Source organism: Hathewaya limosa (assembly GCF_030815255.1).
Taxonomy (GTDB): Bacteria; Bacillota; Clostridia; order Clostridiales; family Clostridiaceae; genus Hathewaya; species Hathewaya limosa.
This window is the reverse complement of sequence record NZ_JAUSWN010000004.1, coordinates 1-57671: the sequence shown is the minus strand read 5'-3', so window position 1 is coordinate 57671 and position 57671 is coordinate 1. Positions and strand designations below refer to the sequence as shown.

At 27.6% G+C, this 57671-nt stretch carries 54 protein-coding genes, 1 tRNA gene and 1 other RNA gene (1 of these 56 running past the window's edge); 4 read left to right on the top strand and 52 right to left on the bottom strand.

Features of this window, described 5'->3' with window-relative positions:
• The 6 genes from QOZ93_RS03320 to QOZ93_RS03295 form a co-directional block, all read right to left on the bottom strand.
• Positions 1 to 334: the 5' portion of a DUF3867 domain-containing protein gene (locus QOZ93_RS03320; RefSeq protein WP_111942868.1), read on the bottom strand. The gene continues 227 nt to the left of window position 1, outside the view; 334 of the gene's 561 nt are visible here — the first part of the coding sequence; the start codon lies at positions 332 to 334; the stop codon falls past the left edge of the window.
• An 89-nt stretch (positions 335 to 423) separates the two neighbouring features.
• A complete protein-coding gene (locus QOZ93_RS03315) occupies positions 424 to 723 on the bottom strand; it encodes a hypothetical protein (RefSeq protein ID WP_111942870.1) in 300 nt (99 codons plus the stop codon).
• A 103-nt stretch (positions 724 to 826) separates the two neighbouring features.
• Positions 827 to 1318: a DUF5673 domain-containing protein gene (locus QOZ93_RS03310; RefSeq protein ID WP_307355108.1), complete on the bottom strand. Its 492-nt coding sequence runs from the start codon at positions 1316 to 1318 to the stop codon at positions 827 to 829.
• A 142-nt stretch (positions 1319 to 1460) separates the two neighbouring features.
• Positions 1461 to 2354, bottom strand: coding sequence for a homocysteine S-methyltransferase family protein (locus QOZ93_RS03305; protein WP_307355107.1), 894 nt, complete (start codon positions 2352 to 2354; stop codon positions 1461 to 1463).
• 108 nt (positions 2355 to 2462) lie between these two features.
• Positions 2463 to 3764 carry a 2-hydroxycarboxylate transporter family protein gene (locus QOZ93_RS03300; RefSeq protein WP_307355106.1) on the bottom strand — a complete coding sequence of 434 codons (1302 nt, stop codon included), beginning with the start codon at positions 3762 to 3764 and terminating at the stop codon, positions 2463 to 2465.
• 271 nt (positions 3765 to 4035) lie between these two features.
• The gene (locus QOZ93_RS03295) at positions 4036 to 5346 is read right to left on the bottom strand and encodes a Na+/H+ antiporter NhaC family protein (protein WP_422723864.1); all 1311 of its coding nucleotides are present in this window, start codon (positions 5344 to 5346) and stop codon (positions 4036 to 4038) included.
• Positions 5347 to 5552: 206 nt separating this feature from the next.
• On the opposite strand from QOZ93_RS03295, the gene QOZ93_RS03290 reads away from it, so the two are divergent.
• Positions 5553 to 6164 (top strand): hypothetical protein, encoded by a 612-nt coding sequence (locus QOZ93_RS03290; protein WP_307355105.1) that lies wholly within the window; start codon positions 5553 to 5555, stop codon positions 6162 to 6164.
• 105 nt (positions 6165 to 6269) lie between these two features.
• Here QOZ93_RS03290 and rnpB read toward each other — a convergent pair.
• The 6 genes from rnpB to dnaG form a co-directional block, all read right to left on the bottom strand.
• Positions 6270 to 6612: RNase P RNA component class A (rnpB, locus tag QOZ93_RS03285), an RNA gene on the bottom strand.
• A gap of 93 nt (positions 6613 to 6705) precedes the next feature.
• On the bottom strand, positions 6706 to 7506 hold the full coding sequence (locus QOZ93_RS03280; protein ID WP_307355104.1) for a Nif3-like dinuclear metal center hexameric protein: 801 nt from the start codon (positions 7504 to 7506) through the stop codon (positions 6706 to 6708).
• Positions 7490 to 8185 (bottom strand): tRNA (adenine(22)-N(1))-methyltransferase, encoded by a 696-nt coding sequence (locus tag QOZ93_RS03275; protein ID WP_307355103.1) that lies wholly within the window; start codon positions 8183 to 8185, stop codon positions 7490 to 7492. The genes QOZ93_RS03280 and QOZ93_RS03275 overlap by 17 nt, the downstream gene beginning before the upstream one ends.
• A gap of 32 nt (positions 8186 to 8217) precedes the next feature.
• The gene (locus QOZ93_RS03270; RefSeq protein WP_307355102.1) at positions 8218 to 9114 is read right to left on the bottom strand and encodes a PH domain-containing protein; all 897 of its coding nucleotides are present in this window, start codon (positions 9112 to 9114) and stop codon (positions 8218 to 8220) included.
• A gap of 97 nt (positions 9115 to 9211) precedes the next feature.
• Positions 9212 to 10270 carry an RNA polymerase sigma factor RpoD gene (gene rpoD / locus QOZ93_RS03265; protein WP_111942886.1) on the bottom strand — a complete coding sequence of 353 codons (1059 nt, stop codon included), beginning with the start codon at positions 10268 to 10270 and terminating at the stop codon, positions 9212 to 9214.
• Between the two features lie 22 nt (positions 10271 to 10292).
• The gene (gene dnaG / locus QOZ93_RS03260) at positions 10293 to 12062 is read right to left on the bottom strand and encodes a DNA primase (RefSeq protein ID WP_307355101.1); all 1770 of its coding nucleotides are present in this window, start codon (positions 12060 to 12062) and stop codon (positions 10293 to 10295) included.
• 408 nt (positions 12063 to 12470) lie between these two features.
• Between dnaG and QOZ93_RS03255 the strand changes: the two genes are divergently transcribed.
• On the top strand, positions 12471 to 13538 hold the full coding sequence (locus QOZ93_RS03255; protein ID WP_307355100.1) for a CotS family spore coat protein: 1068 nt from the start codon (positions 12471 to 12473) through the stop codon (positions 13536 to 13538).
• Positions 13539 to 13572: 34 nt separating this feature from the next.
• Here the strand turns inward: QOZ93_RS03255 and ppdK are convergent, their stop codons facing one another.
• The 30 genes from ppdK to gpr form a co-directional block, all read right to left on the bottom strand.
• Positions 13573 to 16206: a pyruvate, phosphate dikinase gene (ppdK, locus tag QOZ93_RS03250; protein WP_307355099.1), complete on the bottom strand. Its 2634-nt coding sequence runs from the start codon at positions 16204 to 16206 to the stop codon at positions 13573 to 13575.
• Positions 16207 to 16293: 87 nt separating this feature from the next.
• A complete protein-coding gene (ccpN, locus tag QOZ93_RS03245) occupies positions 16294 to 16938 on the bottom strand; it encodes a transcriptional regulator CcpN (RefSeq protein WP_307355098.1) in 645 nt (214 codons plus the stop codon).
• Between the two features lie 200 nt (positions 16939 to 17138).
• On the bottom strand, positions 17139 to 17807 hold the full coding sequence (locus tag QOZ93_RS03240; RefSeq protein ID WP_307355097.1) for a DUF4342 domain-containing protein: 669 nt from the start codon (positions 17805 to 17807) through the stop codon (positions 17139 to 17141).
• A gap of 5 nt (positions 17808 to 17812) precedes the next feature.
• Positions 17813 to 18547 carry a DNA repair protein RecO gene (gene recO, locus QOZ93_RS03235; RefSeq protein WP_307355150.1) on the bottom strand — a complete coding sequence of 245 codons (735 nt, stop codon included), beginning with the start codon at positions 18545 to 18547 and terminating at the stop codon, positions 17813 to 17815.
• Between the two features lie 103 nt (positions 18548 to 18650).
• A complete protein-coding gene (gene era, locus QOZ93_RS03230; protein WP_111942898.1) occupies positions 18651 to 19535 on the bottom strand; it encodes a GTPase Era in 885 nt (294 codons plus the stop codon).
• 22 nt (positions 19536 to 19557) lie between these two features.
• Positions 19558 to 19956 (bottom strand): cytidine deaminase, encoded by a 399-nt coding sequence (locus QOZ93_RS03225; protein ID WP_307355095.1) that lies wholly within the window; start codon positions 19954 to 19956, stop codon positions 19558 to 19560.
• Between the two features lie 55 nt (positions 19957 to 20011).
• Positions 20012 to 20707: a diacylglycerol kinase gene (locus tag QOZ93_RS03220; RefSeq protein WP_307355094.1), complete on the bottom strand. Its 696-nt coding sequence runs from the start codon at positions 20705 to 20707 to the stop codon at positions 20012 to 20014.
• A 95-nt stretch (positions 20708 to 20802) separates the two neighbouring features.
• Positions 20803 to 21309: an rRNA maturation RNase YbeY gene (gene ybeY / locus QOZ93_RS03215; protein WP_111942904.1), complete on the bottom strand. Its 507-nt coding sequence runs from the start codon at positions 21307 to 21309 to the stop codon at positions 20803 to 20805.
• A gap of 36 nt (positions 21310 to 21345) precedes the next feature.
• Positions 21346 to 23622: an HD family phosphohydrolase gene (locus QOZ93_RS03210; protein ID WP_307355093.1), complete on the bottom strand. Its 2277-nt coding sequence runs from the start codon at positions 23620 to 23622 to the stop codon at positions 21346 to 21348.
• Positions 23623 to 23647: 25 nt separating this feature from the next.
• Positions 23648 to 24835 carry a sporulation protein YqfD gene (yqfD, locus tag QOZ93_RS03205; protein WP_307355092.1) on the bottom strand — a complete coding sequence of 396 codons (1188 nt, stop codon included), beginning with the start codon at positions 24833 to 24835 and terminating at the stop codon, positions 23648 to 23650.
• Positions 24828 to 25124, bottom strand: coding sequence for a sporulation protein YqfC (gene yqfC / locus QOZ93_RS03200; RefSeq protein ID WP_307355091.1), 297 nt, complete (start codon positions 25122 to 25124; stop codon positions 24828 to 24830). The genes yqfD and yqfC overlap by 8 nt, the downstream gene beginning before the upstream one ends.
• A gap of 137 nt (positions 25125 to 25261) precedes the next feature.
• Complete coding sequence (locus QOZ93_RS03195; protein ID WP_111942908.1) at positions 25262 to 25711, bottom strand: GatB/YqeY domain-containing protein; 450 nt, start codon at positions 25709 to 25711, stop codon at positions 25262 to 25264.
• Positions 25712 to 25733: 22 nt separating this feature from the next.
• Positions 25734 to 25910: a 30S ribosomal protein S21 gene (gene rpsU, locus QOZ93_RS03190; RefSeq protein WP_111942910.1), complete on the bottom strand. Its 177-nt coding sequence runs from the start codon at positions 25908 to 25910 to the stop codon at positions 25734 to 25736.
• A 130-nt stretch (positions 25911 to 26040) separates the two neighbouring features.
• Positions 26041 to 26385: a histidine triad nucleotide-binding protein gene (locus QOZ93_RS03185; protein ID WP_111942912.1), complete on the bottom strand. Its 345-nt coding sequence runs from the start codon at positions 26383 to 26385 to the stop codon at positions 26041 to 26043.
• Positions 26386 to 26416: 31 nt separating this feature from the next.
• On the bottom strand, positions 26417 to 27718 hold the full coding sequence (mtaB, locus tag QOZ93_RS03180) for a tRNA (N(6)-L-threonylcarbamoyladenosine(37)-C(2))-methylthiotransferase MtaB (RefSeq protein WP_307355090.1): 1302 nt from the start codon (positions 27716 to 27718) through the stop codon (positions 26417 to 26419).
• Entirely contained in the window at positions 27718 to 28470 is a 753-nt protein-coding gene (locus QOZ93_RS03175; RefSeq protein WP_307355089.1) for a 16S rRNA (uracil(1498)-N(3))-methyltransferase, read from the bottom strand. Before QOZ93_RS03175 ends, mtaB begins: the two co-directional genes overlap by 1 nt.
• Before the next feature lie 23 nt (positions 28471 to 28493).
• Entirely contained in the window at positions 28494 to 29432 is a 939-nt protein-coding gene (gene prmA, locus QOZ93_RS03170; RefSeq protein ID WP_307355088.1) for a 50S ribosomal protein L11 methyltransferase, read from the bottom strand.
• Positions 29433 to 29616: 184 nt separating this feature from the next.
• Entirely contained in the window at positions 29617 to 29976 is a 360-nt protein-coding gene (locus QOZ93_RS03165) for a GntR family transcriptional regulator (RefSeq protein ID WP_307355087.1), read from the bottom strand.
• 22 nt (positions 29977 to 29998) lie between these two features.
• Positions 29999 to 31129, bottom strand: a complete 1131-nt coding sequence (locus tag QOZ93_RS03160) for a hypothetical protein (RefSeq protein ID WP_307355086.1) — start codon at positions 31127 to 31129, stop codon at positions 29999 to 30001.
• Positions 31130 to 31144: 15 nt separating this feature from the next.
• Complete coding sequence (locus QOZ93_RS03155) at positions 31145 to 31975, bottom strand: ABC-2 transporter permease (RefSeq protein ID WP_307355085.1); 831 nt, start codon at positions 31973 to 31975, stop codon at positions 31145 to 31147.
• Positions 31962 to 32660 (bottom strand): ABC transporter ATP-binding protein, encoded by a 699-nt coding sequence (locus QOZ93_RS03150; protein WP_307355084.1) that lies wholly within the window; start codon positions 32658 to 32660, stop codon positions 31962 to 31964. Before QOZ93_RS03150 ends, QOZ93_RS03155 begins: the two co-directional genes overlap by 14 nt.
• A 138-nt stretch (positions 32661 to 32798) precedes the next feature.
• Positions 32799 to 33947, bottom strand: a complete 1149-nt coding sequence (gene dnaJ, locus QOZ93_RS03145; protein WP_307355083.1) for a molecular chaperone DnaJ — start codon at positions 33945 to 33947, stop codon at positions 32799 to 32801.
• A gap of 166 nt (positions 33948 to 34113) precedes the next feature.
• Positions 34114 to 35964, bottom strand: a complete 1851-nt coding sequence (dnaK, locus tag QOZ93_RS03140) for a molecular chaperone DnaK (protein WP_307355082.1) — start codon at positions 35962 to 35964, stop codon at positions 34114 to 34116.
• Between the two features lie 89 nt (positions 35965 to 36053).
• The gene (gene grpE / locus QOZ93_RS03135; RefSeq protein WP_307355081.1) at positions 36054 to 36689 is read right to left on the bottom strand and encodes a nucleotide exchange factor GrpE; all 636 of its coding nucleotides are present in this window, start codon (positions 36687 to 36689) and stop codon (positions 36054 to 36056) included.
• 37 nt (positions 36690 to 36726) lie between these two features.
• Positions 36727 to 37773 (bottom strand): heat-inducible transcriptional repressor HrcA, encoded by a 1047-nt coding sequence (hrcA, locus tag QOZ93_RS03130; RefSeq protein ID WP_307355080.1) that lies wholly within the window; start codon positions 37771 to 37773, stop codon positions 36727 to 36729.
• A gap of 187 nt (positions 37774 to 37960) precedes the next feature.
• Positions 37961 to 39082, bottom strand: coding sequence for a radical SAM family heme chaperone HemW (gene hemW, locus QOZ93_RS03125; protein WP_307355079.1), 1122 nt, complete (start codon positions 39080 to 39082; stop codon positions 37961 to 37963).
• 20 nt (positions 39083 to 39102) lie between these two features.
• A complete protein-coding gene (lepA, locus tag QOZ93_RS03120; protein ID WP_111942936.1) occupies positions 39103 to 40911 on the bottom strand; it encodes a translation elongation factor 4 in 1809 nt (602 codons plus the stop codon).
• A gap of 127 nt (positions 40912 to 41038) precedes the next feature.
• Positions 41039 to 41281 carry a hypothetical protein gene (locus QOZ93_RS03115; protein ID WP_111942938.1) on the bottom strand — a complete coding sequence of 81 codons (243 nt, stop codon included), beginning with the start codon at positions 41279 to 41281 and terminating at the stop codon, positions 41039 to 41041.
• A 43-nt stretch (positions 41282 to 41324) separates the two neighbouring features.
• A complete protein-coding gene (locus tag QOZ93_RS03110; protein ID WP_307355078.1) occupies positions 41325 to 42491 on the bottom strand; it encodes a stage II sporulation protein P in 1167 nt (388 codons plus the stop codon).
• Between the two features lie 78 nt (positions 42492 to 42569).
• Positions 42570 to 43547 (bottom strand): GPR endopeptidase, encoded by a 978-nt coding sequence (gpr, locus tag QOZ93_RS03105; protein WP_111942942.1) that lies wholly within the window; start codon positions 43545 to 43547, stop codon positions 42570 to 42572.
• Between the two features lie 236 nt (positions 43548 to 43783).
• On the opposite strand from gpr, the gene rpsT reads away from it, so the two are divergent.
• Positions 43784 to 44047, top strand: a complete 264-nt coding sequence (rpsT, locus tag QOZ93_RS03100) for a 30S ribosomal protein S20 (RefSeq protein ID WP_111942944.1) — start codon at positions 43784 to 43786, stop codon at positions 44045 to 44047.
• A gap of 40 nt (positions 44048 to 44087) precedes the next feature.
• Here rpsT and holA read toward each other — a convergent pair whose 3' ends face one another.
• The 10 genes from holA to QOZ93_RS03050 all read right to left on the bottom strand — a co-directional run bounded on the left by holA (position 44088) and on the right by QOZ93_RS03050 (position 56156).
• Positions 44088 to 45140: a DNA polymerase III subunit delta gene (gene holA / locus QOZ93_RS03095; protein ID WP_307355077.1), complete on the bottom strand. Its 1053-nt coding sequence runs from the start codon at positions 45138 to 45140 to the stop codon at positions 44088 to 44090.
• A gap of 49 nt (positions 45141 to 45189) precedes the next feature.
• On the bottom strand, positions 45190 to 46947 hold the full coding sequence (locus QOZ93_RS03090; protein ID WP_307355076.1) for a ComEC/Rec2 family competence protein: 1758 nt from the start codon (positions 46945 to 46947) through the stop codon (positions 45190 to 45192).
• 67 nt (positions 46948 to 47014) lie between these two features.
• Entirely contained in the window at positions 47015 to 47407 is a 393-nt protein-coding gene (locus QOZ93_RS03085) for a hypothetical protein (RefSeq protein ID WP_307355075.1), read from the bottom strand.
• Positions 47408 to 47477: 70 nt separating this feature from the next.
• Positions 47478 to 50207: a P-type ATPase actuator domain-containing protein gene (locus QOZ93_RS03080; RefSeq protein ID WP_111942952.1), complete on the bottom strand. Its 2730-nt coding sequence runs from the start codon at positions 50205 to 50207 to the stop codon at positions 47478 to 47480.
• Positions 50208 to 50285: 78 nt separating this feature from the next.
• Positions 50286 to 50456 carry a zinc-ribbon domain-containing protein gene (locus QOZ93_RS03075; RefSeq protein ID WP_111942954.1) on the bottom strand — a complete coding sequence of 57 codons (171 nt, stop codon included), beginning with the start codon at positions 50454 to 50456 and terminating at the stop codon, positions 50286 to 50288.
• 276 nt (positions 50457 to 50732) lie between these two features.
• A tRNA-Sec gene (locus QOZ93_RS03070) sits at positions 50733 to 50829 on the bottom strand.
• A gap of 138 nt (positions 50830 to 50967) precedes the next feature.
• Positions 50968 to 52875 (bottom strand): selenocysteine-specific translation elongation factor, encoded by a 1908-nt coding sequence (gene selB, locus QOZ93_RS03065; RefSeq protein WP_307355074.1) that lies wholly within the window; start codon positions 52873 to 52875, stop codon positions 50968 to 50970.
• 29 nt (positions 52876 to 52904) lie between these two features.
• Positions 52905 to 54296, bottom strand: coding sequence for an L-seryl-tRNA(Sec) selenium transferase (selA, locus tag QOZ93_RS03060; RefSeq protein ID WP_111942958.1), 1392 nt, complete (start codon positions 54294 to 54296; stop codon positions 52905 to 52907).
• 26 nt (positions 54297 to 54322) lie between these two features.
• Positions 54323 to 55351: a selenide, water dikinase SelD gene (gene selD / locus QOZ93_RS03055; protein WP_307355073.1), complete on the bottom strand. Its 1029-nt coding sequence runs from the start codon at positions 55349 to 55351 to the stop codon at positions 54323 to 54325.
• A gap of 76 nt (positions 55352 to 55427) precedes the next feature.
• The gene (locus QOZ93_RS03050) at positions 55428 to 56156 is read right to left on the bottom strand and encodes a helix-hairpin-helix domain-containing protein (protein WP_111942962.1); all 729 of its coding nucleotides are present in this window, start codon (positions 56154 to 56156) and stop codon (positions 55428 to 55430) included.
• 144 nt (positions 56157 to 56300) lie between these two features.
• Between QOZ93_RS03050 and QOZ93_RS03045 the strand changes: the two genes are divergently transcribed.
• Positions 56301 to 57569 (top strand): serine hydrolase, encoded by a 1269-nt coding sequence (locus QOZ93_RS03045; protein ID WP_307355072.1) that lies wholly within the window; start codon positions 56301 to 56303, stop codon positions 57567 to 57569.
• Positions 57570 to 57671: the final 102 nt, after the last annotated feature.

Genomic DNA, 57671 nt, shown 5'->3' with positions numbered 1-57671 from the left:
ACTTCTCTTGAAAACCCATAGTCTTTCTAATTACTTCATAATCCGTTCCCAAGTTATTTTTATTTAAATCTATTCCATAGCTTTTCATTTCTTCTTCTAAATTTTCCATATCAAATCCATATCTTTTCATAAATTCTTTTTGGATATTAAAGAATTTCTCTTGTGAAATATTATTTTCCCCCATATACTTCATTATTTTTTTAGAGAATTCTGCCATAGTAATTTCACCTTGAGCCACAGAATAATATAAAGAGTATATATATTGTTCAAATTTATCAATCTCTTTATCACTAGCTTTATTTTTTAACTCATTAAAATCAATAATTCTATCCATGAATCTACCCTCCAATTTAGTATATATACATTATACCTTCTTTTCTTAATAAATAATGAATTTAAGATTAAAAATACTTATATTATGTATTATACAAAGAAAAAATAAGCACTAACACAAAGTTTACCTATTAATATAGAAACTTCAAATAACCAAAGAAATCCCCATATAATTATTATATATTTAAGTATATTATATTTTTTTAATAATTCTTTTAACTTCTTTCTTTTAAAAAATATTATGTATGTTCCAATAAAAATAAACGTATCAATTATAATCTTAAAATAACATCTATTCTTAATATCTAATACTATTATAATCAATGAACTTATAAACAAAAATAAGCCTAGAAGATTACGCCCCAAAACAGAGTTTTTACCTTTCACCATAAACTTCCCCCCGTAATTTTCCCATTCCTTCATTAAACACTATTATAACATTAAAGTATATAAATATTAAGTTACATAAATATTAAAATTTAAACAATAAATATTATTCTAAGTAATTTCCTTTTCCAATATACTTTTCCAATAATTTGTTTATTGTTTCTTTTTCTTTAAATTTCCACTTATTTTTTAAAAATATAGTATTACTTTTAGTTACCACTTTTAATGTATTTTTATTCCAAATATAATACTTAATCTCATGCCATTGTAAACAATTATTTTTAAGCAAAATCCCTTTCTCAGTAATTAATAAATAATCTCTTTTTATATATAAAGATACTAATATAAGAAAAATCCCTAAAAAACAAATATAATATAATGGTTCAATTTGTATCATTCTATTTTTTTGAATATAATAAAGTAGTATTTCAATATATATTATAAAAAATATCATAAATCCATATTTATGTATTTTAAAAAGACTTTTATTCTTATCATATAATAAATTGGGTCCTAAATATTTTCTATTTGCAAAATTCCTAGCACTAGTGATTATAAGTACTCCCCATATTACTATGTTTATTATAAGCATAATCATATTTATTTCCTCTCACTTCTTAAACTTTTATATTAATAATTATAGAAATTTTTTAAAAGTATATCAACATTTTTTACACTTTGTTAACATTTTCTTTTAAAAAGTGAAAGTAAACATCTATTTTTTTATTAAATAATAATATTTAAATTCCTTTCTTTTTCTCTCTAGATTCAATACTATTTTTTAATACATGTATAAATTCTGGATTAGTTCCACAACATCCTCCTACAACAGATACTCCTATATCCACCATCTTATTAAGTGCATTACTAAATTCCCAAGGTGTAATTTCATAAATATTTTCACCATTTTTTTTCTTGGGTATTCCTGCACTAGGTTGCATTATTAGTGGCAGATTGGTATACCTTTTAAATTCTTTAGCTACTACTATTAAACCTTTAGGTCCCATAGAACAATTTGCACCTATACACTGTATTCCTAACGGCTCCAATATTTTAACTACATTTTCTATACTTTCTCCTAGTAGTGTTGTGTTTTCCTTTGTAAAAGTTAAACTACAAATAATAGGCAAATCACTATATTTCTTCGCTGCTAATATAGCTGCCTTCGACTCCTCTATACATAACATAGTTTCTATAATAATTAAATCTACACCAGCAGTAACACCACATATAACTTGTTCCTTATAAAGATTATATACCTCATTAAAATTCATAGTCCCATAAGGTGGTAACATGGCACAGGGTCCTAAATCCAAAGCCAATAATTTTTTTTCATCTGTATTTAATTTATTAAAGCTCTTTATAGCCTCTTTACCAATATCTATGGCTTTGAAAATAACTTCTTTAGGTTTATACCCATATTTTTTCAAATTTACCGCATTAGCACCAAAAGTATTAGTTGTAATAATCTGTGCCCCTGCCTCTAAATACTCTCTATGAATTTGTTCTATGAGTTTTGGGCTTTTTAAATTATAACTTTCTGCACAATCTCCTAATTTAAAGCCATGTTTCATTAATACAGTTCCCATTGCTCCATCACAAATTATAGTTGAATTAAAGTTTAAATTATTCATATAATCCTCCTATGTTCTTTTATATAGCCTTATTATATCAAATAATAAAATTTAAAATAAAAAAGTATTCTATTTCTTTATAAAATAGAATACTTTTTATAAAATATATTAAATTAACAATCTTAATAAGGTACTTGCAAGAATCAACATAAATGCCCCACCTATCCTAGAAGAAATTTGTGCAAAGGGCATAAGTTCTATTCTATTTGATGCTGATAAAACTGCAACATCTCCGGTACCTCCCATATTAGCCATGCAAAGTCCTGCTGTTATTGCTGATTCGATTGGGAAAAATCCTACTAATTTTCCACCTAATCCTGAACCAATAATAGCTCCCACTATTACAGCTAATACAAGTATTAAATATTGCCAGCTAAATGCAGCTACCACCTCTCCAAGATTAGTATAAGCAACTCCTATTCCAACTAAAAGTGCTGGTGTTAAATTTGTCATCACAAAAGAAAACCATTGTTTTGCAGCTATTTCAAATTTTCTTGGTATAATCCCTACTATTTTAACCACGGCTACAGTAATAATCATCCATGCATATGTGTGAATTGAAGGTAAAAACTTATTTATTATATTTCCAAAGGTATAAAATGTAACAGCCATTAATAATCCTATACCCATCATTTTTAAATCAATTGCACATTCTTCATCGTTTTCAACTTTTTCTTCTTTTATATCATTTTTCATTAACTTTCCATCACCTGATAAACTTGGTTTAATTTTTCCTAATCTATCAAGCAATCCACCGGCTACAATAGCCATAGCATTCCCTAATGCTACTGCTGGTACCATAACAGATAACATTTGTGAAGGATCTACTCCCATAGCTTCTCCAAAAATCTTTGATAAAGGTACTGCCCCAGCACCCATTCCTCCTCCCATAATAGGAATTCCTATATAGAATATAGCTTTTTGAGCTCCATATCCTGTAATTCCTCCTACAATGGCAACAAGACCTATTGCACCCAGTACACCACAAATAATAACAGGTAAATATCTAAGTGCAGCTTTTACTAGTAATTCTCTACTTATTCCTAAAATACTTCCTGTTATAAGTGCAGCAATATAAAAATCTAAAAAACCTCCGCCTTTCATAAACATCGTAATATTTTTCACGGAATCTTCTGGTAAAATTTTAAACATAACTAAAGCCGCTGAACCAAATATAATAACAATAGCTCCTCCACCTAAAAAAGTATTAATTATAGGTGTTTTATCCCCTATTTCATTTAATATGGCTCCACCAACCATCATTAAAGCTAATGCTCCAATCATACCTTTAGGTAATTTGCCAATATAAGTTGCAATTAACACTATAATTGATATAATGAAAAAAATGCTTATAGGCATCCCCATAATTTTATATTGTTCTTTCTTTCTAGTAACAGTCTGATTATTCATAAGTACTCCTCCTATATTTTTTTACTGTTAACCCCCTTAACAAAACTATAATTTTCATCTCCATATAATTATAGTTAATTACAAAATATTTTAAAAACATCAATTTTTCTGATAATTTCACTTTTTTTATACTATCCCTTGTTTTTACATCCTATACTTCATTTATTTTCAATATATCTATATAGTTTATTATTTTCACCTTTATATATAATATTTCATTTATAAAAAAACCTAAGAACATATTATTATTCTTAGGTTTTTTATGTATAAGTTATACCTTTTTTAATAAAATAGCTGTCATAGTTATTACAGCTAATAAATAAGGATAAAATAAAAATTTCATTATAGCAAAAGAACTAATTCCAGCTAAACTTGCTGCCATTAAAAGTTGTGCCCCATAAGGAATACCCCCCTGTGCTATACAAGAAAATATATCTAATATACTAGCAACCTTTTTAGGTTGTAAATTATATTCTTCACCTATTTCTTTAGCTATAGGACCTGTCATAACTATAGCTACCGTATTATTAGCGGTACAAATATCTATGAAACTAACAAGTAATGCAATTCCAAGTTTAGCTCCAGTTTCTCCTTTAATTCTCTTTTTTATAAATTCTATAACATAATCTATACCACCATTAGCTTTTATAAGTTCTACAATGCCACCTACTATTAAAGAAATTATTATAAGTTCTCCCATACCTAGCATACCTTTTGAGATGGAATTTATAAATCCCCAGAAATCAAAGCCCTTAGTATAAATACCTATAAATCCAGATAAAACTATTCCTACTACTAAAACCTTCATTACATTTATACCCATTAAAGCTCCTATAAGTACTGCTAAGTAAGGAATTATCTTTATAACATTAAAAGAATAAGTTCCATCTAATGTAGCTGTATGATTTCCACCTAAAAAATATAAAATAATTATTGTTATAATTGCAGTTGGCACAGAAAGTATTAAATTACTTTTAAATTTATCTTTCATTTGAGCCCCTTGTGACTTTGTAGCTGCAATAGTGGTGTCTGAAATCATAGAAAGATTATCTCCAAACATAGCTCCTCCTACAACTGCACCTAAAATCAACCCCATTTCTATTCCTAACTTTTGTGAAATAGCTACCGCCACAGGCGTTAAAGCCACTATAGTACCCACAGATGTTCCTATAGATAATGAAATAAAACATCCTATAACAAAAATCCCTACTACCATTAAATTAGATGGTAAAACTGATAATCCTAAATTTACAACTGACTCTACTGCTCCCATATCTTTAGCTGTTTGTGCAAAAGATCCTGCTAAGATAAAAATTAAACACATAAGAATTATGCTACTATTTCCTGCACCTTTACAAAATGTATCTAATTTTTCTTCTATAGTCTTTGTTTTATTCATACTAATTCCAACAATCGCTGCAATAACAAACCCTACACTTACAGGCATTTTATAAAAATCTTTTGTAATAATGGAACTTAGTAAATATACGATTAAAAATACACCTAAAGGCAATAACGCCCATACATTTCCTATGCTTTGTTTTGATTCTTTAACTTCCTTTAGCATTTGATTATTTCTCATCCTTTTCCCCCTTTCTTTATTCATATATAAATTTACTTACTATTATATTATATTATGAAGAATTTCTCTATTCAATTTTAAATTTAATGTAGAATTTTGTCTTTTATTTTCTCATTTACACATTCACATTATTAAACTTATTTTCATATACTAACATTGTAAATACAAAAATTTACTATAAACTACAAAAGGTGATGTGATTAACAATGGATAAAAATTTAATTATAACAGATAACTCTCTTCAAAATAGTGGTACTACTAATGGTGATAATGGTACTACTACTCCTATTAACGTTGGATATATTAAAGTTCTCAATAATGGTGGTTTTTATTGTTACTTTTCTCTAAAATACACCATTGATGGAGAAACATTCACTAACTCAACTAACGGATTTCCTTATCAATCCAAAGCAGAAATTCGTTTTCCTAAAGAAGCTACTAACATTGAATTAACAATAAAAATGGCTGTATTTATAGGAACTTGGCAAACTGTTTTGACTAAAACTTTCCCAACTGTTGTACAACAATGTTATATGGTATATGGAAGTGTATTTGATCCTAAATGTGTAGTAGTTCAATGTCCAGTAGGTGACAATGGTGGTGGAAATGGGGATACTAATCCTGATGTTCCTACACCTCCATCATTTAATCCTTGTTGTTGTCCTTGTTGTCCTTGTTGTTCTTGTTGCCCTTGTTGTACACCTTGTCATTATTGCGAACAACCATTTAATAAATGTTGTAAATGCTGTAAATGTAATCCTATGAATCCTGGTTCTCAAATGATGAATTATCCAACAAGTTATAATTATAATTGGTAATTTAGAACTCTACTATATAAATATCAATCTCCCTCTATGACTTAGAGGGAGATCTTTATTTTTACATAAAAAGAAAAACACTAGGCATTAACCTAGTGTTTTTCATATACGAGATAAGTCTATAAGCCGAGTTCTGTATTTGATAGTCATCTATCTAGGCCTATTGTTACCAATAAACTCAAGCGATACACCCGAAGACGGGACGGGCCGCCCCATATGTCTTCCTATTCGATCTTGCTCCAAGTGGGGTTTACATAGCCGCATAGTCACCTATGCGCTGGTGAGCTCTTACCTCGCCTTTCCACCCTTACCAAAAAAACTTTGGCGGTATATCTCTGTTGCACTTTCCTTAGAGTCGCCTCCACTGGGAGTTACCCAGCACCCTGCCCTATGGAGCTCGGACTTTCCTCTCCTGACCTTGATCAGCAGCGACTATCTGACTTACTCACAATATTCATGATATCATAAATTATTTAAGAAATCAACGAGTTTATATTGTCTTTTTTTACATTTTATTACTTTTAGTCAATTTTAGCACATATTAAAAATAATTATAAACATCTTTAGAAGTTTCTGCTAAAATAACTTGGTTATCTAAACCCATTTTTTCAATTTTCTTTTCTAATATTTTACTTACGACCTTCATAGCCGGCCATTCGGAATTAAAATGTCCTGCATCAATTAAAGCTACGTTTTGTTCATATAAATCACTTACATAGTGATATGTTGTATCTCCTGTTATAATACAATCACATCCCAAATTTGTGGCTAAAGAAAAATAATCTGTTCCTGATCCATTTATTAATGCAATCTTTTTAATTTTTTTATTTAAATCTCCACTGAATCTTAATTGCTCAATATCATAAGCTTTTTTTACTTTTTTACAAATTTCTTTTAAAGTAAATTGTCCATTTACCTTGATTATCCTACCAATACCCATATCAGTATTTTCTTTTTTATCTATTACTTCAAACTCTTTAAATCCTAGAAGTTCTACTGCAAAATCATTCAGTCCACCTTTAGTCGAATCTAGATTAGTATGTGCTGCATAAAGTGCTATGTCATTTTTTATAAGACTTATGACTTTTTCTCCTTTTATTGTTTCTGAAGTTATAGACTTAGGCTTTATAAAAAATAATGGATGATGACTTAATATAAAATTACAATTTTTTTCTTTTGCTTCTTTTATGACTTCCACAGTACAATCTAAACATACCAATATATTATTTACTATATTTTCAATATCTCCTACCATTAAACCTACATTATCAAAATCTTCTTTAAGTGTTAAAGGGGCATATTGTTCTATAATATCCATTAAATTTTTAACGGTTAAAGTCATTTAAACAACTCCTTAGCTTACTTAATTTTATATTTAATTCTTTACGTCTTTTTATAGCATTATCAGTGTCTTCTATTATGTACTTCAAAATATTTTCATATTTATTAATTAAAAATATAATATATTCTTTTAAAATCAAATCTTTTTCTTTAAAAAGCTTTTCACTAATTTCATAATAAATAGGATCCACCTTTTTTTTATGAGTATCATATTTTATTTTAAATATCTCATAAAATTTTCCATCCTCTATGCACATTTTTTCGTTTAAAATTTCAAATCCTTTATTATACAGATTTTTTCTAAATACATCTACATTTTGAACAGGTTGAATTACTGCATATTTTAGGTTTTTAAACTTTTCTATATCATTTTCTATAATTTCTGTTATTAAGTCTCCTCCCATGCCCGCTATTACACATGCATCAACCTCACCTTCAGAAACTACAGAAAATCCACCACCTAATCTACATATAATTTTATCACTTAATCTTTCCTTAAGTATATTCTTTTCTGCTCGTTCAATAGGTCCTTTATTTATATCTCCTGCAATAGCTTTATTACAGATTCCTTTTTTCACTAAATATATAGGGATATATCCATGATCCGTGCCTATATCAACCATACTATCTCCATTTTCAATAAGCGAAGCAATTATTCCCAATCTTTTACTTAATTCCATTTAATCACCTTTTCATCTTAGAGTTTATATTTTTACAGATATACCGCTAATATCTTAAATTGTAATATTAAAAATGTTACAGATATAATAAGTGCTATATAAATGAATTTATACGCAGACTTTTTATCGTACTTTGCATTAAAATGAGCTGCAAAATACATGCAAAATATTAAAGTCATATTCAAAGCGCCATACATCATTTGCTGAAAAGCAAATTGTTTTCCTGTTCCTGTTCTAGTAGGATTAAAATTAACATCAAAACTTAAAGGCATTATGTTATGTAATTTTCCCTTTAAATAAAGAATAAAAGGAAAGATTACAAGTGCAAAACAAATTATTGTAGAACAAATTAATGGAATCATAAATACCTTATCATTATGGAGTGAAACTTTTCTTTTATTTTTCAAATTACTTACAGATAATTCAACTATACCCTTACTCTCTAAAAAATTTATTATTTTTTCCGTTTTTTCTGGAGTAATAGCATAATTTATTTCTTTTGTCAATATTACAACAACATTCTTATTAGAAGTAATATACATTCTTGTAAGTCCTAATTTTTCAAGAAATGCTCTTCCCATAGCTATATCCTTAAAGGCAAAACCTGATAATTTTATTCCTTGCATTTCTTTTTCGGATGAAATTTTTTTATATCCAATTATATCTTCAAAAGTTATTTTTACCTTTCTTAAGCCAAAAAAACTATTAATCAATATAAAATTATCATTTATCATATATCTTATTGTAAAAGTTGAAATTATGTAATAAGATTCATATAAATCTAATAAAATTAATAATAATTTTATTAAAATAACCATAGTATATGAAGTTAAATATCTGCTAAGATAGATTACAACAATATTAATAAGTATCAATGCTATAATTATTAAAAATGTTTTAAAATTTTTATTTGGTTTATATTGTTTCATTCCATCACCTTCTTTCCTAACCGATACTATAATTTTACATTAAGTATATTCTTAATTCAAGTATATAAAAAATAAAGCACCCTATAGGTGCTATTATCTAATCTAAATAATCTTTTAACTTTTTACTTCTACTTGGATGTCTAAGCTTTCTTAGTGCCTTAGCTTCTATTTGTCTAATTCTCTCTCTAGTAACATTAAACTCTTTACCTACTTCTTCTAATGTTCTAGCTCTTCCATCATCAAGTCCAAATCTCAATCTTAAAACTTTTTCTTCTCTAGGAGTTAATGTATCTAAAACATTAATTAATTGCTCCTTTAACATTGTAAACGCCGCTGCTTCAGCTGGTGCTGGAGCTTCATCATCCGGAATAAAATCACCTAAATGGCTATCCTCTTCTTCTCCTATTGGAGTTTCTAAAGATACCGGCTCTTGTGCTATTTTCATTATTTCTCTAACTTTATCCACGGACATATCCATAACTTTAGCAATTTCTTCTGGTTGAGGGTCTCTTCCTAACTCTTGTAATAATTGTCTTGAAACTCTAATAAGTTTATTTATTGTTTCAACCATATGAACTGGGATTCTAATAGTTCTTGCCTGATCTGCAATAGCTCTTGTAATTGCCTGTCTAATCCACCATGTTGCATAAGTACTGAATTTATATCCCTTTCTATAATCAAACTTTTCTACCGCTTTAATAAGTCCTAAATTTCCTTCTTGTATTAAATCTAGGAATAACATTCCTCTACCCACATATCTCTTAGCTATACTAACAACCAATCTTAAGTTAGCTTCTGCTAATTTCTTTTTAGCATACTGATCTCCATCCTCTATACGTTTAGCAAGAGATATTTCTTCTTCTGGACTTAAAAGAGGTACTTTTCCAATTTCTTTTAAATACATTCTAACAGGATCATCTATAGCTATACCTTCTGGAACCGAAATATCAATTTCCTCTTCAACTTCTTCCTCTGCATTTCCTATAACATCTATATTCATACTTTCTAATACTTCATATATTTTTTCAATTTGCTCTGGATTTAAATCTACATCATCTAATTCATCCATTATCTCTTTATATGTTAGATTCCCCTTAGCTTTTCCTTTTTCCATAAGTTTTTTTACTAATTTCATTTTTTGTGCTTTATCCTTCATGCTATTCCCTCCTTCCGTAGTTTTATATTTCTCTAAGTTCTTCTTCTATTGTTAAAAGTTGCTCTGCATATTTTATTGATTCCTCAAACATTCCCTTTTCTTCAAAATGTTTCACCTTACTCATAATTTCTTTTTTCGACTCCTCTAACCTAGATTTTTTGATTTCTTTTACACAATCCTCTATAAAAATTTTTTTACTATCATCATTTTGTACAGGTAGTACTTTTATTTCATTAATATTAATCCACTCTTTATTTGTTTCCAAATCTTGACATAACAATTCAACTTTCTTTTTTAGATCATTACTTTCTAACTCTTTATTACCTATTATAATTTCAAATATTTTTTTATGTGATTCTTCTATAATATCTTCTACGTTTAATAAACTAATTATGTAATCTAAACATACCTTATTTAACATTAAATTCAAAATAGTACGCTCTGCTTTTACATAAGGCTCTTCTACATATAATTTTGCCCCAATTTTTTCCTTTATATTCATATTTTTTTTGAATTTACTGTTTTTCTGCATTTTTTCATTTAATAAGTCGTATATTGCATTTTCATCTATTCCCGTATCTTCAGATATTCTTTTCACATAAAGATTTCTTTCCACAGGATCAAGTTCTATTAACATCTCACTTATATTTTTTATAAAATTCGAAAGTGATTTTTCATCCTTAAAATTTGTTTTTTGTTTAGCCCTATCAATTTTATATTGTGCTAATGGAAGTGCATTTTCTAATAACTTTTTAAAGCTGTCTCCTCCATGCTTTTTAACAAATTCATCTGGATCTTTTCCATCTGGAAATTTTATTATTCTAACTTCGAACCCCTCACTAACTAAAATATCTAATCCCCTAAGAGTAGCTATTTGCCCTGCAGCATCAGAATCATATGCAATATATACTTTATCAGCATATTTTTTCATAAGTTTTGCTTGGCCTACAGTAAGTGCTGTACCTAATGATGCAACTACATTAGTTATACCTGCTTGATGTAATGCTATACAATCCATATACCCTTCTACCATAATTAAACTTTTAGTAGTATTATTTTTAATAGCAAAATTTAATCCATATAAATTAGTACCTTTATTAAAAATAATAGATTCTGGGGAATTTAAATATTTAGGTTTGGATTCATCTAATACCCTTCCTCCAAATCCTATAACCTTCCCCCTATAATTAAAAACAGGAAAAATTACTCTATTTCTAAATCTATCATAGTACTTACCATTCTTCCCCTTAGAGATAAGTCCTAATGACAATATGTCAATCTCCGAGTAATTTTTACTTTTTAAATAATCATATAATCCCGTCCAATTATCCATTGCATAACCTAATCCAAAACTTGCTATAGTTTTTCCCGATAAACCTCTTTTATTTAAATATCCAATAATTGTTTTATTATTTCTTAGGTTATTGAAGAAAAATCTAGCAGCAGCTACATTTATATCATATAACTTTTTAGTAGAATTAGTACTTTGTTGATTTTTATTTGTCGTTATTTCTATATTTGCCTTTTCAGCTAAAATTTCACATGCTTCTGGAAAAGACAAATTTTTTGTCTTCATTAAAAATGTAATTACATTACCAGCTTCTCCACATCCAAAACACTTATATATCTGTTTGTCTTGAGAAACCGTAAAGGACGGAGTTTTCTCGTGATGAAAAGGACATAACCCAAGATAATTTCTTCCTGTTCTCTTAAGTCTTACACTTTCCGAAACTATATCAACTATATCATTTTCATCTTTTATTTTTTCAATTATTTCTTCAGGTATAAGCAAAAAACTCCCACCTAACTTTCAAAATTTAATTAATATGACTTATTTATTATTCGACAAAAATAAAAAATATCCTTCTCTAATTAATATATTTTTTAAACTATATTTGTCATATCTCTATATTCTTTGTCTTATTTAAAAATTTTTATACAAGATTACATTTCTTTCACTCTATTCTTTCCCCTTTTCTATTTATACTATACCTTCTCACTGTATAAGAACAATATAAATTTAAAAGTTTAATAATTTATTTTTTATATTTTAATTTTAACTTTAATAATTTATAAAAAAGTTTTTCTTAATTATTTTATTCTATATTAAAAGCAAAAATTCCTTTTTATAAAATAGTTATAATATCTTAATTTCTATAATATGTTATATAGAAGATTGTTTAAAAGGAGTTGGATTATAATGCCATATAAGGCTTCTAAATATACTGCTTATGGTGACTTAAGCGCTTCTAATGTAAAACTTAATGTATTACCTTACTATAAACTTGAGAATAGTTCTATAGAAGAAATTAAATTTAAAGATACTGATAAACAAAGAGCTGTTTATAAAATTACATCAAATAATAATTCTTACTGTTTAAAAAAAGTTTATTATGATGCTTCAAAACTTTTATTCGTATATTCTTCTGTAGAATGGTGGTATAGATGCGGTATTAATGTACCTAGAATACTTCCAACAAAAAATAATGATAGATTTGTTAATTATAACGATATGCTTTTTATCCTAACACCATGGATTATAGGTGAAAAATGTAACTATGATAATAATAATCATCTAACTGCATTGATGCAAAACTTAGGAAAAATGCATAAAAAAAGTACTGTTTTTTTTCCTATAAAAGATAGTGAATGTAAGGAGTCTTGTAATATACTTTATAACTCCCTTCATAAACATTGGCAAAATATGCTTCAATATTCTAACTTAGCTTTTAAATATAAAGATAACTTTTCTAAACTATATATAGATAATTTTAATATCTGTAATAAATTAGGTGAACTTTCCTCCAATGTTTCTTATACTATTAATAATAAAAATCTAACTAGAAGTCTTTGTCATGAAGATTATGTAAATAAGAATTTAATTTTCAATCCTAATAATAAAATATATGTTATAGATTTTGATAAAGTATCTATAGACTTTATAGCTCATGACATTTCATATGCCTTACGAAGAATTTTAAGACGTGATTCTACTAATTGGAATGTATCATTATGCATTAAACTTTTAAGTGAATATAATGAAGTTTTCCCTTTAAATTTAGATGATTATAAATATATACTAGCATATTTAGCTTTCCCACAAAAATATTGGAAAATATCAAGAGATTATTATAGAAACATAAAAAAATGTAATAAAAAATCATTTTGTAAAATACTATCAAAATCAGTTGAAAATTGCAAGGAACAATTAGATTTTGCAATAAACTTTAAGGAATATATACAAGAAAAATTTAATACAAAATTTTAAAGAGTCAGAGTTTGTATTCTCTGACTCTTTTTATTTATTTTCTTGGATTTTTAATTTGAGCTTGTGCAGCTGAAAGTCTTGCTACAGGAACTCTAAATGGTGAACATGATACATAATCTAATCCAATATTATGGAAAAATTCCACTGATGCTGGATCTCCTCCATGCTCTCCACAAATTCCTAGTTTAATATTAGGTCTTTGTTTTCTACCTAATTCTGTAGCCATTTTAACAAGTTTTCCTACTCCCACTTGATCTAATTTTTGGAATGGATCTTGTTCATATATATTACTATTATAATAGAATTTCAAAAATTTGCCTGCATCATCTCTTGAAAATCCGAAAGTCATTTGAGTTAAATCATTAGTTCCAAAAGAAAAGAATTCAGCCTCTTTTGCTATTTCATCTGCTGTTAATGCAGCTCTCGGAATTTCTATCATTGTACCTACTTTATATTCAAGTTCTATATTGTTTTCTTTTATAATTAAATCAGCTACCCTAGTAACCACATCTTTAACATATTTTAGTTCCTTAACTTCTCCTACAAGAGGTATCATTATCTCTGGCACTATATTATATCCTTTTTCTTTTTTAACTTGAATTGCAGCCTCTATAATTGCCCTTGTTTGCATTTCTGCAATTTCTGGATAAGATACTGCAAGTCGACAACCTCTATGCCCCATCATTGGATTGAATTCATGTAATGATGCAATTGTAGATTTTAACTCTTCCACTTTTATATCCAATTCTTTTGCAAGATCTTTAATATCACCTTCATCAGTTGGTAAAAATTCATGTAGTGGTGGATCTAAAAATCTTATTGTAGCTGGTCTAAATTCCAATGCTTCATAAATTTTAACAAAATCTTCTTTTTGCATTGGTAAGATTTTTGAAAGGGCTTTTCTTCTTTGGTCAACAGTTTTTGATAATATCATTTCTCTAACCGCAGGAATTCTATCCTCATCAAAGAACATATGCTCTGTTCTACAAAGACCTATACCTTCTGCTCCAAATTCAATTGCCTTTTTAGTATCTCTTGGAGTATCTGCATTAGTTCTAATTTTTAAAGCTTTAATACTATCTGCCCATCCCATAAAAGTTCCAAAATATCCACTTATCTCTGGATCAACAGTTTTTATAGCATGTCCGTATACCTTTCCTGTACTACCATCTAATGCGATATAATCTCCCTCTTTGATAACTTGTCCTAAAGCTTGAACTGTCTTTTCTCTTTCATTTACTGTAAGTTCACCACATCCAGCTACACAGCAAGTTCCTATTCCTCTTGCTACAACTGCAGCATGAGAAGTCATTCCGCCTCTAACAGTTAAAATACCTTCGGCCGCAATCATTCCCTCTATATCTTCTGGAGAAGTTTCTAATCTTACTAAAATTACCTTTTCTCCTAATTCATGATGTTCTTTTGCTTCTTCTGCAGTAAAATACACCTTACCACATGCAGCTCCTGGTGAAGCCGGTAATCCTTTAGCTAATTCTTTAGATTTTTTTAATTCTTCAGCATCAAAAGCTGGATGTAATAATGCATCTAATTGTTTAGGTTCTACTTTAAGCAATGCTTCCTCTTTAGTAATTAATCCTTCATTTACCATATCAACAGCTATTTTTAAAGCTGCTTGTACAGTTCTTTTACCATTTCTAGTTTGTAAGAAATATAATTTTCCTTCTTCTATGGTAAATTCCATATCCTGCATATCTTTATAATGTTTTTCTAAGCCTGTTGATATTTCCATAAATTGCTTAAAACATTCTGGCAAATCTTCTTCTAATTTTGTTATAGGCTGAGGAGTTCTAATTCCTGCAACAACATCTTCTCCTTGAGCATTAATTAGATATTCTCCAAAAATACCTTTTTCTCCCGTAGAAGGATTTCTTGTAAAGGCAACGCCTGTTCCACTGTTATTACCCATATTTCCAAATACCATTCTTTGAACATTTACAGCAGTACCCCATTCTGATGGAATATCATGTAATCTTCTATAAACTATTGCTCTAGGATTATTCCATGATCTAAATACAGCTGTTATAGATTCTTTTAATTGACAAAATGGATCTTGTGGAAATTCTTTCCCAACTTCTGACTTGTAGTATTCTTTAAACTTAATTGCTAATTTTTTTAGATCTTCACATTCTAATTCAGTATCGAATTTTACACCTTTACTTTCTTTCATATCATCAATGTAACCTTCAAACACTGATTTATCAAGTCCTTTAACTACATCTGAAAACATTTGAATAAATCTTCTATAAGAATCATATGCAAATCTAGGATTGTTAGTTAGCTTAGCTACAACTTCAACTGTTTCATCATTTAATCCTAAATTTAATACTGTATCCATCATACCTGGCATAGACACTCTAGCACCTGAACGAACAGATACAAGAAGAGGATTATCTTTTGAACCAAATTTTTTATTTGATAATTGTTCAACTTTTTCTAAGGCCACTTTAACTTCATCGATAATTTCTTTTGAAAGTGTTTCACCATCTTCATAATATTTTGTACAAGCATCTGTTGATACTGTAAAACCTTGTGGGACGGGAATATCCAGTCTAGTCATTTCCGCTAGATTAGCACCTTTACCCCCAAGTAGGTCTCTCATCTTTGCATTTCCTTCGCTAAATAAATATACATATTTTTTGTTTTCCATAAATAATGACATCTCCTTTATTTAAATAAACAAGATACCTTAAAAACAAACACAACTAGGTCATATTTGTCCCACTCTAATTAAATTCTACCCATTATCACTTAAATTAATTAAAAATTTTGTTATATTAGTCTTAGAAACCTTTCCTATGACTTTATTAAAAGTTTTATTATCTTTTTCAACTGTTCTTACTACTGGTAAACTATCTACTTCATGAACTATTATTTTTTTAGCAGCATCATATACTGAATCTTCTTCAGAAATATATATAATATTAGGCATTCTTGTCATAATGATTCCTATAGGTACCTTATGAATATCAGATCCACCCATTGCAATTTTCAAAAAGTCCTTTCGTGAAACGGCTCCAACTAATCCTTCTACATCATTTTCAATAAATAACGTTCCAACATCATTTAAGAATAGTTGAACAATTCCATCATAAACACTACATTCCTCTTGTACTAAAACTGATGCACTCATTATTTCTTTTATCTTAATTTCTTTAAGATAATCATGAATTATACTATAAGAGGGTTTTTTAGAATATATATACCCAACTTTAGGTCTTGCTTCTAAGATTCCTGTCATAGTTAATATAGCTAAATCAGGTCTTAAAGCAGCTCTAGTTACACTTAAATTACTAGCTATTTTCTCACTAGTAATTGGTTGATTCTCTTTTACTAATCTTATTATTTCTTCTTGTCTAGCAGTTAGTTTAATAGCGTTCACCCTCTTTCTTTATTACTAAATTACTTTTATTAATTTTATTATAATGTATTATTACTAATATTACAATATATATTATATACATTTTCAAAAAAAATTATATATATGTTATATTACTAACCTATATTTGTATACACAATAAACGTTTTATATTATTTTTCAAATAAATAAGAGTAACTATCTTAGTTACTCTTATTTTGTTATTATTCCTGATCTTTTTTTTCTTCACAACAGCATTTATTTTTTTCTTCACAATTGCAATTTTCTTTATTATCTTTTGAAGAATCATCACAACAATCTTTATTTTCATTTTCAAAATTTACTGTATATGAATAAGTTTTTACTTCTGATGAATCATTACTTGAAGCATTATCTTTTTTTTCAAATATTTTTTCTTTAAATTCATTTTTAACTTCTTTAACTTTTGTTGCCACATCATCTACCGTATTTTTTATTACCGCATTTACAACTTCTACTGACCCATCTTCTTTTGTAACCTCTATAGTAATTTTGGTAGCCATTGCCACAATTAATCCTATTCCAATTAGAGGTGGAAATATCATTGAAAAAATTCCTGCAGCAATACCAGCATTAACTGGCATATCTACTATAACTTTATTTTCTTTTCTAACTTTTATTCTTGTGGCATTTCCTTTTTCTACAAGATCAATAAACCATTTTTTAAATTCTTCTTTTGTAGTAACCATTTCTTCTACTTTATTTTTAGTTTTATTATTTATTTCTTGTTCTAAATAAACTAAAGTATCTACTACATTTCCTTCACATTTTTCCAAAGCTTCTTTAGCATCTGTATAACTAACACCTGTTCTCTCTCTTATTATGTCTATTTTCTCTAGAGTTACCTTTTCCATTAAAATCACTCCTTGTTAATATAATTAAACATTTCTAAACTCTTAGGTTTTCTATTATATACCTCTAAAATAAATGATTGCATAAGTAAATTTAGTTCTTTTTTACTGTTCTTATCTAAATTTAACCTATAAATTTTTTCTAAAGGAAAATGTATCATGTATCTTAATATATTATAAGTAGAATTTGATATTTTAATACAATTTTGTTTATTGCACTTTGTACATATACATCCAAAGTTTGAAAGATCAACGTAGTTAGATATCTTAATACTTTCTCCACATTGAACACAATGCTCCAACTCTAATGAATATCCAGTATTATAAAGCATTTTAATTTCAAAGGCTCTTATTAATACTTCAATATCTCCTACCTTATTTTTTATTAAATAATACATAGTTATTAAATCTTTAAATAAATTAAAGTTTTTTTCTTCTTCTATACTTGAAATATCTATAAGTTCATTTATATAAGAACAGTATGTAATAGTTTCTAAATCTCTAATAAATTCTTGAAAAGAATGGATTACATATCCCTCATTTATCGTATACATACTTCTACCTTTATAAAGTACATAATCGCCAAAACAAAATACTAGAGTTGATGCTGAAAGTTTACTATTTCCTTTTTTAGCACCCTTTGCGATTGCAGATACTTTTCCTAAGTTTTCAGTATACATCCACAAGAGCTTATCATTTTCCTTATAGTCTTGAGTTTTTAAAATAACCCCTCTTGTCTTTATCAGGCTCAGAAAACCATCTCCTAACCCTATTATAAAATAATATACTCAACTTTGCATTAAATAATATGAATTTTTGATTAATTAATAATTAATTATAAATTAATTAATCTTTATATCCCAATTCTTTTAATAAATTTGGACTATCTCGCCAGTCTTCTTTAACTTTTACCCATACTCTTAGGTATACTTTTGCTCCTAGGAATTTTTCTATATCCTGTCTAGCATACTGAGATATTCTTTTTAACATAGCACCTTGTTTACCAATTATTATACCTTTATGAGAAGATTTTTCACATAGCATATTAGCATCTATATAATATATTCCCTTCTCATTTTTTTTCATAGAAAGAATTTCCACCGCCGTACCGTGTGGTACTTCTTTATCTAAAAGTCTAAGTGCCTTCTCTCTTATAATTTCCATTACAATAAATCTTTCTTGTCTATCAGTTACCATATCTTGTGGATAATATTTAGGTCCCTCTGGAATATGTTTTTTCATCTCATCTATTAATACATCTACGTTTTTTCCTTTTAAAGCAGACATAGGTATAATCTCTTCAAATTCAAAATACTCAGAGTAATTTTGAATAGTTTTTGCTACTTTTTCTTGTTCAACCTCATCTATTTTATTAACTAAGAGAAATTTAGGTATATTAACTTTACTTAATTGTTCTAAAATAAGTTTATCGCCCTTTCCAATTTCACCTTCTGGAGTAGTTATAAATAGAATTAAGTCTACTTCCCTTATAGCATCTGTAGCTATTTTAACCATATACTCGCCTAGCTTATGTCTAGGTTTATGCACCCCTGGAGTATCAACAAAAATTATTTGATAATCTTCTCCATTTAATATTGTTTGTATGTTATTTCTAGTAGTTTGTGGCTTACTTGATACTATCGAAAGTTTTTCTCCCATTATAAAATTATTTAGGGTAGATTTTCCTACATTTGGTCTTCCTATTATTGTTACAAATCCTGATTTAAACATTTGTCCTCCTTAAGACTTCTTTCTATTTTAATGCTTCCTTTGAAAATGCATAAGGCATAATTTCATTTAAAGTTTTTACCATGTATTCTTCTTTATTTTTAATAATAATAATTTTAAAATTTTCTGAAGCAAACTCTAAAATCACTTGTCTGCATATTCCACAAGGATATGTGTAATCTTTTTCATCACCTACTACTGCAAGCATATTTATAGTATGATGTCCTTCTGAAACAGCTTTAAAAATAGCAGTTCTTTCTGCGCAATTTGAAGCCCCATAAGATACATTTTCTACATTGCATCCAGTGTATATACTTCCATCTTCTGTGATTAAAGCAGCACCTACTTTAAAATTTGAATATGGTGCATAAGCCATATTTCTTGCTTCAATAGCTTTTTCAACTAATAATTTTTCATTTACCATGTAATAATATACCTCTCATTTAAATTTGTAAGTACATACGATTATATCATGATTTTCAAATTAATATAAGTATTAAAAGCGTTATTAAAAATCCTAATAATCCCCCTAGTATAACCTCTAAGATAGAATGTGTATTTGAATCCACTCTGCTTTGTGCCACTATAAGTGCCATAACATACCCAAGGAAAACTATCAAAGGCTGCATAGAATAATATGCAATAACTGTAGCTATACAAAATGCTACAGCACTATGACCTGAAGGCATTCCACCTTTTAATGGAGTTCCTTTACCTGAAATTATTTTTAAGATAACGGTTAAACAAACAACAACCGTTAATATGGCAAAAATTATATGCGGACTACAATTTTTTATTTTATATATTATAGTTTCTGTAATTGGTTTTACTCTATCCCAGAATACTACATACCCTATAATAACAGCATTTACAACTGATATAAGAACAGCCCCTGCCGATATATCTTTAGCACTTTTAACTAAAGGATGCCTATATTCTATAACCGCATCTAATGTATTTTCTATAGCGGTATTTATCATTTCAGATACTATCACAAATGAAATAGCAAAAATTACTAGCAAAAATTCTAATTTTGTTAAATCTGAAAAAAAGCAAAATAAAATCACTAAAATCCCTATAACAACATGTATTTGCATATGTTTTTCACATTTTATACTCTGTATAATCCCCATAATAGCATAGTTTAAACTTTGTACTAATGTTTTCTTTTTCATATGCCCACTACGCTTTCTAAAAAAACTTACTTATAAAATATGTGACAGAATTACTGTCACATATTTTATAAACTTTATTAATATTGCTTACATTATTAAATTTCTCTTACTACATTAAAATTATTCAAAATTTCCTCTTCTCTTTTTCTCATTACTACCTTATCATCCTCTTCCATATGATCATATCCTAATAAATGCAATATGGAATGAATTATAAGATAACAAACCTCTCTTTTAAATGAATGATTAAATTCTTCACTTTGCTCTTTAGCTCTTTCTAAACTTAAAGCAATATCTCCTAACACTAATTTACCATCATCTAAATCCATTTCACTAAAAGTATAATTTAAGTAATTTTCTTTATATACAGTATGAGGCTTATAATCCAACATAGGAAAAGATAACACGTCAGTTACCACATTTTTTTGTCTTTGTTCTTTATTTATCTCTTTTATAGTCTCATTATCAATTAATATTAAGCTAACCTCATAATCTTCTTTTACTCCTTCTTCTCTAAGAGTATACTCAATCATATTTTCTATTAATTCTATTAATTCTTCCTCAACTTTAATTTTATTTTGTCTATTATCTACTAGTAACATTTCAAATTCCTCTCTAGTTTATTTTATTTCTAACCATTAATTATTGCCACTATTATTATTTCTATTCTTCTCCATAGTAGCTAGTTTAGGGTACTCTATTCTTTCATGATAAATTCCTGAAAGTCCTTTTAAAAACGCTTTTTTTATTTTTTCTAGATCTTTCAGTGTTAAATCACTATCATTTAAATGTCCGTCATCAAGTCTTGACTTAATAATACTTGAAACCATATGTTCAACCTTTTCCTCTGTAGGTTCATTTATAGATCTTACAGCTGCTTCTGAGCCATCTGCTAACATTATTATAGCTGCTTCTTTACTTTGAGGATCAGGCCCTATATATCTAAAATCTTCTTCTAGTACATCCTCTGGTTTTTCACTGTTGTTTTTAGCTGTTATATAAAAATATTTTACAAGTGAAGTTCCATGATGTTGTATTATTATATCTTGAATACACTTTGGTATCTTATATTCTTTAGCTAATTCTACCCCATCTTTAACATGAGATGTAATAATTAAAGCACTTAAATTAGGTCCTATTTTATCATGTGGATTTTGTCTTCCCATTTGGTTTTCCTTAAAGAAATAAGGTCTCTTTAATTTTCCTACATCATGATAATAAGCTCCTACTCTCGCAAGCACAGTATTAGCTCCAATTGCCTCTGCAGCAAGTTCAGCAAGATTTGCTACAAGTACACAATGATGATATGTACCAGGTGCTTCTATTAATAATTTTCTTAAAAGCGGATTATTAGGATTAGAAAGCTCTAATAATTTAACTGTAGTAACTATATCAAATCCACTCTCGAATAAAGGTAAAAATCCAATAGTAAATATTCCTGATAAAATACTTGCAAGGAATGTAGCTCCACATGTTAATAATAAATCTTTTACATTATTATTAATTTGAATAATACATAAACACATAGTTATTACTGCATTAATTATTGCTATAAAAAAAGCTGAATATAATATATCACTTCTTTGATCCATTTTCTTTAAATACACCGATCCTATAACAGCATTTAACATAATTAAAATGATCACAGGTGCATTAAATTTAACCGCAATACTTAAAAACACACCATTGAAAATACTCATAGTTATACCTAATTTATAATTTAATAATAACGATAACATCATAGGTGCAAAAGATAACGGTATTAAATATGGTGTTATCAAATCTAGGCTTCTACCTAAAATTAAAGTTATTATATTAATTACACTAACTAATACTAAAAATTTATCAGCTTCATAAATTTTTCTTTGATATTTATATAAATAATATCCTTCTACAGCCAAAAGCGAACCAATTAAAATTCCTAACCCTACATAAATTATCCATTGAAAATTATTTTTATCCTCTAAAAAACCTAGTTGCCTCAAAAGTTCAACCTGATACTTTGTAACCGGTTCCCCCTCTTTGACAATTATTTGATCTTTTTTTACTTTAACTGGTTCTACACTTTTAAGCGCTTCACTTTTATAACTTCTAGTTTTTTCTTCATCATAAAATACGTTGGGCTTTAATTCACTTAAAGCAATTTTTTTACTTATATCTAAATACTCAGCTGTATTACTATTTTTAGAAAGTTCAATTTCTATAAAATAAGTTGATTTCTTTTTATCTTCTTCTTTTATTTTTAAATTTTTTTCTTTATTTTGTATATTTGGAGATTTTTTCGCATCATTTTCTTTCTTTTTTTCTAAACCATCCTCTTGTTCATAAGTACTTAACCTATTTAATTTATCACTAACTTCTAAAGGAGTTTCAGAGTTTATTTGATATTCATCATACACCCTTGTCATAGTTTTTATAATAGTATTCTTAATGACATCTGTGTCTTGTGGATTTAAACTTAACAATTTCTGAATTTCATCTAATGTCAAATTAATATTAATTTCATCTTTAATTTTTGCAGCTAATTCTTCCTTTTTTTTATTTAATTCTTCCTCACTAAGCTTAGAATTGCTTTTTAAGTTTTCATCATGGAACTTGCTATTTTCTGATACAATTTTTGAAAATAAGGACTCTATATTTTTCTGCATATTAGTTTTTACATTACTATCTATTGTATATTGATTGGGTATACTTTTTATAGCTGCTTCTTTCTTTTCCTTAGTAGACAATTCATCTTCTACATCTCTTGGAGACTTAATATCTACTCTTGCAATATCTCCTTCTTTGAGGGAATATTTTTCAGGTAAAACGGCAGTTATTAATATTCCATAAATAAAAATAAAATTTAAAACAAGAATAGCTATTTTTCTCATTTTCTTGCTCATAACAATTTTATTTGCTTCTCTTTTAACCATATTGTTTCCCACCCTTTATATAGGTTTAATTTTGCCCTTCTCCATTTTCATTTTTTTGATTTCCATCAATTCCTTCCTCATTTTTAACAATTGGATTGCTTTTAGCTTCACTAATTTCCTCTTCTACAATAATTAAAACCTTTAATTTACAATTCTCTCCTTCTTTTCTACTATCTTCTATCTTTTTAATAATCTTAATATTATTATTGAAGTTAATAGTAATATCGGAATACATTTTAAGAAGATTTTCTTTTATAATCTTCTTCTCATCATCTTTTGTAAATGGTTGTTCTTTTACTTCGTAATAGATTTCCTTTTTAACAAAGGAATTATTATCTTCTATTTTATCATATTTCTTAAATTTGTTTAAATCGTTTTTTAAGTAAATTTTTTTATTTTTTACGGTAATATACCTGTTTATTAACATCCTACCTGTTCTTATCCTTTTAACTTTAGGAATCTTGACTTTTTTTATATTTTCATAAAAGGTTTTAGCTATAACATCCCCCTGTGCTTTAACCTCATAGGTACTCTCTTCTTTACCTTGAATTCCTCTTACTAGGACATCTCCCTTTTTTACTATTTGTCCTTCTTCTACTATAGCAGTCCCAGATTTAGTATATACTCTTTCAATAATTCCATCCTTTTTAGCAACTAAATCACAAGGTGAATTATCTTCTTCTATTTTAGGTGGATTTTGTCTTTCTGAAATTTCAATTCCTAACTTAGTACCTTGAATCCTAGCTCTCACCCATACCACATTATTATTTTCTTCCTGAATGTTATTTTCCAACTTAAATATATCCAATTTTTCTTTTTTAATTCCTGGTTTAATTCCTAATGTTTTTAAATATGTTCTAATTTCATAAGGTGAAACATAGTTCTCTGTTTTTATATTAATAACCCATATATAATTTGATAAATAATATATAAGTACTATAAATAATGCCATACCTGTAAAAAAAGCTTTTCTTTTAAAAAACTTATTTTTAAACTTGTACATTCCAGCAGAACCTAATATTCTAACCCTTACTTTATGTTCTTTGGCTAATTCATTTATTCTACTTAATTCATTAGGTGAAATTTTGAATGTATAATTTACTATACTAATCTTTTTTATTTCTTCTAAAACAATTCCTTCATTACAAAGAATATTCACAAATCTTTCTGGCATAATTGTAGTAATTTCAATCTTAATTTTCCCTCTATTCATCTACATCACCACGTCTTTCTAGATTAAAAGATATAAAAACTCCACTTACAGTTATAGTAGTTTCACTTAAATATGCAATTTCAAAATTTCTACCCTTTAAAATCATTTTTCCAAGACATGTTTTAACTCTAATTTCATTATCTGTAAAACTTAGAATTCCTCCATGATTTTCAATGGTTAATTCTTCATCACCTATAATAGTTATCTTAGGTATTTTTTCTATTGCTTCTCTTGGTATATCAAACTTATTAGCCATTTTTACAGTTGATTCTCTAAAAAAATTTCCCAAAATGTCTCACTCCCCATAATTAAAAGAATTTTCATAATAATTTATGAAAATATTCGCTTAATTATGAGGAGATTATCATAATTTAATATAAAATTTGCAAAATAAAAAGACCCAGATTACTCTGAGTCTATGTTTTTTTATTTATTTAAATATTCTTTTACTAAGGTACTAACCAATTTACCATCTGCTTTTCCCTTTGTTTTAGGAACTATTGCTGACATTAGTTTTCCCATATCTTTCATGCTACTTGCTCCCACTTCGCTAGCCGTGCTAGCAACAATTTCTTTTACTTCAGTTTCTGTCAACTGCTGAGGAAGGTAATTTAACAGTATATTGATTTCGTCTTGGGCTGCTTTTACTAAATCTGTTCTATTTCCTTTTGTAAACTCTTCAATGGATTCACGTCTTTGTTTTACTTCTTTTGATATAATATCTATAACTATATCATCAGTAACTTCTTTAGACTCTCCACTTTTTTCGTAAAGCAGAACAGCTGCTTTTGCCATGCTAATTACATTAGCTTTAAATTTATCTCTAGCTTTTACAGCGTCTTTCCAATCTCTTTGTAAATCTTCCCTTAAGGACATTAAAACTTACCCTCTTTCAAAACTATTTTTTCTTTCTTCTCTTAGCAGCTTCTGATTTTTTCTTTCTCCTTACGCTTGGCTTTTCGTAGTGTTCTCTTTTTCTTACTTCAGCAAGAACGCCAGCCTTAGCGCATTCCCTTTTAAATCTTTTTAAAGCACTTTCTAAAGACTCGTTATCTCTTACTTTTATTTCTGACATCTATATCCCTCCCTCCGCTTGCCGTTTTTACCATTTTGCATGTACAATAATAATTTATTGTGGGAATAAATAGCACGTTATAAATTATACAACATATCCAAAGAATATGTCAATACAAAATTACCACTTATTAGCCTGGTGGCCATTGTAGGTTTCTACCGCCTAAAATATGAAAATGTATATGTTTTACTGTTTGGCCTCCATCTTCACCACAATTGCTAATTACTCTGTAACCACTTTCACTTATCCCTAATTCTTTCACTATTTTTTTAGCTACAAGAAAAATATGAGAAATAACTTTACTATTCTCTTCATTTAATTCATTTAAATTAGAAATATGTTCTTTTGGTATAATAAGAACATGCACTGGAGCTTCAGGACTTATATCTTTAAAACAATAAACTTTATCATCCTCATATACCTTAGTTGATGGTATATCTCCTTTTACTATCTTGCAAAAAATACAATCATCCACATCTTTCACCTCCTTTAAAAGCGAGGACTCTTTATAATATATTACCATATATGAAGTCTTCATGTACACTATTTAATTTAACTTCTAAAATTTTCCCCTCTATGTTCTCTTCGCTTTCTGCAAAAACTTTTATATAGTTATGAGTGTATCCTTCATAAGTATTATTTTTACCTTTAACTTTTTGTTCAAATAAAACTTGTTCATCTCTTCCTGAAAACTTTTCCATAAATTCCATTTCATTTTTAAGATTCAGTTCCATTAAAGCTTTACTTCTATCTTCTTTTATATTGCCATCTATTTGATTGTCCATTGTGGCAGCTTTTGTACCTTTTCTAATACTATATTTAAATATGTGCATTTTTGATAATTTTATTTCTTTTAAGAACTCATAGGTTTTTTTGAATTCATTTTCAGTTTCTCCAGGAAACCCTACAATTATGTCTGTTGTTATAGAAACATCCTTTATATTTTTTCTTAAATTTATTACTGCATTTTTATATTCCTCTGTAGTATAACGTCTGTTCATTCGTTTTAAAGTTTCATCACAACCACTTTGAAGAGATAAATGAAAATGTGGACATAACTTTTCAAACTTTGCCAATCGTTCAATTGTATCTTCTTTAAAAAATCCTGGTTCTACAGAACCTATTCTGATTCTTTCTATTCCATCTATTTTATTTATTTCTTCTATAATATTAACCAAATTTATATCTTCTTTTAAATCAACTCCATAAGAAGCTATATGTATTCCTGATAAAATTATTTCTTTAAATCCATGTTGTGCTAACTTATTACATTCTTCTAATACCTTTTTAGGATCTTTAGAACAAACAGCACCTCTTGCATAAGGTATTAAACAGTAGGAACAAAATCTATTACATCCATCTTGAATTTTTAAGAAGGCTCTAGTTTTATCTTGATATTCCTCTATATTTAATTCATCAAACTTTTTATCCTTAAGAACATCACTTACCTGTACAAATTGTTTGCCTTCCTCTTTGGCCCTATGTACCCAATAAACTATCTCACTTTTGTTTCTAGTACCTAAAACTACATCTACTCCTTCGATTAAACTAACATCATTTGGAGATATTTGTGCATAACATCCTACTACTGCAATAATAGCCTCTGGATTAATTCTTCTAGCTCTTCCTATCATTTGTCTTGATTTTTTATCGCCCATGTTAGTTACAGAACAAGTATTTACAACATAAACATCAGCAAAATCCTCAAAAGGTACAAGAGTATAACCATCTTTTATGAATTTTTCTGTCATAGCTTCCGATTCATACATATTTACTCTACACCCTAAAGTTACAAATGCTACTTTCATTATATATTTCCTCCTAAATCACCTAATTCATATGAAACTAAAGATACTGCCGTAAATCCTGCTGTTTCAGTTCGTAAAATTCTAGGTCCCAAGGTTATAATATAACATCCCTTATCTTTTAAGTTTTCAATTTCTTCTTCTTCAAATCCACCTTCAGGTCCAATTATAATAGCAACTTTTTTAATATTTTCTTTATTGACTTGCGTAAGCACATACTTTAATCCATGATTTTCTGCATTCTCATAAGGAACTAAGACTAAATCAAAATTATCTAATTCATTTAAAAGATTTTCGAATTCTTTAGGTTCATTTATACTTGGAATAATAGTTCTTTTACATTGCTTACAAGCTTCTAATGCTATTCTATTCCATCTATCTAGTTTCTTATATTCCTTTAAATCAGCTTTAACAACTACCCTTTGAGTTATTATGGGAGTTATATGTGTTACCCCTAATTCTGTATTTTTCTGAACGATTAAGTCCATTTTCGAACTTTTGGGTAATCCTTGAAATAAAGTAATTTCTATAGGACTTTCTGCTGATCCCTCTTTTGTTTCTATGATTTCAGCTCTAACTTCTTTTTTAGAAATCTCTATAAGCTTACATAAATACTCTTGACCTTGTAGGTTATTAATAATTACTTCATCACCTTCTACAAGTCTTAAAACTTTATATATATGCTTAACATCATCACCGTCAATAATTACTTCTTTATCATTAAAATTTTCTACAGGAACAAAAAACTTATGCATTTTTTCACCTTTCCTTTAAGAAATTATAGTGTTGCAACGATGCAAACCCATTCCCCTTCATTTTTAACTTCTAAAATCTTATAGCCTACAGATTTTAACTTCTCTTCAACATCAGTTCTTCTATCTAGAATTATACCTGAACAAATAAACTTCCCATCTTCTTTCAAGAAGTTTTTAACATCTTCACATACAAATTTAATAATGTCGGCTATTATATTAGCTACAACTATATCAGCTTTACCGTCTACTACATCCATTAAATTTCCTTCTAAAACTTCTATTCCATGAACATTATTCAATTCAACATTCTTTTTTGCTGCATCTACTGCAACAGGATCTAAATCTACTGCTTTAACATCCTTAGCACCTAAAATTTTAGCGGCTATAGCAAGTATACCAGAACCCGTTCCTATATCAAATACAGTACTTTCTTCTGTTACATTTTGTTCTAATGCTTTTACACACATTCTTGTAGTTTCGTGAGTACCCGTACCAAAAGCCATACCTGGATCTAATTCTATTAAAAGTTCATCATCTTTCTTAGAATAATCTTCCCAAGTTGGTTTTACAACAACTTTCTCACCTATTTTAGTTGGCTTATAATACTTTTTCCAATTATTAGCCCAATCCTGTTGGTAAATTTCTTCTTCCTCTACTTTTCCTTCACCTACATCAATACCCATTTCTCTTAATTCTTTAATTTTTTCTTCTATGTAAGTTATAATTTTATTAACATCGATATCTTTTTCAAAGTATCCTTTTACTACTGCTGCCTTTCCCTTATGCTCCAATATATTTATATCTGCAAAATCCCAAGTTAAAGGACCTTGTTCTCTTCCTAATATATCTTCTGGGTCCTCGATAGCTACCCCATCACAATCTAATCCATAAAATATTCCTGATATTGGTTCTAATGATTCACTCTTTGTTATTACTCTAATTTCTTTCCAAGTTCCTTCCATATGTATACCAATCCTTTCTTGTACTACTTCAACTAATTTTATATTTTACACTTTCAAGCATTTTATGTCTAGGTTTAATATGTAAATATAGCCCTTACAAATAATTTTCATTGCTTCATAAATAAAAAATTGCTAAAAATATTTTTCATTTTTAGCAATTTTTCATTATTCAACCTTCTTACTATTAATCTGTTTTTTTATCTATGAGATTTATTATATCCTCTTTGCTCATATTAATAGATTTCATAACATTTATAAATTCACTTACCTTTTCTTCTATATAATTTTCTTTTAAACTATTTAAAAACTTCTTATCTAATGTAATCTCACTTTGAGAATTTCTCATAGTGGTTATTAACCCCATACCTTCCATCTCCTTATATGCTCTTTGAACTGTATTAGGATTTACCTGTATCATCTCAGCAAATTCACGTCTTGAAGGAATAACTTGACCTGGTTGTAAATTTCCTTTTATTAATTCCTTCTTTATATATTCAATAATTTGGAGATATATAGGTTCCTTATCATTTAATTTAATATTCATATATTTCATATCTCCTTATAACTTACTCAACTGTAACATAAGCATAATCTTCTATTTTTTCAGCTACTGAAGCAAAATATAGGCTTTTGTTTTTATACAAATCTACTACATTTATATATCTATAACGATTTTCTTTATTTTGATAATTACTGGAAATATCAAAATAGGCTCTATTCCCTTTTACGTCTATTAATTGTATATTTTTTACGACTGTATGTTTTATATCTTTTACATTTTCAGCTAAATAAATGTTATTATACTTTTTAACTTCTTTCTTATCAAGATCAAAACATAATATGTCTAATTGATTATTTTTTAAAGATGTTGTAAAAAACATTTTATTTTGTTTAATTAAATCTGGATACACATTACACTTACTTTCAAAAGCTCCTTCTCTAGAAGTTTTATAGTTATCCAAAGTGATACTATTAATCATTACTTGTTTTTCTCCTTCATGTTCTTGAAAAGTATAATACAATTTATCTCCATACATGAATTGTTGTAATATAACTTCTTTATTGATTTCTATTACTTTTTCTTTATTAAATTCTTCTTTTTTTAAATCTATAGTACCACAAACTAACACTGTATTACATTTTTCATTGCTCCACTTTTGTAAATCAATTACGACTTTAACTTTGTCTTTATAAGGTTTACTATAAACAGAAATAACATTATCATTCTGTTCTATTAAGTTTAAAGGTATACAAAACTTTTTTAATTTGTTCTTAATTTTATCTCTATAATATACTTTTAAGAATCGTTTAACATTGCTAGTTACACTATCATTCCTTTGAATACATACATATAATTTCATTTTTTCATCTTCATAAAGATTTTCTCTTAAAATATCTACTAAACTCCCTCTAAAAAATTGTTTATCTTTTAAATCCTCTTCATTTAATCCAGTATTTTTAGATTCACATTTTACATTCTTTGTCTTTTCTCCATCTTTAGAAATTATTATTTTTTTCATTTTATATTTGTTATAAGGAAACTTATATACAATTTTATCATTTTCTAAAACACTTTTATTTCCACCTAAATCTTTAACTTTATAATTTAAATCTTCTTTAGGCATAATATTAAAACAATATATACCCATTATAACTACTGAAAATATTATAAATGTTATTGTCCAAATTTTTTTCATGGTTTCCTCTCCCCCTTATACATGTACCTTATTACATAATAAATAATAGTTTAATTTATAATTACAAATAATAAGAATTAAGGATAAAAATATATAATAAATTGCTGTTTCATTAGTAAAAAAATAAAGCTTTTCAGGAACTAACACATATAACAAACTAATACCAACCAATGATACTATACCTAGTATTAAACCTTTCCATCTAAAACTTCTCTCTAAAAGAACACAACTAAAGATTAAAAAAACTATAGTAATAATTATTAGTATATATACATTAAAATCTGTTATATTATATGGAAAAATATCTGATTGGTAACATCTTTGTGTAATTGCCTTTATAGGACTCATATCATAAAAAACTTCTTTAGATATCGAATTTTTTAAAATAATATTATCTATAAACAAGGTTCCTATATGAAGTGATAAATAAGTAGATCCTAATAAAAATATAGTACTAAATTTAGATAAAATAATTTTATGTCTTGATATAGGAAGTGTAAGTAAAGTATAGATAGTCTTATTATTACCTATCCATTCTCTAAGCCATATAATAATTGCATACAAAAAAATCACTAAAATACCTAAACATATAAACATCTTTAAACGATCATCTTTACTAACAATTTCAAATAAACTTATTCCTCCTCTGTCAGCAAGAAAAGTTTTAATGGTTTTTCCCTCATCTAAAAACATCTTTATCTCACTATTAATATTTGTTATTCCATCTTTTATAATAAGTAGATGACCTAAAAATGATAGAATAAAGAATGGTATTACTATTTTTAGACTTTTATAAATCTCGTGATTTAATAAGTACCAAAATTTATTTTCCTTATTTTTCTCCATTTTTATATACCTCCCTTAACTTATCCTCTATAGATAATCCTTGGTTCTCTTTTAATTCTTCCACATTAAACTTAGATATTAATTTTCCGTTTTCTATAAGTACTACTTCATCTGCTAAATGTTCTATTTCTTTTATTTCATGAGTAGTTAAAAGTATCGCCATGTTATCATTCATTAATCTAATCATAGATTTTATAAAATCTTCTCTTGTAAAAATATCAATTCCTGAAAAAGGCTCATCCATTAATAAATATTTAGGATTTTGACAAAATCCAATTATAAGCTTTACTCTAGCTATATTTCCTTTAGACAAATGTGATATTTTTTTAAGGTCATCTAAATTAAACTCTTTTAACATTTTCTCTGCCTTTTCCATATCCCAATTTTTATAAAATGTATTCATATACTGAAATAGTTCTTTTATAGTCATAAAAGAATAATGACAACTTATATCAGGTATTAAAGAAATTTTATCATATTGCTTATAATTTAATTTTTCCCCATCTATTAATATTTCTCCAGAACTTAGTCTTTGAAGACCCATAATAACTTTCATTATGGTTGATTTACCTGCTCCATTCAAACCCAAAAGAGCAGTTATTTTTCCTTTCTCAATATTAAAACTTATGTCATCCAAAGCTTTAACTTTTTTAAACCTTTTTACTGCATTTTTAACCTCAATCATTTTTTCCCTTTTCCTCCTTATGTATTAATGTATTAATACACTTTAAGTGTATTATAGCATTGATACACTTTTAATACAATAAGTTTTCAAAATAAATAAAAAATAGCAAAAAGACTTTATCTTTTTGCTATTTTTTATTTATTTCTTTAAATTCTTTTTAAAAAAGCCCTTATGTTCCTCTTGTTGAGGTTCTATTTCACCTGATGCCTCCATAAATTGAAGAATAGCTTGTTTTTGTTTTTCGTTAATCTTTTTAGGTATATCAACTACTACTTTAACAAATTGATCTCCTCTACCTGTACCATTTACCCTTGGTACACCTTTTCCTCTTAATCTAAACACTGTATTAGATTGTGTGCCCGAAGGAACCTTGTATACAACTTCTCCATCTACTGTAGGAACCTTAAGTTCCGCACCTAGAATAGCTTTAGATACACTAATATGTTCCTCCATATAAATATCATTTCCTCTTCTTTCAAAAAGCTTATGAGGAGCTACTCTTAAGTTAATATATAAATCACCTGATGGACCTTTGTTACTTCCTGGTTCACCTTGTCCTCTTATAGGTATAATGTTACCATTATCAACACCTGCTGGAACTTTCACCTTTATAGATTTTCTCTTTTTAATTTTACCTGTACCATGACAACTAGAGCAAGGATTTTCTATAATTGTTCCTAATCCTCTACATTTATCACAAGTAGTTTGAGTTGAAAATGCTCCAAAAGCTGTTCTTCTTTGCATTGTTATTCTACCTGTTCCATTACATCTATCGCATGTCTTTGGAGATGTTCCTGGTTTTGCACCTGTTCCATTACAAGTTTCACAATTTTCATGTTTATTTACTACTATTTCTTTTTCACAACCAAACACTGCTTCTTCAAAACTTAAATTTAAAGTTGTTTCTATATCTGCACCTTTTCTTGGTGCATTAGGATTAGCTCTGCCACTTGAACCGAATCCTCCAAATCCACCTGAAAATCCACCACCAAATATATCTCCAAATATGTCTCCTAAATCTGAAAAATCAAATCCTGCTCCATTAAATCCACCATCAAATCCTGCTCCAAAATCAGCCGTACCATATTGATCATATCTAGCTTTTTTTTCTGGATCTGAAAGTACTTGATATGCTTCATTTATCTCTTTAAATTTTTCTTCTGCCTCTTTATTATCTGGATTTCTATCTGGATGGTATTTTAAAGCAAGCTTTTTAAAGGCCCTTTTGATATCTGGCTCACTAGCTCCTTTTTCTATGCCTAAAATCTCATAGTAATCTTTTGCCATGCTTATTTTCACCACCTAATACTAATAGAATAAATTTCAATCTTTAATATTATATCTTATACTACATATAATTAACAACAACATTTTATACTAAATATTATTTTTTACTAAAATCAAGGGAGGGTTATTACCCATCCCTTGATCTTTTATCTTAAATTTTTAAATACTATTCTTTATCTTTAACTTCAAAATCAGCATCTACTACATTATCATCTTGTGATGCACTATTAGTAGTGTTTTCTGCTCCTTGAGCTCCTTCAGCATTAGGTGCTCCTTGTGGATTAGCTTCTTGATACATTTTAGATGAAATTGCATAGAATTCTTGAGTTAATTCTTCAGTAGCTTTTTTAATAGCTTCTAAATCTTCTCCCTCTTTAACTTTCTTTAATGCTTCTAACTTTTCTTCAACTTTAGCCTTATCTTCTGGAGATACCTTATCTTCTAACTCTTTTAAAGTTTTCTCTGTTTGATAAGCTATTTGATCTGCATTATTTTTAACTTCTATACCTTCTTTTCTTTTCTTATCTGCCTCTTCAAATTTCTTAGCTTCTTCTACCGCCTTATTAATTTCATCATCTGAAAGATTTGTTGAAGCTGTAATAGTAATATTAGCTTCTTTACCAGTTCCCTTATCTTTTGCAGATACATTAACAATACCATTAGCATCTATATCAAAAGTAACTTCTATTTGAGGAATTCCTCTTGGAGCTGGAGCTATACCTGATAAAGTAAATCTTCCTAATGTTTTGTTGTCTGCAGCCATTTGTCTTTCACCTTGAACTACGTGAATTTCAACTGATGTTTGACCATCTGCTGCTGTTGAGAATATTTGGCTCTTTTTAGCTGGTATAGTTGAGTTTCTTTCAATTAATGGAGTAGCAACTCCACCTAAAGTTTCAATACCTAATGTAAGTGGAGTAACATCTAGAAGTAATACATCTTTAACTTCTCCTGTTAGTACACCTGCTTGTATTGCTGCACCTGATGCAACACATTCGTCTGGATTTACTCCTTTTGATGGTTCTTTTCCTGTAAAGCTTTTAACTGCTTCTTGAACTGCTGGAATTCTTGTTGAACCACCTACTAAGATAATTTTATCTACTTCATTAATATTTAAGTTTGCGTCACTTAATGCCTTTTTAATTGGTTCTATTGTTCTTTGAACTAAATCACTTGTTAATTCATTAAATTTAGCTCTTGTAATATCCATATCTATATGTTTTGGACCTGTTGCATCAGCTGTAATAAATGGTAAATTTATATTTGTTTGAGTTGATGAAGATAACTCTATTTTAGCTTTTTCTGCAGCTTCTTTTAATCTTTGAAGTGCCATTTTATCATTTCTTAAATCTATTCCATTTTCAGCTTTAAATGTTTCTGCTATATAGTCCATAACTTTTTGGTCAAAGTCATCTCCACCTAATTTAGTATCACCATTAGTAGCTAATACTTCAAATACACCGTCACCTAGTTCAAGTATAGATACATCAAAAGTACCTCCACCTAAATCATAAACTAAGATTTTTTGGTTAGAATCCATTTTATCTAATCCATAAGCAAGAGATGCAGCTGTTGGCTCATTTATAATTCTTCTTACATTTAAACCAGCAATTTTACCAGCATCTTTAGTTGCTTGTCTTTGGCTATCATTAAAATAAGCTGGAACTGTAATAACTGCCTCTGTTACAGTTTCTCCTAAATACGCTTCAGCATCTGCTTTTAATTTTTGTAATATCATAGCTGAAATTTCTTGTGAAGTATAGTCTTTTCCATCTATTGTTGTTTTATGATCTGTACCCATATATCTTTTAATTGAGATTATTGTTTTATCTGGATTTGTAATTGCCTGTCTTTTTGCAACTTGCCCTACAAGTCTTGATCCATCTGCTTGGAAAGAAACAACTGATGGAGTTGTTCTAGCACCCTCTGAACTAGGGATTACTACTGGATCTCCTCCTTCCATAACTGCCACACATGAATTTGTTGTACCTAAATCAATACCTATTATTTTAGCCATTATATTGTACCTCCTAATATTACGAAATTTTATTTATTCTTAATGATTTGTTATTTACATTTAAGTATTTTTAATAAGTTGAAAACTTTTTAGTTAGCAACTTGAACCATGCTATATCTTAAAACTTTATCTCCTCTTTTATATCCCTTTTGGAATACTTGAACTATTTCATTTTTACCATAGGCATCATCCTCTAAATGCATAACTGCATTATGCAAATTAGGATTAAATTCACCATCTGTACAGATTTCTTCTATTTCTAGTTTTTCAAGAGCGGTAATAAAGCCTTTTATTGTCATCTCTATTCCTTGTTTAAGCTCATCTACAGAACCATCAGCTTCAATAGCTCTTTCCAAATTGTCAAGAACCGGTAAAAACTCTTTTAATATTTTCTCACATGAAGTATTAAATATTTCTTCTTTTTCCTTAGCTGTTCTATTTCTATAGTTTTCATACTCTGAAACAAGATTTGTATATTTTTCTTCTACAGCATTTAATTTATTAGATGAAAGCTTATTTTCTTCTTTTAGTGTTTCATTTTCCTCTTTAAGAGCATCTAATTGCTTTTGTAATAACTCTTTCTCATCTAATACTATAACCTTTTCATCCTGTAAGTCACTATTTTCCTTATTGTCATCATCTTCTACTTCTATTTTTTCTTCTACCTCTTCATTAAGTTCAGTAGAATCTTTAATTATATTTTCTTCATTGTTATTTCTAGTCAAAACGCCACTCCTCCCATTCATATCTTTCTATAAGAAGTTACTTACCATATATTTGTAATATATTAAAATTTAATTCTTTTATTAAACTGTTTATTGAAGAAATAACTTTATTATAGTTCATTCTTGTTGGACCTATTACTCCTATGGCACCTAAAGGTTTATCTCTAAAACCATATATTGCAGTTATAATACTATATTCTCTAGCATTAGTTAAGCTATTTTCAACTCCAATATTAATTTTAATGCCTTCTTCATTACTTTTTTTGCTTTCTTCCTCTCCAAGTATAAGTCTTAAATTTTCCTCATTGTTAATAAACTCAAAAAACTCTCTTGCTTTTTCTATATTACTATACTCTGGATATTTAAGTATATTAGTAGTTCCTTCTGCATATACTTCTGAAGTTTCCATATTTTTTAGACTTTTATAAAGCGTAGGTATTAATGCATTAAATATATCATCATACCCTTTTAAATCATCTCTTAGATTATTAATAACTTCTAAATCTATATCCTCAACGCTTAAATTAATAAGTCTTGAATTAATTAATTTATTTAATTTTAAAAGTATGTTTTCTTCAATTGGTTTCTCAATTTTAATTACATCATTTTTAATCATTCCATTATTAGTTATGATTACTACTAGTATGGTATGAGTATCTATGCTAATTAATTGAATCTGCTTTAAGGAACTCCGTTTTAAAGATGGAGTTTTTACTATACAAGCTAAATTTGTTAATTCTGATAAAATTCTTGTTGCTTCATTAACAACCTTATCTAATTCATATAATGCTGAACCCAATAATTTATTTTTAATAAAAAATTGTTCTTCCTGCGACAGATCTGTTAATTGCATTAATTTATCAACATATAGCCTATAGCCTCGGTCCGATGGAATTCTCCCTGATGAACTGTGAAGTTGTTCTAAATATCCCAGTTCCTCTAAATCAGCCATTTCATTTCTTATAGTTGCAGAACTAACACCTAAATCATATTTTTTAGCAATAGTTCTAGACCCAACAGGTTCACCTGTTTGAACGTAATCTCTAATTATGGCTTCAAGAATTTTTATTTTCCTATCATCCATGACTATCACCTCTTTATTAGCACTCATCATCATTGAGTGCTAATGACTATGTTTTAAAAATAACATCATAAAAAGTATTTGTCAAACCTCTTAAATGTACCTTATGTTATAATTAAAGTATAAATTCAATTTTATCTTGACTTTTCTTCTATTTACTACTTATTTCTCTTGTTTACTTCTCAACCTATTAATCCAAAATAAAATCGGCCATTACCACATTAGATAATTCAATGCCTCTCTTAGTTAATCTTAAATATTGTTTATCTTCTTCTAATAAATTTAATCTTTTATATTTATCAATAACTTCCTTATATACATCTTCTATATACATCTTAAAATTCTCATAAAACTTTTCTTTATTAACACCTTTTATTTTTCTAAGTCCCATAAACATAAACTCTTCCATAGAATCTTTTTTAGTATTTTTATGTTCTTCTATAATAGGATACCTATTTTGTCTTAAACATTCCATATACTCTTTAATATTATGAGTGTTCTCTCTTCTAGTTTGATTTAAAAATGAATGTGCTCCAAGTCCACATCCTACATATTCCTTTAAATCCCAATATACTATATTATGCAAACATTCCTTATTAGGTTTAGAAAAATTCGAAATTTCATACTGAAAATAAGAATTTTTCTTTAAACTTTCTAAAATATAATTATACATTTCCCTTTCTTCTTCTTCCGTAGGCAGAGATTTTCTATCTTCATATAATTTATAAAAGGGTGTACCTTCTTCTACAATCAAACTATATGCTGAAATATGCTCTGGATTCAATTTGATAACCTTTTCCAAAGTATCCTTTAAATCATCTATTTTTTGATTAGGCAGTCCAAACATTATATCTATATTTATATTATTAAATCCTTCATTTCTTGCCATATTGAAAGACTTCAAAAACTCATCTGCATCATGAATTCTACCTAAGATTTTTAAGAGTCCATTATCAAAACTTTGAAGGCCTATACTTAATCTATTTACACCCATTGCTTTCAAAATTCTAAGTTTTTCCTCTGTAAAAGTACCTGGGTTACCTTCACAAGAAAATTCTACATCCTCTGTCAATTTTAATTTTCCTATTACTTTACTTAGTTTATTCAAATTTTTTATATTTAAAAAGGTGGGAGTTCCCCCACCTATATAAACTGTTTTAAATATATTGTCTTTGTATAAAAGTAATTCAGAAGAAAGAGCTTCAATGTAATCATCCATAAACTCTTCCCTATGGACAAAGGACGTAAAATCACAATATAGGCATTTCTGTTTACAAAAAGGTATATGAATATATAGTGATTTTTCCTTCATATTAATTTCTCCTTTAATTCTTAATCATCAGTTTTTAATACTGCCATAAATGCTTCTTGTGGAACATCTACACTTCCTAATTGTCTCATTCTCTTTTTACCTTTTTTCTGCTTTTCAAGAAGTTTTCTCTTTCTTGAAATGTCTCCACCATAACATTTTGCAAGTACATCTTTTCTCATAGCCTTTATAGTTTCTCTAGCTATAATTTTACTTCCTACAGTAGCCTGAATAGGAATTTCAAATAATTGTCTAGGAATTAAATCTTTTAATTTTTCTGCAATCATTCTTCCTCTTGCATATGCTCTCTCTTCTGGAACGATTAATGATAATGCATCAACTTTTTCTTTATTTAAAAGAATGTCAAGTTTTACAAGTTTAGTTTCTTTATATCCTCTAAGTTCATAATCAAAAGAGGCATATCCTTTTGTCCTAGATTTTAAGCAATCAAAGAAATCATATATAATTTCATTTAAAGGTATATCATAGTTTAAAACTACTCTTGTTGTTTCAATATATTGCATATCAATAAAGATTCCTCTTCTATCTTGACAAAGATCCATAATAGCACCTACATAATCTGATGGTGTTATAACAGATGCTCTAACTATAGGTTCTTCCATTTTTCTGATTTCTGCTGGATCTGGCATATTTGTTGGATTTGTAATAGCAAGTTCGCTTCCATCTGTTTTATAAACTTTATATATAACTGATGGTGCTGTAGTTATAATATCTATATCGAATTCTCTTTCTATTCTTTCTTGAATTATCTCCATATGAAGCAATCCTAAAAATCCACATCTAAATCCAAATCCTAAAGCTACGGATGTTTCAGGTTCGAATGCCAATGCAGCATCATTTAACTGAAGTTTTTCTAAAGCTTCTTTTAATTCATCATATTTTGCACCATCTACAGGATAAACTCCACTGTATACCATAGGTATTGCTGGTCTATATCCTTCTAGTACCTCTTTAGTTGGATTTTTAGCATCTGTTATAGTATCACCAACCCTGGCATCCCTAACATTTTTAATAGATGCACAAATATAACCAACATCTCCTGCACTAAGTTCATCTACTGCTACATAATTAGGTTCAAAAACACCAACCTCTACTACATCATAAGTTTTTCCAGTAGCCATTAACTTAATTTTAGAACCTTTTTTAACAGATCCGTCTTTAATTCTAACGTAAGATACTACACCTTTATAACTATCATAGTAAGAATCAAAAATTAATGCTTTTAAAGATCCTTCTTCATTTCCATTAGGACATGGTATCTTTTCTATAACACATTCCAATACATCCTGAATGTTTAAACCTGTTTTGGCTGAAATTAAAGGTGCATCAGATGCTTCTATACCTATAACATCTTCTATTTCTTGTTTAATTTCATCTGGTCTAGCACTTGGAAGATCAATTTTATTAATAACTGGAGCAATTTCAAGATCATTATCTACAGCTAGATAACAATTGGCCAAAGTTTGAGCTTGTATTCCCTGTGTAGCATCTACAACTAGTACTGCACCTTCACACGCTGCTAAACTTCTTGAAACTTCATAGTTAAAATCTACATGCCCTGGAGTATCTATAAGGTTTAATATGTACTCTTCTCCATTTTTAGCCTTATATTTAAGTCTAGCTGCCTGTGACTTTATAGTTATTCCTCTTTCTCTTTCAAGTTCCATATTATCTAAAACTTGTTCATCCATTTCTCTTGCTGTAAGAGTTCCTGTGTATTCCAACAATCTATCTGCTAATGTTGATTTACCATGATCTATGTGAGCTACTATGCAGAAATTTCTTATATATTTCTGTCTGTTTTTTTGCATATTTTTACCCCCAATAAGAAATTTAAAACCTTTTATGTAAAATAAGGCTTTTTCTTTAGAATTAACAGTTAAAATTATATCATAAACTGGAGAGTATTTGTCAATACGTTTATATCTCTTACCCTAATTATTCAAAGGTTTTGTGAATTTTGGCAAAAACATTCCTTAATGCATTTTTACTTATCTCTATTCTATATTTCTTTAATTCTATTTTCAAATTAAAGGGACTATCTATATAATACACCTTTATAGGAGCTAAATTATTTTCTCCTAAAGTTTTTGTTATCTCTTTATTTACTGTTAAAAATCCAGTAAAGAAAATTACTAAAACCATAACTATTGTAATTAATTTATATTTTTTCTTTAACAAAAAAAGCACCTCCTTTTATAAGGATGTACTTTTTTTGTTAATTTTATTCATTTTTAGTTTTTAAATACTCTGCCATAACTCTGCCTAAATATTTGCATGTTGTTTTAGCTTCATCAATTGTATTAAAGTTAGTACCCATTTCTATAAGAATAGCATGTCTATTTTTATTTTGACTATAATAATAATTTATACCCCTTTTATAACTAAATATAGCATTTCCTCTAACTAATCCTGGATAATTTTTATTAGTAATATCTAACATCTTATCTACTATTTTTTTCTGGTGCTTATAATATGGATTAGTAGTAGTCATTACAAAAGCAAATCTAGCTGCATTTTCCCCATTTATTTTACATGTTACAGCTTTTTTAGCTGATGGAGAACCCAAACTATCTCTATGCAAATCTATAATTAAATCAAAGTCGCCATAAGTTTTTAAATATTTATCTAGGGTTTGTCCTGATTTAGGATAGCAAACTGAATAGTTATTATCATGAACTGTCTTATCATGTATTACATTTACATTAAAATCCTTTTCTAAAGTTTCTGTTAAAACATCACCTGCCGCACCTATACTATACTTAAAATCATCAGTTCTAGCTTTTCCTGGTGCAAATCCCTCATGTGTATGCGTATGATATATTAGTATTTGTGGCTTACTACTTTTTGCTTTATTTCTATAGGGAGAGTTTTTGAAATCTTTTCCCTCATTAGTTATAATTTCTTTATCTTTTATGTTATCTTTAAATTTGTGTATAGAGTCTTCCTTTAGATTAAAAAATTCATTATCTTTATTAGAACTTTTTTCATCCTTAGTTTTAGTATCATTGCAATTATTAAATACCTCAGAACTTACTTTTTGTTCTTGATTTTTTAGAAAACTAACTTCATTTTTTAATATTTCTTGTTTTCCTTTATTTTTGAAATCCCATAAAAGTTCCATGATCCCACCTGTTTCTTTACTACTTACTAACTTTATATTTGGGAAAGTAAACTTCATAAAATTTATATAAACTAAATCTAAGTGTTTTTCTCCTGTAAAAGCATTTATTTTAAGTGGCAACAAAAATGTAATGGAAACTATAGCTACAATAAAAAAACATACTATTTTTCTTTTGTTTAATACCTTTTTATTCTTAAAACATCCATCTTCATTCTGTGAAATTTTCCTTATGTAACGTGCCTTACTTTCGAACTTATTATTATCCATCTTAGCCCTCCTTATATATAGTAATTTCACTATTAATATATGAAGGGCTATTTATTATTATAACTATTTTTACCATTTTTAATTTATATATTTATTTATATCATCTAAATCCAAGGCAGGTTGAAGTGCTATATTAATTCCATTTGCCAATATTTTAGCTACAGATTCTATAACCATATCAACTTCTTTAGGTGTTACCATTAAATCACCAACATAAGGGTGTAATACTTCCTTAATCATTTTTTCTTTTTCTTCTCTATCTATTGAACCTAACATTTCAAAAAATTTACCACCTGCTTTAGCTTCTGCAGTCATTTGATCTATAACTATGTCAATAGTATCATTAGCTAAGGTAGCTGCATCTACTACAGTTGGAATTCCTACAGCTATAACAGGTATTCCTATAGTTCTTTCACTAATTTCTGTTCTCTTATTTCCAACACCTGCTCCTGGTGATATCCCTGTAGAACTTATTTGTATGGTTTTATTAACCCTTTGCATTCTTCTAGACGCTAATGCATCTACACATATAACTAAATTAGGTTTAACCTTTTCTACAACTCCTTTTATAATTTCACTAGTCTCCATACCTGTAGTTCCAAGAACACCTGGTGATATCCCACATACCGGTCTTATACCTTCATCAATGCTATCTGGAACTAATTCTTTTAAGTGTCTTGTTATCATCAGTTTTGACACTACTTTTGGTCCAACAGCATCTGGAGTTACATCCCAATTTCCAAGACCGACAACTAATGCTGTCATACTATCTTCTAATTTTATTAATGGTGACAAAGTTTTAGCTAAAACTTTACTTACATTCTCCATTGAATCCGTATCATAATGAACAAATTCAGGAATTTCTATAGTAATATAGGAACCTTTAGGTTTACCTATAATTTCTTCCCCTCTTTCATCTATAACTTTAACATCGGTTATGTTAATATCCCCTTCTTTATATTCTTTTACCTCCGTACCAGGAATATAATTTTTATTTTCCTCTTTATACATTTCTTGAGTCTCTAATGCCAAATCCGTTCTTATATTTTTTAACATAATATCACTCCTTATCCTATACCTATGATATAATCTTAATATAATTTATTTCTATTAAAATTAGGTTTTCCTAAAAAAGCATTAGTATTCTATATTAATATTTTTAATTAATAGTTTAATTAATACTTGAAGTAATCAAAAAAAAATGCTATAATAACCTGTGTTAATATGAACTATTACGCAATTTCTCGAAAACTGCGTATATACGTTACTAGAATATAAGGTGGTGAATTTGAATGGCAAACATTAAATCAGCTAAGAAAAGAATAAGAGTTACTGAAAAGAAAACTCTTGTAAATAAAATGGTTAAATCTGCTTTAAAAACAAGCATAAAAAGATTTGAAGAAGCTGTAGTAGCAGGAAACAAAGAAGTGGCTGCTGAAAAGTTAAATGAAACAATAAAAGCTTTAGACATGGCTGCAACTAAGAATATACTACATAAAAACAAAGCTGCTAGAAGAAAATCTAGACTTTCAGCTAGATTAAACGCAATGGCATAATAAAAGCCGGTGGAAACACCGGTTATTATTTTACCCTTTTTTATAAAATTCTTTTCATAGAAGCACCTTTTACAATAAGCATTTCTAATTCTGTTTTTTGTTCTGTGGATAATGTTTTTAATCTTTTCTCACATTGTAAACATTCCATATTCATAAATTCTAAATACTTTTCTGAAAAACTTTTACTCTGTAAAATCATAGTTTCACAGACATACGGATGTAACCTAAGCTCTGTAGCTATAGCATCCTTAGAATATCCCTTTAAGTTTCGCAATTTTATATCTAAAAGAAGTTTATATTGCCTTTGAATCATATATAAAATATATGTTATTTTTTCTCCTCTAAAAACTAATTCATTTAGTATATCTAAAGATTTTTTAATATTATTTTTGGATATTGAATCTACTAAATTAAATATATCATTTTCACTTTTTTGTGGTGCTATTTCATAAATATCTTCTTTAGTTATTTCTCTTCCATTAGCATAAGAACATAACTTTTCAACTTCATTTTCTATAATATGTGTATTACTTTCAACTAAATTACAAAACAAAGTAAGTTCTATCTTTCCAATTTCTTTACCCTTATCATCAAAAATCTTTTTTACCTTACTTCTTAGCTCTTCTCCTTTTAACTTATCAACCTTCACCAAGACTCCATTGCTACTATTTTCTATTTTTTTTATTTTTTCACTTGGTTTATCTCTATTAGAATCAAATAAATAATACATTATTAAAATACAATGTTCCGGAATAGATTTAACATAATTCTTAAGAAATTTATATACTTTTTCCTCTTCTGATCTATCACTTTTTCCTTCTTTTCCTTTAAGAAAATTTCCTCTATAAACCATTACTACTTTTTTATCACTCATGAACGGTAAAGTTTCACATGCATTTAAAAGAATATCTTCTGTAACTTTTTCTCCATCATATTCAACATAATTAAGTTCCATAAAATTTTTATCTAATATTTTTTTCTTAATAAGTTCTATATCTTCTTTTATTAAATTTTCATCTATACCACAAAATAAATATACATTTTTAGAATCCGATTCTTTTATTTCCTTTAAGAATTGTTTATGTTGTATCAAATCTATTTCCTCCTAAAACTCTAAGGCCTCTTACCTCTTTAACTGACGATTATTTTATTAAATAAGCTTTTCCAAAAACTTTTCCATAATTATTATAAAGTTTTTTTCCTCTAATCTCAATTATATATTTATCCCTAAAGAGACTTTTCATATACTTATCAGGCACAGAGCTCACTATATATGCTTTGTCCTCTTTTTTTATTTCAATTACTAAATTCTGTCTTAATTTTTTTAAAGGAATATTGTTATTTTCATTTATTTTATATTTTCCAATAGAAACTATTGTATTTTTACCTAAAATAATTTTATCACTAAATTCTTCCTTTACTTTTTTTAGATGTTCCTCATTATTGATTAAAAGTACTTTTTTACCTTTATATTTAAATATAGCCCCTTCTTCTTTTCCTAAATTTATATATGCAACCTTAGGTATAAAATTATATCCATAAAAAAATACCATTACAATAAAAGCTAGTGGTATGTATTTTATTCTTTTATATCCTTTTTTAATAAGATAAAAAGTAAAATAAAGAACTATAAACCATAAAACATGTATATACTCTAAAGTTATAGGCGGTAATATAACTTTAACTAAAAAGTTCTTTACTATATTATTAAATTTTAACACACCTTGCAACATATAAATATCTATTTTAAATAATATAAAAAATTTATTTACAATTAACCCTATATTCCCTAAAATAATTATTATGGAATACATAGGAACTAACAGTAAATTTCCTACAATAGCTCCTAAGCTTAATTTGTTGAATAACGGAATAGAATATAAACAAGATATAGATAAACTTGAAAGACTTATACTTATACTTTCATTTAAAAGTTTAGGTAATTTATAAAATTTTCTTTGAAGTTTTTTATTAAAAAGAATTATTCCTAAAACAGCACTATAAGATAATATAAATCCTGAATTAACACAATAGTAGGGATATATACTTAATAATATTATAGAAGAAAAAGCAAGTGCAGCTAAACTATTATAATTTCTATATATCTTTTTACCTAATTTTAGAATTAAAATCATAATAAAAGCTCTAATAGTAGAAGGTTTTCCTCCAGTAAATATTACATATAAAAAAGCTATACTTATTTGCACCATTATACTAGGAATAAACTCTAAAATTTTAAAAATAATTGCCATATGAAATCCTGATACACTAATAGCATGAACTACTCCTAAATTAGTTAATTCTTCTCTGTAATCACTGCTGATATACTTATCCTCTCCAAAACAAAGTGCCATTACTATAGACGTATCTTCCTCACTTAAACAACTTAAAAACTTTTTATGGAGATCATTTTTTATTTTATAGAGATTTATTATGTTTTTATTTTTCACTTTTTTAGAACTACTTATTTTAATACTTCCTATTATTCCTTTCGAAAAATTAAGTTCTCTTTTAAATTTTCCTCTTACAAGAACTTCTTCCCCCTCTTTTATATCATCATATATTCCTAAAATATTTATATATCTTCCTTTATATTTACAAAGTTTACAGTAACCTGTATCCTCATTAACTGTTACTTTGAGATAATTCTTGCAATCATAAGGTAAAGAAAAAGAAAAATACGCAAAGTTAAAGAATAACCCCAATATAAAAAATATACTTATTAAATAGAAAAACTTACTACCTGTTGTTTTAGCCATAATAAAAAAGAAAGATGTGGCAAAGGCCACACCTATAAAATAATCTTCATAAAAAATCACATAACTAACAGCACCTAAAAATAAAGCTAGGGAATAATATATTAAAGGATTGCCTATTATAAAAGAACTCTCTTTTTTCATTATTTCTCACCTTTATCATTTTTTCTAAATTATTCCCAATTTATAGAATCCTAATACAGTTACTATATTATTTCTTATCTATTTTTTCATACTCTTTATTAATATGATTATTTAGTTTTAACTCTATATCTTTTTCATCATCTAATTTCTTGGCATCTATTTTATTATTATCTGTCTCTTGCTTCTCTATTTGTTTATCTAAATTATTATCTGAATTTATCATTGTAACAGCTTTTTTACCATTGGTATAAAATCCAGAAGCACTCAATCCTAAAATCATTCCTTTTAGTGCCCTAAACTTCAACTCAGGTTCAGTAGAAAATATTAAAGATAATATTATCCCTAATACTAAAGAAACAAGAGGTGCAAAAGTTTTTTTTAATCCTAAAGACTTTAACATGCTTACTATTCCTGTTATTACAGGAATAAAAAACATATCATTCCCATTTAAATTAAACATAAAACACTCACCTCCTACTTTAATATATGAGGCTTATGTCGTTTTCTCTATTTAAATTTTCATTTTTCCCTTAATAATACATATACATTTCTTCTTCTTTTTTATTTTCTTTTCTAAAGACTATATTTATTAAATAATTTATTAATATAAGTATAATGATAACCACATATTTTTCCTTTAAAAACATATTAAAACTATATAACTTGTAGTTAACACTTTCTAATGTCATAAAAGCAAAAATATTAACTACATTTAATACCATAACAAAGTTTGATAAAAACCCTTTCAATATTTTTCCATTAACATTAATATTTAATGGACTAAAGGCAAGACCTATTCCTATAGAGAACATATAGAGCATTTTCCCTGTTTCTTCATTATATTTTATTATTCCAAAGGTATATGCTATATATGCTATAAGGCCTATGAAAATGCCCTTCAAGAAAAAAAATGTTGTAGACGACTTATCTTCCTCATTACAACTTAAAAAGTTTACATTATCCTCTTTTAAAAACACATCTTTTCTATATTGCATAAAGATAGATAAAACACCTAAGAATGTTACAAATACACTTATATAAGTTAATTGTCTTAAATCTAAAATAACTTTTTTATTAATATTAGTAGTTAATAACATTGATAAAACTAAAGCACTGGAAGTTAAAACATTTTGATTAATAACTTTTTTATAGAAATTTATTAATGCTCTACTTTCATAAATCATTTCAAAAAAGTTATTTATATTTCCATCTTTCATATATATATGTGTAATTTTCTTTAATATATTACTAACTTTTTCCCCAAATGATATAGTTACTTCTCCTTCACTTACATGAGGAACATCTGTAAGTTTAGATCCTAAAATTCCTATATGTGGATTTTGCTTTTTATGCTCTTGTACAATCATTACCTTTTGCTCTTCCGTTAATTTAGAAAAAACATTTTCCTTTGTACTTATATTTTTAACTTCGTGTTCTGCCATATATTTAAATTCAATTCCAGAATATATTTGATTATAATCTTGTATAATTTCTAATTCTTTTCCAAAAACTTTTGCACTAATTTTATTTTCATCTGTAAAAATTACAGGATTTAATCCTAATTCCACAACCTTTGTATTAAATTTATACGATTCTTCTTTTATAGGATTAATTATTCCCATTAGACCAACAAAAACTAAATTACTTTCTATATTCTCATCTAAAGAAGGATTATACTTAAAATTTCTGTATGCAAAGGCTATAGGTTCCATACCATCCATGGAAATATCTAATGCGCCTTCTTTTATAACTTCTATTTCATCTTTCGTAAGTTCTACTTCCATACCATTTTTTAAAACATGAGTACTTCTTTCTAATATTTTTTCCAAAGCTCCAACAACATTGGCTCTATACTTTTTTCCAATATTATTTATAGTTGTTTTTATTTTTTTATCCCCATCTAATGAAATTTCATTTACTCTAGTAAATTTATTTTGTAATTCATTTTTATAAAGTAAATTATTCATACCAAACTTAATCATGGCAATTTCTTTAATATCGCCTTTTTCTATATTATCATCTTTTATATAAGTAGCATCATTGCATAAAAGAGAAATAGAAATCAACCTTTCTAAAGTATTACTATTGGAAACCGTTATTACTTTATCTTCTTTTTTGGTGTTATTCTCATCATAATATTTTTCAACTTCAAAAGATGACGAAGAACTCATTTTTAATAATTTATTATCTATAAAAACTTTATTTATGTGCATTTCATCTTTAGATAATATACCTTTCTTATCTAAAAAAAAGGTTTTCATATTGGCTATATTTTTTAATGAAGTTAGATTTGTTATTTCAATACCTTTTTTCTTCTCTCTTTGTAAAAAAATCATTACTACAAGAATAAAAAATATTACTGTAATAAATGGTACTGCACTAAAGAAAATATTTAATATACTATCTAATACTTCTCTTTTATTCATACCTAATACAGTAGATATAATTGCTGTTATAAAACTTAATAAAACTCCTGTAATAGCAAACTTATTTAATGTCCCCTCTACACTTTTTAAAAATGTATTTTCTTCTTTATCACGATTTAATTGTGCTTTCATAATAGAGCCTATTTCTGTCTCCATTCCTGTAGACACAACTATTCCCTTAGCCTTACCCTGTTTTATTACTGTGGATTTAAAAACCATGTTACCGATTTCTGTTATTTCTAATTCATCTTCATCTAATTTTGCTGAAAACTTTTCTACTACATAATTTTTCCCTGTTACTGCAAGTTCATTAACTTTAAAGTTATTTGTTTCTATTAATCTTATATCTGCAGGAACATATGTATTAGCTTCTAAAAATACTATATCTCCTATTACTAACTCTTCAATATTAATATTCTCATGAATTCCTTCTCTCACAACTTCTACGTTTGATGAATTCAAAACTTCCAAAGCTTCCAATCCTTTTTGATCTCTAACTCTAAAATATATAAAAGTTGCTAAAATAAAACTATACATTCCTAAAGTAATAAAACTTAATTTTATTTCTCTAAAATATAATGTTAAGATTATATACAGTATTATAAAACTGTTCCATGGTTTAATAAGCTCTTTTAATAAAATCTTCATAAAAGAACTTTTGTTTGGAGTTAAAATCACATTATTTCCATAAGCATCTTTCGACTTTTCTACTTGTATATAATTTAAACCTTCATCTAAATTAGAATTTAGTCCTTTTAAAATATCAATATATGACATACTATACCATTTTTTCATGTCTATCCTACCTTCAATTTTAATAAAAATTTCTTTCATATTTAATATTCGTTTAAAATAATTATTTCTTCACAAAAAAATAAAAAAGCCGTAAGTTACCTTACAGCTTCTAGCTTACTAAAAATTTTTTTTATTGAAGTTTCCTTTTTGTTGTTTTCTAGATTTTCTACAATCAGGGCATCTCTTTGGTTCGTTTTCAAATCCTTTTTCTTTATAGAATTCTTGTTCTCCCTCAGTAAAAACAAATTCCTTTCCACAATCTTGACAAACTAAATTCTTATCTGCCATAATTGGCACCTCCTATAACTGGGATTTAAGAACATTCTAAGAATTATTCGCTCCCAACATAGGAGTTGATTCTTGGATATGTTTACTTATTTAAAGTTAGTTTAACATTATATTATTAACAAGTCAACTACTTTTTTCCATTAACCTGTATTATTTTCTGTTTTTTCTTAATATTTTTAATACACTTAATATATATATTCTTTGTTATACATATATTAAAAAAGACGGGCTAGATATCATTATTATGTATCCTAGTCCGTCGTAATATGTCATATTTGGCGGGAGTATGTGGGAATCGAACCCACCCATCGTGGTCTTAGCACGACAACTCAGTTTTGAAGACTGGCAGGCACACCAGCACCTATCTACCCCCTCGCTACATGAAATAGTATAGCATAGTTTTTTTTATTTATCAACAAAATTTTATATTTTTTTCATATTTTTTTATTCTTTTTACTTTTCTAAATTGTTTTTGTCATACTATATAATAATTTGGTGAATTTTATCTTATCTAAAATAATATTCTTTCATTTTCAACCCTCTTAGTAACCTTTATATTATCCATATGTTCTAAAAAGGCAACGGCATATTTTCTATTAGTATCTAAAAGTTCTCTGCCTTGTGAAGTAGATAATTTTCCATTTTCTTTTATAAAATTAACAATCTTATCTTTTCCTGCTATATAATATTTATTTAAAATTATATACTCTTCTGATATTTTAGAAAGTTCCTTGTTATCCAAAAGCATAGTGTATACCATTTTAAAAGTTTTCTTATCTTTTTCTGTTTCCTCAAGTTCATTAACTTTTAATGGATTATACTTTCCTTCTTCATATGCCCTTAGAATTTTTTCTTTCATTCTCTCCTGTTCTTTATTTAACTTTACATTGAAATCATAAAGAGACACAAAACTTTCACTAAATTTTATTATTTTTTCTTCTTGTAATATACCTAAAACCTCATCATATAACTTTTGTTTTAATGACATAGAAAATATTTTACTTTTAAGTTCCTCTTTACCCATACCTATTTTTAAAGGATTATTTTTATGATATATTTCTAAAAGTTTTTTTATTTCTTCTATTCTATTTAAAAGATAATCTTTATGGATATATACAGATTTATCAGTGGAATTTAGTTTTAATACCTTATTCTGTTCTACTAATTCCTTTAGCTTTTCTTCTATATTTTGTTCATTTTTACCTAATAGTTTAATAATTTGAGCCAAACCTGGGAAGGTATCACTAACCTTTTTGATAGAGTTTTCTATAATCCCCTCTGTTTTTCCACTTTCTTTTAATCTTAACTCTTCTATATAATCCTCATTAAACCTTTTGGCCTTTTTACTAACGGGACTTATAATTGATCCTCCACCTATAGTATACATAGGTGAATAACTTCTTATTACAAATCTATCATTTCTTTGGGCAGTTAATTCACTTTCCAATCTTAATTGTACAAAAGCACTTTCGCCTGGTTCTAGTTCATCTCGATCCAAAATTATAACTCTACATAGTATTTCATCAGTACCATGATATAATCTTACTCTTTGTCTATTAAGTAATGGCTTATCCATACTTTTTAAATAATATAACTTACAATCTACAATCATAGAAGGTTCCATTAAATTTTCTCCTGAAATAACAAACCCTCTTTTTACATCATTTAATTTAACATTGGCAATATTCAGTGCACATCTTTGACCTGCTTCACCAATCTGTTTACTTTCACCATGTACTTGAATACTTCTTATTTTACTTACAATTTTTTTAGGATAGATTTCTACAGTATCTCCCACTTTTACAGTTCCACTAAGTATTGTTCCAGTAACTACAGTACCAAATCCACTAACCGAAAAAGACCTATCTACTGGCAATCTAAAATGACCTTCTAAATCTTTTGACTTTATTTCAGAAGTAAGTTCATCTATATCATTTACTAGTTCATCTATACCTTCTTTAGTTTTTGATGAAACCTTATGAATATGAGCATTTTCTAAAAATGTTCCTTTAAAATATTCCTTTACATCTTCTTCAATCATTTCTAACCAATCTTTATCTACCATATCAGTTTTCGTTAAAACAATAATTCCCTTTTTAACGTCTAAAAGTTGAAGAATCTCAAAGTGTTCTTTGGTTTGAGGCATAATCCCCTCATCTGCTGCTATAACAAGCAAAACTAAATCAATACCACTAATCCCTGCTAACATATTTTTAATAAATTTCTCATGGCCTGGCACATCTATAATTCCAGCCCTTCGTTTAGATGGAAGATCAAAAAATGTAAATCCTAAATTAATAGATATACCTCTTTCTTGTTCTTCTCTTAAGGTATCTGTTTGCCTACCTGTAAGTGCTTTTATTAACGTTGTCTTTCCATGATCAATATGTCCTGCTGTCCCTATAATTATGTTTTTCATAAGCACACTACTCCCCTTAAAACTATTCTTTAAATTAATTCTTCTATCTTTAAAAATTCATCTACAATAGTCTTGAAATCTTCTTCAAAAATAGTTCTTAAATCTAAAATTACTTGTCCATTAAACATTCTTGTAATAATTGGTGTCTTGCTTTCTCTTAATCTTTTTTCAATTTCTTCAGCATTTAATTTGTTAGAAGATACCTTAATTACATAGGTCTTTATTCTTTCCGTAGGCATTGATCCTCCGCCTACCATAGAAAAATCTTCTTCTATTTTAAAGTCAAATGTTTTAATTTTTGAATTTAATCTTTTCTTTAATCTAATAGCATCCTTTTTTATAATATCCCTATTTTTAAGCAACATATTTAATGTAGGAATATTTTCTACTGCTTCTTTTTCATCTAAATAATATTTTAAAGTAGCTTCCAATGCCGCTAAAGTCATTTTATCTATTCTTAAAGCTCTCGTTAATTGATTCTTTTTCATATTTTCTATAAATTCTTTTTTACCAACAATAATACCAGCTTGAGGTCCACCTAACATTTTATCTCCACTAAATGTTACTACATCAACACCTTTCTTTAAACTCTCTTGAATTGTTGGTTCATAAGTAAATCCATATTTGTTAAAATCAATTAAAACACCACTACCTATATCCTCTAATACAGGTACTCCTTTTTTTCTGCCCAAAGCACTTAATTCTTCTAATGGAACAGTTTCTGTAAAACCTAAAATTCTATAATTTGATGTATGTACTTTTAAAAGTACTCCAGTATTTTCTGTAATATTATTCTCATAATCCCAAAGGTGGGTTCTATTTGTAGTTCCAACCTCTACAAGCGTAGCTCCACTATAAGTCATGACTTCAGGGACTCTAAAAGATCCTCCTATTTCTACTAATTCTCCTCTAGATACTATAGCTTCTTTATTTTTACATAAGGTATCTAAAGCAAGCATAACAGCTGCTGCATTATTATTTACTACCATGGCAGCTTCTGCTCCTGTAATTTTTACCAAAAGTTCTTCTATATGTGAATATCTAGAACCTCTTTTAGCAGTTTCTAAATCATATTCTAAGTTATTATAATTTCCAGCTATATTACTTACAGCCTCTATAGCCTTTTTAGTAAGAATTGATCTCCCCAAGTTTGTATGAATAACTGTTCCTGTAGCATTTATAACTCTTTTTAGTTTATAACCATTTTTTCTTTCTAATATGTTTAATGCCTTATTTATAACATCTTCTTTAGAAAATTCATCTATATTATCATTCAAAATAGCATTTCTATAAAATTCTATAGCATCTCTTAATGATTGGACCACTAGAGTTCTCATTTTACCTTCCATAGATTTTTTTATTTGTTCTTCTTCTAATAATTGATCTATTTTAGGTAAATTTCTTAATAGTTCCTTTTTCATTTAACTTCCCCCATTTTATAAAGTTATTATTCTACAACTATATATTTATCTTTTAATGCTAATACTTCTCCTATTATAGATGACTTAATCTCAAGGGTATTAAGCTCTCTTAAAATCTTTTCTCCTTCTTCCATAGAACAAGAAATTAACAACCCACCTGAAGTTTGAGGATCAAATAAAATATCTTCAAGCCATTGAGGTTGATTAATTATTTCATACTTTCCTTCTAGATATTTTCTATTATTATATGAACCTGCCGGTACAAATCCCATTTCTGCATATTCCTTAGCTTCTTCTATAAATGGTATTTTATTTCCATATAATTTTAAAGTTACATTAGAACCCTCTGCCATCTCATAACAATGTCCCATTATTCCAAAACCTGTTATATCAGTACAAGCATTTACATTGTGTTTAACTATAATTTCCCCTGAATACCTATTTAAAGTACTCATAATCTTAACTGCCTTATCATAAGCTTCCTTTGATGCTAACTCTGCTTTAATAGCTGTATTCAAAATTCCTGTGCCTAAAGGCTTAGTTAAAATTAATATATCTCCTGGTTTAGCTCCATAATTTTTAAGAATTTTATCTGGATGGACAAGTCCCATAACAGATAAACCATATTTAGGTTCATCATCAGATACAGAGTGTCCACCTATAACCACTGCACCAGCCTCTTTTACTTTATCTGCTCCACCTTTTAAAATTTCTCCTAAAATCTCTATATTTAAACAATTTGGGAAACAAACAATATTTAATGCAACTGTAGGTTTTCCCCCCATGGCATATACATCACTTAGAGAATTAGCTGCAGCAATTTGTCCAAATGTATAAGGATCATCTACCACTGGCGTAAAAAAGTCTAGTGTTTGTATAGCTGCCTGTTCATCATTTAATTTATAAACTGCGGCATCATCTGCCGTCTCTATACCTACTAAAAGATTACTATCTTCCATTTTAGGTAACTTATTTAATATTTTTGAAAGGGTCTCCGGCCCTATTTTAGCTGCTCATCCTGAAGTTTTTGAAAGTTCAGTTAATCTTTTATTCATAAGTATCACCCCATTAAATTCTCTTTTAAGTCTTTAAACTATGTTATTATCTTTCAAGCATATTTTATAATAATAATTAATTAATGTCCACCTTATCAATAAATTTACTAATGGTTTTCTCCCCTATTCCCGAAACATTTTCCAAATCATTTATAGATTTAAACCCTCCATTTTCTTCTCTATATTTTATAATAGCATCGGCTTTGCTATCTCCTATACCAGATAGTGTCTTTAATTCTTCCTTATTTGCTTTATTTATGTTAATCTTTTTATTATCTTTTTTAGAATCATTATTTTCCAAAGATGAATCCGTCACTCCTTGAGAAAAATTGAAAAAATCTTCTTTACTTTTTTCTCCCTTAGAATAAATATATACTACTTCTTCATCAATTAACTTTTTTGATAAATTCACTCTTATAGTATCTGCATTTTTTGTTAATCCTCCGGCTTTTTTTATAAGATCTTCAACACGACTACCTTTTTTTAAAGCATATACTTTAGGGTTTTTTATAGCACCTTTAATGTCAACCTTTATATTTTCTCCACTCTCTTCTTCCATTTTATTTTTATTTACATCTATATTATTTTTATTGTCCAATTCTTTCATATTATTTTTCACTTTTTCATTCATTCCATTATCTTTATCCGCATTATATACTATTTCTGTTTTATTTAAATCATAATCTTTAAAAATATCTTCATATGTATTGTCTTTTTTTAGATTTATAAAATATCCAACAGAAAATAAAATTATACAAATTATTAGAATACCAATAGAACCTATTATCTTTTTATTTTTTTTCACAAACTCCTTCCTCCTTAAAATAATTTAAATTAATCATATATAGTACATTATTGACATTTTTTTAAAAAAATATCGCATTAATTCCTGATTTTTGATATACTATTTTTATGTTATTTAAAATCCAATATGGGGGATGAACTAATTATGCAAAAAATAAAAAAGTTTTTTTCTATAGTTGTTAGTATATATGTGGTTAGTTCTATACTTTTTTGTAATATGAACTTAACTTTTGCTACTGAAAAAAACTCTCCAATAAACTCTTCTTCAGACGGAGTAATTTTAATGGATGCTATTAGCGGAGACATATTATATAATAAAAATATGGATAAACCTTTCCCACCAGCCTCCACAACAAAAATAATGACTGCACTTCTGACTTTAGAAAACTGCAAAAACCTAGATGAGGAAGCAACTATTAGTAAAACTTGCGAAGGTGTAGATGGTTCAAAAATTTATATTTTTGAAGGGGAAAAAATTAAAGTAAAAAATCTTCTATATGCCCTACTTCTTTCTTCAGCTAACGACTGTGCATACGCTCTTGCAGAACATATCGGTGGAACAGAAGAACACTTTGTTGAGATGATGAATAATAGAGCAAAAGCATTAGGATGTAAAAATACTAATTTTGTAAATCCACATGGATTATATGATGATAAACATAGGACTACTGCTCATGACTTAGCACTTATCATGAAAGAATTAATAAAGCATGAAGAATATTTAAAAATTGCAAGTACTCCTAGTTATATTATTCCTCCTACTAATAAAAGTAAGGAGAATAGACCTTTATGGAATGGTAATAAAGCTATACATACTGGTAGTGTTAACTATAATAAATTTTGCAAAGCTTCAAAAACCGGTTACACAATTCAGTCATTACATTCTTATGTAACATTTGCAGAAAAAGATGGTCAAAAACTAATAGCTGCGTTTGTACATGATCCTAATAAACAATTCTATACAGATTCTAAAGCTTTGTTTAATTATGGATTTAATACTTTTAAAACTGACAAAGTTATTTCTAAAGATCAAGAACTTTTTACCTATAAAGTAAGTAACAATAAGGTGTTACATTTTAAATCTGATTCGGATTTATATATAACTAGTAAAAAAAATAGTAAGAATAATATACAATTACCAAATGTTAACTTTGATAGTCTAAACCTTAAAGATAAAAGTTTAAAACAAGGTGACTTTATCGAAAATATTAATATTAAATCAAATAATAATACCTATACACTTAAACTTATAAGCGGTGATAATTATGAACCTGAACATAATATTCTTACAGATGTAACCCAAAATTATACTTCAACATCTACAATATTAAAAACTTTGTGTTACACTTTAATTGGTTTATTATTAATATTTACAATGATTATTATTATAAAAAAGAAATCAAAAAAAAGATAATAAAAAAGGGGCTGTCGCACTAAAAAATAGTGCGACAGCTTTTTGCGTAAAAAATAAATCTCCCACTCGAAAGAGTGAAAGATTTATAGTAAAATTAATATA

What these genes read in the sequence shown, in the direction of transcription:
- QOZ93_RS03175 (WP_307355089.1), bottom strand. Translation starts at nt 28,470, where the DNA reads ATGCATAAGTTTTTTGTTCCTGTAGAAAATTTTAATGATAAAGAAGTA.
- yqfD (WP_307355092.1), bottom strand. Translation starts at nt 24,835, where the DNA reads ATGAATAGAGGGAAAATTAAGATTGAAATTACTACAATTATGCCAGAA.
- QOZ93_RS03210 (WP_307355093.1), bottom strand. Translation starts at nt 23,622, where the DNA reads ATGGTTAAAAGAGAAGCAAATAAAATTGTTATGAGCAAGAAAATGAGA.
- QOZ93_RS03160 (WP_307355086.1), bottom strand. Translation starts at nt 31,129, where the DNA reads ATGAAAAAAATTTGGACAATAACATTTATAATATTTTCAGTAGTTATA.
- QOZ93_RS03240 (WP_307355097.1), bottom strand. Translation starts at nt 17,807, where the DNA reads ATGGAAAAGGTAACTCTAGAGAAAATAGACATAATAAGAGAGAGAACA.
- prmA (WP_307355088.1), bottom strand. Translation starts at nt 29,432, where the DNA reads ATGGAAGGAACTTGGAAAGAAATTAGAGTAATAACAAAGAGTGAATCA.
- QOZ93_RS03275 (WP_307355103.1), bottom strand. Translation starts at nt 8,185, where the DNA reads ATGGAATTAAGTAAAAGATTGGGAATAATTGCTTCGCTTATTGAAAAT.
- QOZ93_RS03165 (WP_307355087.1), bottom strand. Translation starts at nt 29,976, where the DNA reads ATGAATATTAAATTAAATGATAAGGAACCTATATATCTCCAAATTATT.
- QOZ93_RS03300 (WP_307355106.1), bottom strand. Translation starts at nt 3,764, where the DNA reads ATGAATAATCAGACTGTTACTAGAAAGAAAGAACAATATAAAATTATG.
- QOZ93_RS03080 (WP_111942952.1), bottom strand. Translation starts at nt 50,207, where the DNA reads ATGAAAGAAATTTTTATTAAAATTGAAGGTAGGATAGACATGAAAAAA.
- dnaJ (WP_307355083.1), bottom strand. Translation starts at nt 33,947, where the DNA reads ATGGCAAAAGATTACTATGAGATTTTAGGCATAGAAAAAGGAGCTAGT.
- QOZ93_RS03220 (WP_307355094.1), bottom strand. Translation starts at nt 20,707, where the DNA reads ATGAAAAAGAAAACATTAGTACAAAGTTTAAACTATGCTATTATGGGG.
- QOZ93_RS03045 (WP_307355072.1), top strand. Translation starts at nt 56,301, where the DNA reads ATGCAAAAAATAAAAAAGTTTTTTTCTATAGTTGTTAGTATATATGTG.
- ppdK (WP_307355099.1), bottom strand. Translation starts at nt 16,206, where the DNA reads ATGGAAAACAAAAAATATGTATATTTATTTAGCGAAGGAAATGCAAAG.
- selB (WP_307355074.1), bottom strand. Translation starts at nt 52,875, where the DNA reads ATGAAAAACATAATTATAGGGACAGCAGGACATATTGATCATGGAAAG.
- QOZ93_RS03195 (WP_111942908.1), bottom strand. Translation starts at nt 25,711, where the DNA reads ATGTCCTTAAGGGAAGATTTACAAAGAGATTGGAAAGACGCTGTAAAA.
- rpoD (WP_111942886.1), bottom strand. Translation starts at nt 10,270, where the DNA reads ATGAAGGATAAAGCACAAAAAATGAAATTAGTAAAAAAACTTATGGAA.
- QOZ93_RS03110 (WP_307355078.1), bottom strand. Translation starts at nt 42,491, where the DNA reads ATGGATAATAATAAGTTCGAAAGTAAGGCACGTTACATAAGGAAAATT.
- gpr (WP_111942942.1), bottom strand. Translation starts at nt 43,547, where the DNA reads ATGTTAAAAAATATAAGAACGGATTTGGCATTAGAGACTCAAGAAATG.
- QOZ93_RS03255 (WP_307355100.1), top strand. Translation starts at nt 12,471, where the DNA reads ATGCCATATAAGGCTTCTAAATATACTGCTTATGGTGACTTAAGCGCT.
- QOZ93_RS03075 (WP_111942954.1), bottom strand. Translation starts at nt 50,456, where the DNA reads ATGGCAGATAAGAATTTAGTTTGTCAAGATTGTGGAAAGGAATTTGTT.
- QOZ93_RS03155 (WP_307355085.1), bottom strand. Translation starts at nt 31,975, where the DNA reads ATGGAGAAAAATAAGGAAAATAAATTTTGGTACTTATTAAATCACGAG.
- mtaB (WP_307355090.1), bottom strand. Translation starts at nt 27,718, where the DNA reads ATGAAAGTAGCATTTGTAACTTTAGGGTGTAGAGTAAATATGTATGAA.
- QOZ93_RS03090 (WP_307355076.1), bottom strand. Translation starts at nt 46,947, where the DNA reads ATGAAAAAAGAGAGTTCTTTTATAATAGGCAATCCTTTAATATATTAT.
- hrcA (WP_307355080.1), bottom strand. Translation starts at nt 37,773, where the DNA reads ATGGATGATAGGAAAATAAAAATTCTTGAAGCCATAATTAGAGATTAC.
- QOZ93_RS03280 (WP_307355104.1), bottom strand. Translation starts at nt 7,506, where the DNA reads ATGACTTTAACCGTTAAAAATTTAATGGATATTATAGAACAATATGCC.
- QOZ93_RS03150 (WP_307355084.1), bottom strand. Translation starts at nt 32,660, where the DNA reads ATGATTGAGGTTAAAAATGCAGTAAAAAGGTTTAAAAAAGTTAAAGCT.
- QOZ93_RS03310 (WP_307355108.1), bottom strand. Translation starts at nt 1,318, where the DNA reads ATGATTATGCTTATAATAAACATAGTAATATGGGGAGTACTTATAATC.
- dnaK (WP_307355082.1), bottom strand. Translation starts at nt 35,964, where the DNA reads ATGGCTAAAATAATAGGTATTGATTTAGGTACAACAAATTCATGTGTG.
- QOZ93_RS03225 (WP_307355095.1), bottom strand. Translation starts at nt 19,956, where the DNA reads ATGGTAAATGAAAAATTATTAGTTGAAAAAGCTATTGAAGCAAGAAAT.
- hemW (WP_307355079.1), bottom strand. Translation starts at nt 39,082, where the DNA reads ATGAAGGAAAAATCACTATATATTCATATACCTTTTTGTAAACAGAAA.
- QOZ93_RS03305 (WP_307355107.1), bottom strand. Translation starts at nt 2,354, where the DNA reads ATGAATAATTTAAACTTTAATTCAACTATAATTTGTGATGGAGCAATG.
- rpsU (WP_111942910.1), bottom strand. Translation starts at nt 25,910, where the DNA reads ATGTCAGAAATAAAAGTAAGAGATAACGAGTCTTTAGAAAGTGCTTTA.
- QOZ93_RS03290 (WP_307355105.1), top strand. Translation starts at nt 5,553, where the DNA reads ATGGATAAAAATTTAATTATAACAGATAACTCTCTTCAAAATAGTGGT.
- QOZ93_RS03295 (WP_422723864.1), bottom strand. Translation starts at nt 5,346, where the DNA reads ATGAGAAATAATCAAATGCTAAAGGAAGTTAAAGAATCAAAACAAAGC.
- lepA (WP_111942936.1), bottom strand. Translation starts at nt 40,911, where the DNA reads ATGCAAAAAAACAGACAGAAATATATAAGAAATTTCTGCATAGTAGCT.
- rpsT (WP_111942944.1), top strand. Translation starts at nt 43,784, where the DNA reads ATGGCAAACATTAAATCAGCTAAGAAAAGAATAAGAGTTACTGAAAAG.
- era (WP_111942898.1), bottom strand. Translation starts at nt 19,535, where the DNA reads ATGTTTAAATCAGGATTTGTAACAATAATAGGAAGACCAAATGTAGGA.
- selA (WP_111942958.1), bottom strand. Translation starts at nt 54,296, where the DNA reads ATGAAAAAGGAACTATTAAGAAATTTACCTAAAATAGATCAATTATTA.
- QOZ93_RS03315 (WP_111942870.1), bottom strand. Translation starts at nt 723, where the DNA reads ATGGTGAAAGGTAAAAACTCTGTTTTGGGGCGTAATCTTCTAGGCTTA.
- QOZ93_RS03270 (WP_307355102.1), bottom strand. Translation starts at nt 9,114, where the DNA reads ATGAAACAATATAAACCAAATAAAAATTTTAAAACATTTTTAATAATT.
- QOZ93_RS03085 (WP_307355075.1), bottom strand. Translation starts at nt 47,407, where the DNA reads ATGTTTAATTTAAATGGGAATGATATGTTTTTTATTCCTGTAATAACA.
- ybeY (WP_111942904.1), bottom strand. Translation starts at nt 21,309, where the DNA reads ATGTTACTAGTAGATAATAGACAAAATAAAATTAAAGTTGAGGAAGAA.